Annotated in this window: 60 protein-coding genes (2 of these 60 cut by a window edge); 45 read left to right on the top strand and 15 right to left on the bottom strand. The window is 67.8% G+C overall.

The features are described 5' to 3' along the window. The 17 genes from rpsE to ACFWUU_RS20395 all read left to right on the top strand — a co-directional run. A protein-coding gene (rpsE, locus tag ACFWUU_RS20315) for a 30S ribosomal protein S5 (protein WP_137258655.1) crosses the window boundary here: on the top strand, window positions 1–590 show its 3' portion. Its footprint begins 10 nt before the window's first position; only the last 590 of its 600 coding nucleotides appear in the window; the start codon falls outside the window, past its left edge; the stop codon is at window positions 588–590. Then, window positions 590–772, top strand: a complete 183-nt coding sequence (rpmD, locus tag ACFWUU_RS20320) for a 50S ribosomal protein L30 (protein WP_137258656.1) — start codon at window positions 590–592, stop codon at window positions 770–772. The genes rpsE and rpmD overlap by 1 nt, the downstream gene beginning before the upstream one ends. 1 nt (window position 773) lies before the next feature. Continuing rightward, window positions 774–1,214, top strand: coding sequence for a 50S ribosomal protein L15 (gene rplO, locus ACFWUU_RS20325; RefSeq protein WP_130441472.1), 441 nt, complete (start codon window positions 774–776; stop codon window positions 1,212–1,214). Window positions 1,215–1,349: 135 nt separating this feature from the next. Then, window positions 1,350–2,651, top strand: a complete 1,302-nt coding sequence (gene secY / locus ACFWUU_RS20330; protein WP_137258657.1) for a preprotein translocase subunit SecY — start codon at window positions 1,350–1,352, stop codon at window positions 2,649–2,651. Continuing rightward, a complete protein-coding gene (locus ACFWUU_RS20335) occupies window positions 2,651–3,223 on the top strand; it encodes an adenylate kinase (RefSeq protein ID WP_170989987.1) in 573 nt (190 codons plus the stop codon). The genes secY and ACFWUU_RS20335 overlap by 1 nt, the downstream gene beginning before the upstream one ends. A gap of 4 nt (window positions 3,224–3,227) precedes the next feature. Continuing rightward, the gene (gene map / locus ACFWUU_RS20340; protein ID WP_137258658.1) at window positions 3,228–4,052 is read left to right on the top strand and encodes a type I methionyl aminopeptidase; all 825 of its coding nucleotides are present in this window, start codon (window positions 3,228–3,230) and stop codon (window positions 4,050–4,052) included. Window positions 4,053–4,116: 64 nt separating this feature from the next. Further along, window positions 4,117–4,569 (top strand): DUF1707 domain-containing protein, encoded by a 453-nt coding sequence (locus ACFWUU_RS20345; RefSeq protein WP_380177271.1) that lies wholly within the window; start codon window positions 4,117–4,119, stop codon window positions 4,567–4,569. Beyond that, window positions 4,566–5,375, top strand: coding sequence for a hypothetical protein (locus ACFWUU_RS20350; RefSeq protein WP_380177272.1), 810 nt, complete (start codon window positions 4,566–4,568; stop codon window positions 5,373–5,375). Before ACFWUU_RS20345 ends, ACFWUU_RS20350 begins: the two co-directional genes overlap by 4 nt. 98 nt (window positions 5,376–5,473) lie before the next feature. Further along, the gene (gene infA, locus ACFWUU_RS20355) at window positions 5,474–5,695 is read left to right on the top strand and encodes a translation initiation factor IF-1 (RefSeq protein ID WP_012923661.1); all 222 of its coding nucleotides are present in this window, start codon (window positions 5,474–5,476) and stop codon (window positions 5,693–5,695) included. 33 nt (window positions 5,696–5,728) lie between these two features. Further along, entirely contained in the window at window positions 5,729–5,842 is a 114-nt protein-coding gene (rpmJ, locus tag ACFWUU_RS20360; protein ID WP_008361054.1) for a 50S ribosomal protein L36, read from the top strand. Window positions 5,843–6,026: 184 nt separating this feature from the next. Further along, the gene (gene rpsM / locus ACFWUU_RS20365; protein ID WP_130441462.1) at window positions 6,027–6,398 is read left to right on the top strand and encodes a 30S ribosomal protein S13; all 372 of its coding nucleotides are present in this window, start codon (window positions 6,027–6,029) and stop codon (window positions 6,396–6,398) included. Window positions 6,399–6,448: 50 nt separating this feature from the next. Beyond that, on the top strand, window positions 6,449–6,856 hold the full coding sequence (gene rpsK, locus ACFWUU_RS20370; protein WP_130384622.1) for a 30S ribosomal protein S11: 408 nt from the start codon (window positions 6,449–6,451) through the stop codon (window positions 6,854–6,856). Between the two features lie 26 nt (window positions 6,857–6,882). Continuing rightward, complete coding sequence (gene rpsD, locus ACFWUU_RS20375; protein ID WP_137258661.1) at window positions 6,883–7,491, top strand: 30S ribosomal protein S4; 609 nt, start codon at window positions 6,883–6,885, stop codon at window positions 7,489–7,491. A 104-nt stretch (window positions 7,492–7,595) separates the two neighbouring features. Beyond that, on the top strand, window positions 7,596–8,621 hold the full coding sequence (locus tag ACFWUU_RS20380) for a DNA-directed RNA polymerase subunit alpha (RefSeq protein ID WP_130384620.1): 1,026 nt from the start codon (window positions 7,596–7,598) through the stop codon (window positions 8,619–8,621). 67 nt (window positions 8,622–8,688) lie between these two features. After that, window positions 8,689–9,366, top strand: coding sequence for a 50S ribosomal protein L17 (rplQ, locus tag ACFWUU_RS20385; protein WP_137258662.1), 678 nt, complete (start codon window positions 8,689–8,691; stop codon window positions 9,364–9,366). 60 nt (window positions 9,367–9,426) lie between these two features. Beyond that, window positions 9,427–10,236, top strand: a complete 810-nt coding sequence (gene truA, locus ACFWUU_RS20390; RefSeq protein WP_380177273.1) for a tRNA pseudouridine(38-40) synthase TruA — start codon at window positions 9,427–9,429, stop codon at window positions 10,234–10,236. After that, window positions 10,229–10,825 (top strand): class I SAM-dependent methyltransferase, encoded by a 597-nt coding sequence (locus ACFWUU_RS20395; protein WP_380177274.1) that lies wholly within the window; start codon window positions 10,229–10,231, stop codon window positions 10,823–10,825. The genes truA and ACFWUU_RS20395 overlap by 8 nt, the downstream gene beginning before the upstream one ends. 1 nt (window position 10,826) lies before the next feature. Here the strand turns inward: ACFWUU_RS20395 and ACFWUU_RS20400 are convergent, their stop codons facing one another. Further along, window positions 10,827–12,632, bottom strand: coding sequence for a hypothetical protein (locus tag ACFWUU_RS20400; RefSeq protein ID WP_380177275.1), 1,806 nt, complete (start codon window positions 12,630–12,632; stop codon window positions 10,827–10,829). 177 nt (window positions 12,633–12,809) lie between these two features. Between ACFWUU_RS20400 and ACFWUU_RS20405 the strand changes: the two genes are divergently transcribed. Then, the gene (locus ACFWUU_RS20405) at window positions 12,810–13,328 is read left to right on the top strand and encodes a SigE family RNA polymerase sigma factor (protein WP_380177276.1); all 519 of its coding nucleotides are present in this window, start codon (window positions 12,810–12,812) and stop codon (window positions 13,326–13,328) included. Next, window positions 13,321–14,094 (top strand): hypothetical protein, encoded by a 774-nt coding sequence (locus tag ACFWUU_RS20410; protein WP_380177277.1) that lies wholly within the window; start codon window positions 13,321–13,323, stop codon window positions 14,092–14,094. The genes ACFWUU_RS20405 and ACFWUU_RS20410 overlap by 8 nt, the downstream gene beginning before the upstream one ends. Here ACFWUU_RS20410 and ACFWUU_RS20415 read toward each other — a convergent pair whose 3' ends face one another. From ACFWUU_RS20415 to ACFWUU_RS20425, 3 genes are read right to left on the bottom strand one after another with little or no spacing between them, the layout of a single operon-like run. Further along, window positions 14,095–15,252, bottom strand: a complete 1,158-nt coding sequence (locus ACFWUU_RS20415; protein WP_380177278.1) for a hypothetical protein — start codon at window positions 15,250–15,252, stop codon at window positions 14,095–14,097. It abuts the gene before it with no gap. After that, window positions 15,249–15,449: a hypothetical protein gene (locus ACFWUU_RS20420; RefSeq protein WP_380177279.1), complete on the bottom strand. Its 201-nt coding sequence runs from the start codon at window positions 15,447–15,449 to the stop codon at window positions 15,249–15,251. The genes ACFWUU_RS20415 and ACFWUU_RS20420 overlap by 4 nt, the downstream gene beginning before the upstream one ends. Window positions 15,450–15,480: 31 nt before the next feature. Then, a complete protein-coding gene (locus tag ACFWUU_RS20425; RefSeq protein WP_380177280.1) occupies window positions 15,481–16,497 on the bottom strand; it encodes a hypothetical protein in 1,017 nt (338 codons plus the stop codon). 53 nt (window positions 16,498–16,550) lie between these two features. Here ACFWUU_RS20425 and ACFWUU_RS20430 point away from each other — a divergent pair, with 53 nt between their 5' ends. Further along, complete coding sequence (locus ACFWUU_RS20430) at window positions 16,551–18,233, top strand: ABC-F family ATP-binding cassette domain-containing protein (RefSeq protein ID WP_380177281.1); 1,683 nt, start codon at window positions 16,551–16,553, stop codon at window positions 18,231–18,233. Here the strand turns inward: ACFWUU_RS20430 and ACFWUU_RS20435 are convergent. Together ACFWUU_RS20435 and ACFWUU_RS20440 are read right to left on the bottom strand one after the other, a co-directional pair. Continuing rightward, a complete protein-coding gene (locus ACFWUU_RS20435) occupies window positions 18,230–19,231 on the bottom strand; it encodes a hypothetical protein (RefSeq protein ID WP_380177282.1) in 1,002 nt (333 codons plus the stop codon). The two genes, ACFWUU_RS20430 and ACFWUU_RS20435, sit on opposite strands and share 4 nt — an antisense overlap. Continuing rightward, the gene (locus ACFWUU_RS20440; protein ID WP_233715133.1) at window positions 19,228–19,776 is read right to left on the bottom strand and encodes a TetR/AcrR family transcriptional regulator; all 549 of its coding nucleotides are present in this window, start codon (window positions 19,774–19,776) and stop codon (window positions 19,228–19,230) included. Before ACFWUU_RS20440 ends, ACFWUU_RS20435 begins: the two co-directional genes overlap by 4 nt. Window positions 19,777–19,897: 121 nt before the next feature. On the opposite strand from ACFWUU_RS20440, the gene ACFWUU_RS20445 reads away from it, so the two are divergent. Then, window positions 19,898–20,353 (top strand): nuclear transport factor 2 family protein, encoded by a 456-nt coding sequence (locus tag ACFWUU_RS20445; protein ID WP_380177283.1) that lies wholly within the window; start codon window positions 19,898–19,900, stop codon window positions 20,351–20,353. Window positions 20,354–20,950: 597 nt separating this feature from the next. On the opposite strand, the gene ACFWUU_RS20450 is transcribed toward ACFWUU_RS20445, so the two are convergent. After that, window positions 20,951–21,760: an SDR family NAD(P)-dependent oxidoreductase gene (locus ACFWUU_RS20450; protein WP_380177284.1), complete on the bottom strand. Its 810-nt coding sequence runs from the start codon at window positions 21,758–21,760 to the stop codon at window positions 20,951–20,953. 380 nt (window positions 21,761–22,140) lie between these two features. Then, complete coding sequence (locus ACFWUU_RS20455) at window positions 22,141–23,427, bottom strand: citrate synthase (RefSeq protein WP_233715134.1); 1,287 nt, start codon at window positions 23,425–23,427, stop codon at window positions 22,141–22,143. Between the two features lie 277 nt (window positions 23,428–23,704). Here ACFWUU_RS20455 and rplM point away from each other — a divergent pair, with 277 nt between their 5' ends. Genes rplM through ilvY form a run of 4 tightly spaced genes read left to right on the top strand, consistent with a single transcriptional unit; the run spans window position 23,705 to window position 26,886 of the window. Next, complete coding sequence (gene rplM, locus ACFWUU_RS20460; RefSeq protein WP_130441431.1) at window positions 23,705–24,148, top strand: 50S ribosomal protein L13; 444 nt, start codon at window positions 23,705–23,707, stop codon at window positions 24,146–24,148. A gap of 35 nt (window positions 24,149–24,183) precedes the next feature. Beyond that, window positions 24,184–24,705, top strand: coding sequence for a 30S ribosomal protein S9 (rpsI, locus tag ACFWUU_RS20465; protein WP_137258674.1), 522 nt, complete (start codon window positions 24,184–24,186; stop codon window positions 24,703–24,705). A gap of 7 nt (window positions 24,706–24,712) precedes the next feature. Beyond that, window positions 24,713–26,059, top strand: a complete 1,347-nt coding sequence (gene glmM / locus ACFWUU_RS20470; protein WP_380177285.1) for a phosphoglucosamine mutase — start codon at window positions 24,713–24,715, stop codon at window positions 26,057–26,059. Continuing rightward, the gene (gene ilvY / locus ACFWUU_RS20475) at window positions 26,059–26,886 is read left to right on the top strand and encodes an HTH-type transcriptional activator IlvY (protein WP_380177286.1); all 828 of its coding nucleotides are present in this window, start codon (window positions 26,059–26,061) and stop codon (window positions 26,884–26,886) included. Before glmM ends, ilvY begins: the two co-directional genes overlap by 1 nt. Here ilvY and ACFWUU_RS20480 read toward each other — a convergent pair. Further along, the gene (locus ACFWUU_RS20480; RefSeq protein WP_380177287.1) at window positions 26,810–27,865 is read right to left on the bottom strand and encodes a LacI family DNA-binding transcriptional regulator; all 1,056 of its coding nucleotides are present in this window, start codon (window positions 27,863–27,865) and stop codon (window positions 26,810–26,812) included. The two genes, ilvY and ACFWUU_RS20480, sit on opposite strands and share 77 nt — an antisense overlap. A gap of 159 nt (window positions 27,866–28,024) precedes the next feature. Between ACFWUU_RS20480 and ACFWUU_RS20485 the strand changes: the two genes are divergently transcribed. The 7 genes from ACFWUU_RS20485 to ACFWUU_RS20515 all read left to right on the top strand — a co-directional run bounded on the left by ACFWUU_RS20485 (window position 28,025) and on the right by ACFWUU_RS20515 (window position 35,602). After that, window positions 28,025–29,260: an extracellular solute-binding protein gene (locus ACFWUU_RS20485; RefSeq protein ID WP_380177288.1), complete on the top strand. Its 1,236-nt coding sequence runs from the start codon at window positions 28,025–28,027 to the stop codon at window positions 29,258–29,260. Window positions 29,261–29,263: 3 nt separating this feature from the next. After that, complete coding sequence (locus tag ACFWUU_RS20490; protein ID WP_380177289.1) at window positions 29,264–30,202, top strand: carbohydrate ABC transporter permease; 939 nt, start codon at window positions 29,264–29,266, stop codon at window positions 30,200–30,202. Window positions 30,203–30,211: 9 nt separating this feature from the next. Next, entirely contained in the window at window positions 30,212–31,012 is an 801-nt protein-coding gene (locus ACFWUU_RS20495; RefSeq protein ID WP_371405122.1) for a carbohydrate ABC transporter permease, read from the top strand. An 18-nt stretch (window positions 31,013–31,030) separates the two neighbouring features. Continuing rightward, entirely contained in the window at window positions 31,031–31,804 is a 774-nt protein-coding gene (locus ACFWUU_RS20500) for a ThuA domain-containing protein (protein WP_380177290.1), read from the top strand. Further along, window positions 31,797–32,888 (top strand): Gfo/Idh/MocA family protein, encoded by a 1,092-nt coding sequence (locus ACFWUU_RS20505; protein WP_380177291.1) that lies wholly within the window; start codon window positions 31,797–31,799, stop codon window positions 32,886–32,888. Before ACFWUU_RS20500 ends, ACFWUU_RS20505 begins: the two co-directional genes overlap by 8 nt. 76 nt (window positions 32,889–32,964) lie before the next feature. Continuing rightward, on the top strand, window positions 32,965–34,407 hold the full coding sequence (locus tag ACFWUU_RS20510; RefSeq protein ID WP_380177292.1) for a ketol-acid reductoisomerase: 1,443 nt from the start codon (window positions 32,965–32,967) through the stop codon (window positions 34,405–34,407). A 10-nt stretch (window positions 34,408–34,417) separates the two neighbouring features. After that, on the top strand, window positions 34,418–35,602 hold the full coding sequence (locus ACFWUU_RS20515; RefSeq protein ID WP_380177293.1) for a low temperature requirement protein A: 1,185 nt from the start codon (window positions 34,418–34,420) through the stop codon (window positions 35,600–35,602). Here the strand turns inward: ACFWUU_RS20515 and murQ are convergent. The 5 genes from murQ to ACFWUU_RS20540 form a co-directional block, all read right to left on the bottom strand. Then, window positions 35,576–36,469 carry an N-acetylmuramic acid 6-phosphate etherase gene (gene murQ, locus ACFWUU_RS20520; protein ID WP_137258683.1) on the bottom strand — a complete coding sequence of 298 codons (894 nt, stop codon included), beginning with the start codon at window positions 36,467–36,469 and terminating at the stop codon, window positions 35,576–35,578. The two genes, ACFWUU_RS20515 and murQ, sit on opposite strands and share 27 nt — an antisense overlap. Before the next feature lie 67 nt (window positions 36,470–36,536). Further along, the gene (locus tag ACFWUU_RS20525) at window positions 36,537–37,424 is read right to left on the bottom strand and encodes a MurR/RpiR family transcriptional regulator (RefSeq protein ID WP_380177294.1); all 888 of its coding nucleotides are present in this window, start codon (window positions 37,422–37,424) and stop codon (window positions 36,537–36,539) included. Window positions 37,425–37,460: 36 nt separating this feature from the next. After that, the gene (locus tag ACFWUU_RS20530; protein ID WP_380177295.1) at window positions 37,461–39,185 is read right to left on the bottom strand and encodes a serine hydrolase; all 1,725 of its coding nucleotides are present in this window, start codon (window positions 39,183–39,185) and stop codon (window positions 37,461–37,463) included. Beyond that, complete coding sequence (locus ACFWUU_RS20535) at window positions 39,182–40,465, bottom strand: exo-beta-N-acetylmuramidase NamZ domain-containing protein (RefSeq protein WP_380177296.1); 1,284 nt, start codon at window positions 40,463–40,465, stop codon at window positions 39,182–39,184. The genes ACFWUU_RS20530 and ACFWUU_RS20535 overlap by 4 nt, the downstream gene beginning before the upstream one ends. A gap of 10 nt (window positions 40,466–40,475) precedes the next feature. Next, window positions 40,476–43,013 (bottom strand): glycoside hydrolase family 3 N-terminal domain-containing protein, encoded by a 2,538-nt coding sequence (locus ACFWUU_RS20540; RefSeq protein WP_380177297.1) that lies wholly within the window; start codon window positions 43,011–43,013, stop codon window positions 40,476–40,478. 377 nt (window positions 43,014–43,390) lie between these two features. Here ACFWUU_RS20540 and ACFWUU_RS20545 point away from each other — a divergent pair, with 377 nt between their 5' ends. Next, window positions 43,391–44,788: a class I adenylate-forming enzyme family protein gene (locus ACFWUU_RS20545; protein ID WP_380177298.1), complete on the top strand. Its 1,398-nt coding sequence runs from the start codon at window positions 43,391–43,393 to the stop codon at window positions 44,786–44,788. Here the strand turns inward: ACFWUU_RS20545 and ACFWUU_RS20550 are convergent. Then, entirely contained in the window at window positions 44,719–45,303 is a 585-nt protein-coding gene (locus tag ACFWUU_RS20550) for a 4'-phosphopantetheinyl transferase family protein (protein WP_380177299.1), read from the bottom strand. The genes ACFWUU_RS20545 and ACFWUU_RS20550 overlap by 70 nt on opposite strands. A gap of 18 nt (window positions 45,304–45,321) precedes the next feature. Here ACFWUU_RS20550 and ACFWUU_RS20555 point away from each other — a divergent pair, with 18 nt between their 5' ends. The 12 genes in view from ACFWUU_RS20555 to ACFWUU_RS20610 are tightly spaced (at most 11 nt apart) and all read left to right on the top strand, a layout consistent with a single transcriptional unit that may run on beyond the window. Beyond that, window positions 45,322–45,576: an acyl carrier protein gene (locus tag ACFWUU_RS20555; RefSeq protein ID WP_328526176.1), complete on the top strand. Its 255-nt coding sequence runs from the start codon at window positions 45,322–45,324 to the stop codon at window positions 45,574–45,576. Further along, on the top strand, window positions 45,576–45,806 hold the full coding sequence (locus ACFWUU_RS20560) for an acyl carrier protein (RefSeq protein WP_137258688.1): 231 nt from the start codon (window positions 45,576–45,578) through the stop codon (window positions 45,804–45,806). The genes ACFWUU_RS20555 and ACFWUU_RS20560 overlap by 1 nt, the downstream gene beginning before the upstream one ends. Next, window positions 45,799–46,797 (top strand): beta-ketoacyl-[acyl-carrier-protein] synthase family protein, encoded by a 999-nt coding sequence (locus ACFWUU_RS20565; RefSeq protein WP_380177300.1) that lies wholly within the window; start codon window positions 45,799–45,801, stop codon window positions 46,795–46,797. The genes ACFWUU_RS20560 and ACFWUU_RS20565 overlap by 8 nt, the downstream gene beginning before the upstream one ends. Then, window positions 46,794–47,222 carry a hypothetical protein gene (locus ACFWUU_RS20570; protein ID WP_380177301.1) on the top strand — a complete coding sequence of 143 codons (429 nt, stop codon included), beginning with the start codon at window positions 46,794–46,796 and terminating at the stop codon, window positions 47,220–47,222. The genes ACFWUU_RS20565 and ACFWUU_RS20570 overlap by 4 nt, the downstream gene beginning before the upstream one ends. After that, on the top strand, window positions 47,219–48,796 hold the full coding sequence (locus tag ACFWUU_RS20575) for a class I adenylate-forming enzyme family protein (RefSeq protein WP_380177302.1): 1,578 nt from the start codon (window positions 47,219–47,221) through the stop codon (window positions 48,794–48,796). Before ACFWUU_RS20570 ends, ACFWUU_RS20575 begins: the two co-directional genes overlap by 4 nt. Beyond that, window positions 48,793–50,058 (top strand): beta-ketoacyl-[acyl-carrier-protein] synthase family protein, encoded by a 1,266-nt coding sequence (locus ACFWUU_RS20580; RefSeq protein WP_380177303.1) that lies wholly within the window; start codon window positions 48,793–48,795, stop codon window positions 50,056–50,058. Before ACFWUU_RS20575 ends, ACFWUU_RS20580 begins: the two co-directional genes overlap by 4 nt. Further along, window positions 50,059–51,126 carry a 4-hydroxyphenylpyruvate dioxygenase gene (gene hppD, locus ACFWUU_RS20585; RefSeq protein ID WP_137258693.1) on the top strand — a complete coding sequence of 356 codons (1,068 nt, stop codon included), beginning with the start codon at window positions 50,059–50,061 and terminating at the stop codon, window positions 51,124–51,126. Beyond that, window positions 51,123–52,028 carry a phytanoyl-CoA dioxygenase family protein gene (locus tag ACFWUU_RS20590; protein WP_380177304.1) on the top strand — a complete coding sequence of 302 codons (906 nt, stop codon included), beginning with the start codon at window positions 51,123–51,125 and terminating at the stop codon, window positions 52,026–52,028. The genes hppD and ACFWUU_RS20590 overlap by 4 nt, the downstream gene beginning before the upstream one ends. Before the next feature lie 11 nt (window positions 52,029–52,039). After that, on the top strand, window positions 52,040–52,825 hold the full coding sequence (locus tag ACFWUU_RS20595; RefSeq protein ID WP_137258695.1) for a DUF3050 domain-containing protein: 786 nt from the start codon (window positions 52,040–52,042) through the stop codon (window positions 52,823–52,825). A gap of 4 nt (window positions 52,826–52,829) precedes the next feature. Then, window positions 52,830–53,771, top strand: a complete 942-nt coding sequence (locus ACFWUU_RS20600) for a thiamine pyrophosphate-dependent dehydrogenase E1 component subunit alpha (protein WP_380177305.1) — start codon at window positions 52,830–52,832, stop codon at window positions 53,769–53,771. Next, entirely contained in the window at window positions 53,771–54,745 is a 975-nt protein-coding gene (locus ACFWUU_RS20605) for an alpha-ketoacid dehydrogenase subunit beta (RefSeq protein ID WP_380177306.1), read from the top strand. The genes ACFWUU_RS20600 and ACFWUU_RS20605 overlap by 1 nt, the downstream gene beginning before the upstream one ends. Continuing rightward, window positions 54,742–55,207, top strand: partial view of a hypothetical protein gene (locus ACFWUU_RS20610; protein WP_380177307.1) — the 5' portion only. It continues 863 nt past the right edge of the window; the window shows 466 of its 1,329 coding nt (coding positions 1–466); it begins with the start codon at window positions 54,742–54,744; the stop codon falls past the right edge of the window. Before ACFWUU_RS20605 ends, ACFWUU_RS20610 begins: the two co-directional genes overlap by 4 nt.

The following is a 55,207-nucleotide window of genomic DNA, read 5'->3' on the forward strand; positions in this document are numbered from 1 at the left end:
GCCAGCAGCGTCGCGGAGGCGGCGCCGGTGGTGAGCGCCGTGGTCGCGACGGAGGTCGCGGTCAGGCAGCTGACAAGACCGCCTACATCGAGCGCGTGGTAGCCATCAACCGTGTCGCCAAGGTCGTGAAGGGTGGTCGTCGCTTCAGCTTCACCGCCCTCGTGGTCGTCGGTGACGGTGAAGGCACCGTCGGTGTGGGGTACGGCAAGGCCAAGGAGGTGCCCGCGGCGATCGCCAAGGGCGTCGAGGAGGCCAAGAAGGCGTTCTTCAAGGTGCCGCGGATCCAGGGCACCATCCCGCACCCGGTCCAGGGCGAGAAGGCGGCAGGCGTGGTCATGCTGCGTCCGGCCGCGCCCGGTACCGGTGTGATCGCGGGTGGCTCGGCACGCGCCGTACTGGAGTGCGCCGGGATCCACGACATCCTGAGCAAGTCGCTGGGCTCGTCCAACTCCATCAACGTGGTGCACGCCACCGTTGAGGCGTTGCGCAGCCTGGAGACTCCGGAGGCCGTGGCCGCGCGCCGTGGCCTGCCGGTCGAGGACGTCGCGCCGGCGGCCCTGCTGAAGGCGCGGGCGGAGGTGGCGTCCTGATGGCACGCCTGAAGGTCACCCAGATCCGTTCCGGCATCGGTGGCAAGCAGAACCAGCGCGACACGCTGCGCACCCTGGGCGTCAAGCGGATCGGCGACACCGCCGTCCACGAGGACAAGCCTGAGGTTCGCGGTATGGTCCGTGCGGTTCGCCACCTCATCACCGTCGAGGAGGTCGACTGACATGGCGCTCAAGGTTCACCACCTGCGTCCGGCGCCCGGTGCCAAGACCGCCAAGACCCGCGTGGGTCGTGGTGAGGGCAGCAAGGGCAAGACGGCCGGCCGCGGTACCAAGGGCAGCAAGGCCCGTAACAACATCCCCGAGTGGTTCGAGGGTGGCCAGATGCCGCTGCACATGCGGCTCCCGAAGCTGAAGGGCTTCAAGAGCAGGAACCGGGTGGAGTTCCAGGTCGTTAACCTGGACAAGCTCGGACAACTGTTCCCCGAAGGTGGCGAGGTCGGCGTAGCCGAACTGGTCGCCAAGGGCGCGGTCCGTCGCGGTCAGCCGGTCAAGGTACTGGGTGACGGCGAGCTGACCGTGGCACTGCAGGTCTCGGCACACAAGTTCTCCAAGTCCGCCACGGACAAGATCCAGGCGGCTGGGGGGACCACGACCGAGGTGTGACACGAGGTCCAGGGCTCGTAACGCCCGGTGCTTGATATCCTGCGCCGGTCGGACGAGCCCTGGTTCGTCTCTTGCCCAGCGGCTTAGCTAGGCCCCTGCCGTGCCCGCGGCAAGGGAAACTTGTGGGAGGACAGGGTGTTAGGCGCCTTTGCCAACGCGTTCAAGACTCCGGACCTGCGCCGGAAGATCTTGTTCGTGCTCTTCATCGTCGTGATCTTCCGGATCGGCTCCGTCGTGCCGGCACCGGGCGTCAACGTTCAGTCTCTGCACACGTGTATCAAGATCTCCCAGGGTGGCCAGAACGCCAACCTGTACAACTTGATCAACCTGTTCTCCGGCGGAGCGCTGCTGCAGCTCGCGATCTTCGCGCTCGGCATCATGCCGTACATCACCGCCAGCATCATTCTGCAGCTGCTCACCGTGGTGATCCCGCGGCTGGAGTCGCTGAAGAAGGAGGGCCAGGCGGGACAGGCCAAGATCACGCAGTACACCCGGTTCCTGACCGTCGGTCTGGCGATCCTGCAGTCGACCGCGTTCGTGGCGCTCGCCCGGACGCCGGGCCGGCTGTTCCAGGGCTGCACCGAGCCGCTGCTGTACAAGGACGACTGGTTCACCGTCAGCGTGATGGTGCTGACCATGACCGCCGGCACCGGCGTGATCATGTGGCTCGGTGAGCTGATCACCGACCGCGGCGTCGGCAACGGCATGTCGATCCTGATCTTCACCCAGATCGTCGCCACCTTCCCGACCCAGCTGTGGAGCATCCGCAAGCAGAAGGGCATCGCCACGTTCGTCGTGGTGATCGCCATCGGGTTGGTCATCATGGCCGCGGTCATCTTCATCGAGCAGGCCCAGCGCCGGATCCCGGTGCAGTACGCCAAGCGGATGGTCGGACGGAAGATGTTCGGCGGTACGTCGACGTACATCCCGCTGAAGGTCAATCAGGCCGGTGTCATCCCGGTGATCTTCGCGTCCAGCCTGCTGTATCTACCGGTCCTGGTCAGTCAGTTCCAGCAAGGTAAGGGCTGGTCGAACTGGATCCAGGGCAACTTGGTCAAGGGCGACCACCCGATCTACATGGTGACGTACGTCGCCCTGATCATCTTCTTCACGTACTTCTACGTCTCGATCACCTTCAACCCGAAGGAGGTCGCGGACAACATGAAGAAGTACGGCGGCTTCATTCCGGGGATCCGGGCGGGTCGGCCGACCGAGGAATACCTCAAGTACGTGTTGGACCGCATCACGCTGCCGGGCGCGATCTACCTCGCGGCGATCTCGATGATCCCGCTGGTCGCTCTCGTCCTGCTGAACGCGAGCCAGAACTTCCCGTTCGGAGGTACGTCGATCCTGATCATGGTCGGCGTCGGACTCGACACGGTGAAGCAGATCGAGTCTCAGCTGCAGCAGCGAAACTACGAAGGGTTCCTGCGCTGATGAGAATGTTGCTGATGGGTCCGCCCGGGGCGGGCAAGGGCACGCAGGCAAAGGTGCTTGCGGACCGCCTGAATATCCCGGCCGTGTCCACCGGCGACATCTTCCGTGCGAACGTGAAGGACGAGACACCGCTGGGCATCGAGGCCAAGCGGTACATGGATGGCGGCGACTACGTCCCGGACGAGATCACGAACGCGATGGTCCGTGACCGGCTGTCCGAGGCCGACGCCGGCGAAGGCTTCCTGCTCGACGGGTACCCGCGGACGCTGGCCCAGGTGAGCACGCTGGACGAGATCCTGGCCGACCACGGCCACAAGCTGGACGCCGTGGTCGCGCTGGTCGCCGATATCGACGTACTGGTCGAGCGGATGACCAAGCGGGCGCACATCGAAGGCCGGACGGACGATTCCGAAGAGGTCGTCCGGCACCGGCAGGACGTCTACGCCGCCGAGACCAAGCCGCTGCTGCAGGTGTACGCCGAGCGCGGCCTGCTGGTCGAGGTGGACGGTGTCGGCGAGATCGACGAAGTGAGCGAGCGGGTGCTCGCCGCGCTCAAGACGGTGACCGAATAGAGCCATGATGTTCAGGGACCGCGGGATCGAGATCAAGACCCGCGAACAGATCCTCGCCATGCGGAAGGCCGGCCTGGTGGTCGGCCGGACGCTGGAGCTGCTCCGCGGTGAGGTCAAGGCCGGTATCACCACGGGTGACCTCGACGCGATCGCCGAGGACAACATCCGCTCCTCCGGCGCGACCCCGTCGTTCAAGGGGTACCACGGCTTCACCGGCTCGATCTGCGCCTCGGTGAACGACGAGATCGTGCACGGCATCCCGGGCGGCCGGGTGCTGGCCGACGGCGATCTGATCTCGATCGACTGCGGCGCGATCGTCGACGGCTGGCACGGCGACGCCGCGATCACCGTTCCGGTCGGCCAGGTCGCGGACGAGCTGCTCGAGCTCGGCCGGATCTGCGAGGAGTCGATGTGGCGCGGGTTCGCCGCGGCCCGGCTCGGCGGCCGGTTGACCGATATCTCGGCGGCGATCGAGGCGCACGTCCGCGCCAACTCGTCGTACGGGATCGTCGAGGACTTCGTCGGGCACGGGATCGGCTCGGCCATGCACCAGCCGCCGAACGTGCCGAACTTCGGCCGCCCCGGTCGCGGCCCGAAGCTGGTCGAGGGGATGGCGCTGGCCGTCGAGCCGATGCTCACGCTCGGCAAGCAGGACAACCACACGCTCGAGGACGACTGGACGGTCGTCACCGACGACGGCCGGTCGGCCGCGCACACCGAGCACACGTTCACTCTCACTCCGCAAGGGCCGTGGGTGCTGACCGCGATCGACGGCGGTGAGGCCAAGCTGGCCGAGTTGGGGATCACGTTCGGCGCGCTGGCTGATTGACGGACTCCGGGGGTCCACCCGTCGGGGGACGCGGAGCGCCCCGTAGCTGAGGCACACTTGAGACATGCCCCAGTACCAGCCGTACCAGCGTTTCACCGAAGCCGACCGCGACAAGATCGCCGGACGGTTGCGGGACGCGTTCGCGGACGGCCGGCTGGATCAGCCCGAGTTCTCCTCCCGCCTCGACCAGCTCTACACCGTCCAGACGTACGGCGAGCTCGAGCCGCTGGTGCGGGATCTGCCGCCGGTGCGCACGTACCAGACGCCCGAGGTCGTGCAGGACGCCAAGCCGGCCCCGGAGCCGGGCAACTTCCCGGAGCGGAAGAAGGACAGCCACCCGCACAAGCGCGGAATCGGTGCGCTGGGTGGCGGTTTCACCGGCGTGGTGGCGATCAACGTCGTGATCTGGTTCGTGATCGGGCTCGGTAACGGCGGGCACTGGCCGTCCTTCTGGCCGGTCTGGCTGCTGATCCCCTGGGCGATCATCGCCCTCGGCGGCCTCGGCAGGCGCCGTTGACGGCCGCCCCGGTCAGTCGCCGCCTCGCCGCCCCATGGCTCCGGCCGGATTGGGCGTGGCAGCTGCATCAGGGGTCTGCGGTCGTCTACGTGATCTGGTTCGCGATCGCCGTACCGCTGGCGATCGTCGGGCTGCTGCTGGAGCCGCGCTGGGTGGGCTGGTTCGTGCTGGCCTGGTTCCTGGTGCTGATCGGGTTCACGCTGGCGCTGCGGATCGGTGACGGCCGCCGCAAGCAGTCGTGGGCCGACACGGCGCACCAGCTCGGCTGGCGGGTCAGCGCGTCGGACGCGGAGCTGCGGGATCGTTGGCCGTTCCCACCGTTCGACGCCGATCCGGGTGCCGCGGTCGTGGATGTGACCACCGGACGGCATCGGGGCCGGGAGTTCTGGACCGGACGGTTCCGGCACAAGGTACGGCGGCGTGAGCTCGGGTTCGACTTCCTCGACCTGCAGGTGGATCGCCCCCTGCCGCCGATGCAGGTGCTGCCCGCCGGCCTTTCGCCGGTCGCGGCCGCCAGTCTGCTGCCCCTACCGCTCACGCTCGACGGCCTGCCGGCGCAGTACCGCTTGTTCAACGGCCGCGAGGACCATGCGATGGCGGTCCTGCACCCGCGGGCGGTCGAGGCGCTGGCCGACGTACCGCCGTTCGGGTTCAGCTGTGAAGGGCGTCGGTTCGTGGCGATCCTTCCGGCGTACCGCGATTCCGTCACTGCGCTCGCACAGATGGATGCAGCCTGTGATCTTCTGGATCTGATGCCCGAACAGGTGTGGCGCGCGGGCGAGCAGTGGGCGGCCACCAATACCTGACCGGAGGGCTCGATTGGGTTTCGCATGGGTGCGTGGCGTACACTTTTTCCTTGGCTCTTTGTAGCCATAGCCAGTCACGTCTACAGAAGTGCGAGGACATGCCCAAAAAAGAGGGAGTAATCGAACTCGAGGGCACCATCGTCGAGGCCCTGCCGAACGCGATGTTCCGTGTTGAGCTGTCCAACGGGCACAAAGTGCTCGCGCACATCAGCGGCAAGATGAGGCAGCACTACATCCGAATCCTCCCCGAGGACCGGGTCGTCGTGGAGCTGTCGCCGTACGACCTCACCAGGGGTCGGATCGTCTATCGGTACAAGTAACAACCACCAACACCTGTCGAAGAAAGTAGCTCGATGAAGGTCAATCCGAGCGTCAAGAAGATCTGCGACAAGTGCAAGGTGATCCGCCGTCACGGCCGGGTCATGGTGATCTGCGAGAACCCGCGGCACAAGCAGCGGCAGGGCTGACAAAGCTCGACGCAGTACACAGGCACTTTCGCACCACAGCGCGCACGCTCATCCGGGAGAAACTTCCCGGATGTTGCCCCCGGAACAGAGGCCGGGGCCCTGCCGGTGAAAAACAACTTCTCACCGAGGCGGGCGGGGACGCGGCGCGCCACCACACCTCTGCCGACGAAAGGAACACCGCCACATGGCACGCCTCGTAGGGGTCGACCTGCCGCGCGACAAGCGCATCGAGGTCGCTCTCACCTACATCTTCGGTGTAGGTCGTACTCGCGCCCTGAAGACGCTCGAAGCCACCGGCATCTCCGGTGACAAGCGCGTCCACGAACTGGGCGACGACGAGCTGGTGAAGCTCCGGGACTGGATCGAAGGCAACTACAAGATCGAAGGTGACCTCCGTCGCGAGGTGACCGCGGACATCCGCCGCAAGATCGAGATCGGGTCGTACCAGGGTCGCCGGCACCGCAGCGGCCTGCCGGTGCGTGGTCAGCGCACGCGGACCAACGCCCGCAGCCGCAAGGGTCGCCGTAAGGCGATCGCCGGCAAGAAGAAGAAGTGATCCGGATGCCTGCATACGATTCCGTCGACCAGCCCAGGAGCAACTGACCTATGCCTCCCAAGAGCCGCAGCGCGGCCGGCGCGAAGAAGGTGCGCCGCAAGGAGAAGAAGAACGTGGCCGCCGGCCACGCGCACATCAAGAGCACGTTCAACAACACGATCGTGACGATCACCGACCCGACCGGCGCGGTCATCTCGTGGGCTTCCGCGGGGACCGTCGGCTTCAAGGGTTCGCGCAAGTCGACCCCGTTCGCCGCCCAGATGGCCGCCGAGGCCGCCGGGCGCCGGGCGATGGAGCACGGCATGCGCAAGATCGACGTGTTCGTGAAGGGTCCCGGCTCCGGCCGTGAGACCGCGATCCGTTCACTGGGTGCGGTCGGCCTCGAGGTCGGCACCATCCAGGACGTCACCCCAGTCGCCCACAACGGATGCCGCCCGCCCAAGCGGCGCCGGGTCTGACCCCAGAGAGAGGAAGGTAGCGAACCATGGCCCGTTACACCGGACCTATGACCAAGAAGTCGCGCCGTCTCGGGGTCGACCTCGTCGGTGGCGACAAGGCGTTCGAGCGTCGTCCGTACCCGCCGGGTATGCACGGCCGCGGCCGCCCGAAGGAGAGCGAGTACCTGCTCCAGCTGCGCGAGAAGCAGAAGGCGCGTTACTCGTACGGCGTTCTCGAGAAGCAGTTCCGCCGGTACTACGAGGAGGCCTCGCGGCGCTCCGGCAAGACCGGTGACAACCTGCTGCAGATCCTCGAGTCCCGCCTGGACAACGTGGTCTACCGCTCCGGCCTGGCCCGGACCCGTCGGCAGGCCCGTCAGCTCGTCGTCCACGGTCACTTCACCGTGAACGGCGTCAAGGTGAACATCCCGTCGTACCGGGTGGCTGCGCACGACATCATCGATGTCAAGCAGAAGTCGGTCGAGACGACGCCGTTCATCATCGCCCGCGAGACGCACGCCGAGCGCGTCGTCCCCGCGTGGCTCGAGGTGATGCCCGAGCGGCTGCGGATCCTCGTCCACCAGCTGCCGACCCGGCAGCAGATCGACACCCAGGTCGCCGAGCACCTGATCGTCGAGCTCTACTCGAAGAACTGACCGCGTACCGGCCGGTGGCCCCCGGGCTGCCGGCCGGTCCGGCGCGGACTTCGAACCATCGCGACCTCAAATAGTGGTCGTCGCGACAGAGAAGGAACACGAAGTTGCTTATCGCACAACGCCCCACCCTGACCGAAGAGGTCGTCGACGAGTACCGCTCGCGGTTCGTGATCGAGCCGCTGGAGCCGGGCTTCGGTTACACCCTCGGTAACTCGATCCGCCGGACCCTGCTGTCCTCCATCCCGGGTGCAGCCGTCACCAGCATCAAGATCGACGGTGTCCTGCACGAGTTCTCGACCGTTGCCGGGGTCAAGGAAGACGCCACCCAGCTGATCCTGAACCTGAAGGACCTGGTCGTCTCGTCGGAGCACGACGAGCCGGTCACCATGTACCTGCGCAAGCAGGGCCCCGGTGACGTGACCGCCGCCGACATCGCGCCGCCGGCCGGTGTCGAGGTGCACAACCCGGACCTGAAGATCGCCACCCTGAACGAGAAGGGCCGGCTCGAGATGGAGCTGGTCGTCGAGCGCGGCCGCGGTTACGTGTCCGCCGTACAGAACAAGTCCGCCGACGCCGAGATCGGCCGGATGCCGGTCGACTCGATCTACTCGCCGGTGCTCAAGGTCACCTACAAGGTCGAGGCGACCCGTGTCGAGCAGCGCACCGACTTCGACCGCCTCGTGGTCGACGTCGAGACCAAGCCGTCGATGCTGCCCCGCGACGCCGTCGCGTCGGCCGGTAAGACCCTGGTCGAGCTGTTCGGTCTGGCCCGCGAGCTGAACGTCGAGGCCGAGGGCATCGACATCGGCCCGTCGCCGGTGGACGAGCAGATGGCCGCCGACCTGGCCCTGCCGGTCGAGGACCTGCAGCTGACCGTCCGGTCGTACAACTGCCTGAAGCGCGAGGGCATCCACACCGTGGGTGAGCTGATCTCGCGCAGCGAGCAGGACCTGCTGGACATCCGGAACTTCGGCTCCAAGTCGATCGACGAGGTCAAGCTGAAGCTGGCCGAGATGGGCCTGTCGCTGAAGGACTCCCCGCCCGGGTTCGACCTGCGCGCCGCTTCCGGTGCCTATGGCAACGAGGCGGACGACGAGGACGAGAGCTTCGCCGAGACCGAGCAGTACTGAGCTGACCAAAGGCCCGTCGGGCCCTAACCCTTCGGCCCGACGGGCCTGAGATTCCTGGAGTTACGAGATGCCAACCCCCACCAAGGGTGCACGGCTGGGCGGCAGCCCGGCGCACGAGAAGCTGATCCTCAGCAACCTCGCGACGTCGCTGTTCGAGCACGGCGCGATCACCACCACCGCGGCCAAGGCCAAGCGCCTGCAGCCGCTGGCGGAGCAGATGATCACCAAGGCGAAGCGTGGTGACCTGAACTCGCGCCGTCAGGTGATGAAGCGGATCAAGGACAAGAGCGTCGTGCACGTGCTCTTCACCGAGATCGGCGAGCGGTACGCCGACCGTCCGGGTGGCTACACCCGGATCACCAAGCTCGGTCCGCGTAAGGGCGACAACGCGCCGATGGTGAAGATCGAGCTGGTCGAGGCGCTGGCCGAGTCGCCGAAGGCGAAGAAGACCGCCAAGAAGGCTCCGGCCAAGAAGGCGGCCGCTCCGAAGGCTGAAGAGCCGAAGGAGGACGAGAAGGTCCAGGACGTCGTCGCGGGTAAGTTCGACAACTCCGCCGCGCCGCTCGAGGACGGCTCCGCGCCCGAGGGCTTCACCATCAAGGGCAACGAGAACTCGATGAAGTACCACACCACCGAGTCGCCGTGGTACGACCAGACGGTCGCCGAGGTCTGGTTCAAGACCGAGGCGGACGCCGAGGCCGCGGGCTTCGCCAAGGCCGGCGAGACCGAGGACGACGACAAGTAAGCACTCCTTCAGAGCCCCCTCACCGCACGGTGAGGGGGCTCTGTTGCGTTAGATTGCCGTGTGCGTTGGCGGATAGACCTCAGGTACGACGGAACCGGCTTCCACGGCTGGGCGCGTCAAGAGGGACTCCGTACCGTGCAGGGCACGCTGGAAGAGGCCATCCGGGTCGTACTGCGGCTGCCGGAGCCGCTGACCGTGACCTGTGCCGGCCGGACCGACACGGGAGTCCATGCCCGGGGCCAGGTCACGCATGTGGACGTGGAAGGCGCTGTAGACCCGCTGAGGCTCTTGAGAGGGCTGAACGGCGTCCTGCCCGAGGATGTAGCTGTCACAGCCGTCACGGCGGCTCCAGAGGGCTTTGACGCCAGGTTCTCCGCTCTGGCCCGCCGGTACGTGTACCGCCTGTGCGACGACCCGGCCGGCTGGGACCCGCTGACCCGGGGACATGTACTCCGAGTGGGCCCGCTCGATGTGGACCGGATGAACGCGGCCGCGGCCGGTCTGCTCGGGGAGCACGACTTCGCGGCGTACTGCAAGAAGCGGGAGGGTGCCAGCACAGTGCGGGCGCTGTTGGACTTCTCGTGGCAACGGACGGGTGTCGGGCAGCTGGAGGGGACTGTGATCGCGGATGCCTTCTGTCACTCGATGGTGCGGGCTCTCGTCGGTTCGATGATCCCGGTGGGCGACGGACGGCGGGACGTGGAGTGGCCAGGCGTTGTACTGGCTGCGAAGGTGCGGGACTCGGCTGTGTCTGTGTTGCCGGCGCATGGGCTGACGCTGGAGGAAGTGCGGTACCCGGCGGACGACGAGCTGGCCGCGCGGGCGCTGCAGGCCCGGCAGGTCAGGGGAGAGGTGCATCAGCGTGGGTGACCACTTCTTCTCCGCGGACCCGCAGTCGGCGGACGTACGGCGTACCGTCGAGGCGCGGATCTGGGGGAAGCCGTACGTCTTCACGACGGCGACCGGTGTGTTCTCCCGGGACCGTTTGGACATCGGTACGGCGGTGCTGTTGCGGGAGACGGAGCCGCCCAAGCGGGCAGGCACGTTCCTCGACCTGGGCTGTGGCTACGGACCGATCGCGTGTGCGCTGGCGTTGGAGGCCCCAAAGGCGACGGTGTGGGCGGTCGACGTGAACAACCGGGCGCTGGAGCTGACCGGGGTGAACGCGGCGGCCGCGGGGGTTGCGGATCGGGTGCACGCGGCGCTGCCGGACGACGTACCCGAGGATCTGTTGTTCGACGAGATCTGGTCGAACCCGGCGATCCACATCGGCAAGCCGGAGCTGCACAAGATGCTGCTGCACTGGCTGGCCCGGCTTGCGCCTGATGGCGTGGCGTGGTTCGTCGTCGGCAAGAACCTGGGCGGCGATTCCTTGCAGCGCTGGATGACCGAGCAGGGCTTCCCGTGCGAGCGGGTCGGCAGCGCGAAGGGCTTCCGCGTACTTCGCGCCACCCGCTGAGCTAGCGCCCGGTGAACCGCTGGCTGGATTTGTCCGGTTGGTGACCTCGTCTCGCCGCTGACTCCGAGCCGCTGGACCGATCGCTGCCGGGACGTGGCTGGCCGCTGGTCGCCGCGGCGATGCTCTTCCGCAGCGCGTCGTCACCGGAGATGTCTGCTTGTCTGACAGGTCGGCCGGCCTTCTCGATCGCCGTGGTGAGCTGATGACTCAGCCGTTCGCCGGCCGTGGCCCGGTTCCACGCGTGCAGCTTGGTCTGGCCGTTCCGGTCGGCTTCTGCCGCCTTGGCGATGGTGGCCTCGAGGTTGCCCGCCAAGGTCTTGGTGGCCTCCGCCCAACGGCTGCGATCGACGACCATGCCGGGCTCGCCGAGGCTGAGGGCGGCCGCCCTCTCGATGCGCTCGTTGGAAGGTGCCGTGAGCAACCTCGCTGTGATCTCGTGCGGCTCCAGGCCCTGCCTTCGTGCGGCGGCCTCGGTGAGAGTCGCCACCACCTGCGCCGTGGCGGTCGTGTCGGGCTCAGGTTGATCCGCGTCGAAGCCGAGAGCTGCGAAGAGACGGTCCCGCTCTTGACCGACGAAGTCCCGGCAGAGCTGGTCCTCGATCGCCTGTCCTGCTGGGTCGTTCGGCCTGCTCCCGGGCGCGGTTGGGTTGCACAGACGGGCGGCCTCGGTTGCGACGACGTCAACCGCTGCCCTGAACTGCGGGGACGGCGGCTCGGCCGGGTCGGCGTTCGCCAGGACGTCGATCACCTTTTCCTGGTCGAAGGTCAGCGAGCGATCGGGGTCGGCGTACCCGAGCGCACCTTCGGGCAGGCCCGAGGTGTGCAGCCTGCCGTTCCAGTAGTCGGTGTTGAGCTTGAGTTGGAGCACCAGCGCTTCACTGTCGCGCCCCTGGCTGACCGAGGCCCGACCGGTCGCGAGGTTGGCTTGTACGACGGACATGAGGCTCGCGACCTGTTGATAGCCGGGCTGATCGGTGTCGATCGCATCCCTTGCCTGGGCGCAGTGTTGGAGCACCGACGTGGCTGCTCGTCTGCCGAACCGCTCGGCGCCCTGATCGAACTGGCGACCGGGTTCGCCACACTGCTCGAAGATGTCGTCGAGTTCCTGCGTGAGGTTGGCCTTCAGCCGAGCCACGTGATCCGCCGGCGGGGTACGCGACGAGCCATCCGGCAGTCGGCGCTGCAGCGGGTCGTGTTCGACGAGGGCATCCGCGAGCGCCTCGAAGCGTTGTCCGGGCGGAGTCCGCGCCAGCAGGTCTTCGAGCTCGCCGGCCTGCATCCCGAGGTGGTTGCCGAGCCTCTGGGTGAGTGCACCCGTCGCAGCCTGGAGGTACGGCTGCCGACCCTGCACATCGCGGATCTCCGGGAAGGCGCGATCGATCAGCGAGCCCTCGATGACCTTCGGGATGACGACGGTGTCGCGGAGCCCGGAGTCCAGTGCCTGCAACGCAGGGGTCGTCGCGGGCTGAGGCGGGTCGACCTTCTCGAGGTAGACGGTGACGAAATCGTCCAGCGCCTGCCTGACGTTCTCTGCTTCCTCACGCGTCGGCTGGTGCTGGCCGACGTAGTGCGCGTCGAACATGCGATGGCCGGAAACCCCGATCCAGTACGCGGTCCGGGCGCCCAGCACGATCGCGCCGTCGGCCCGTACGGCGTTCCGGTTGTCGTTCCAGTCCGACCGCGCGTACAGGTCGAACGTGTCGTACCGCGTGTGCCCCAGCGTGAGCGTCAGGTGGTACGCCCAGTCGAAAGCCTGGGGCTCGGCCCGGCTGACCCGGCCGTCGATCTTCTCGTACCCGTCCGGCATGCTGCAGCCCTTCCTCCTCGGCGGAACAACCGCGCCAGACTAACGACGCAACGGTCGATGAACAGCCGGCGTCAAGCACCGATTGGGTTACGCTGCGGACCGTCCAGCGGCAGGTTCGGGATCCTGCTGCAACGAACGCGCCACCGGCGCCGTCCTGGAGGTATGGAGGCAGCCTTGGTGGCAGCGGAGGCTCGGACAGGGCCGCTCGACTTCGAGGCATGGGTCAGCGAGAAGGCGGACGCCCTGCTGCGGTTCGCCTATGTCCTGACCGGCGACGCCAGCCTGGCCGAGGACGCCGTACAGGACGCCCTGACGACTGCGTGTGCGCGCTGGGGCCGGGTGAGCCGGGCCGACGATCCTGAGGCGTATGTGAAGCGGATGGTGGTGAATGCGCACATCTCCTGGTGGCGGAAGTTCCGTCGCCGTGAGGCGCCCGCTGCGGATCCGGTGCGGACCGCACGAGCCGTTCCCGACGGTACGGCGGCCCGCGCCGAGTCGGAGGCGATCTGGGCGCTGTGCGCGACGCTGCCGGACAAACAACGAGCTGCCGTCGTACTGCGGTTCTACGAGGAGCTGTCGTACGCCGAGATCGGACAACTGCTGCATTGCGCGGAGGCGACCGCCCGGTCGCATGTCCATCGAGCACTGGCCGCACTGAAAACCACGCTGAGCACGGAAGGAGCCGAGGATGCCTGAGCACGACCCTGAGCAGGAGCTCGGCCCCAAGTTCACGGCTGCCCTGCACAACCAGGCCGCCGGACAGACCCACCCGCAGAACATCGGACTGGCCCGGGAGGCGCGTCGACGTGTGCACCGGCGTCGCCAGACGTGGTCGATCGCAGCAGGCGCCGTACTGGTGGCTGCCGCAATCGGAGGTGTGTGGAGCTTCGCCGGTGGCGGCGCGTCACAGGTTGCCTCCAGCAACAGTAATTCCAGCGGGGACAGCAAGGCCGAGGCTCCGAACAGGACACAAGGCTTGGCGCCGTCCAACGAGTCGGCGGTGGCCGGTTGTCCGGTCGACCATCCGATCCTGAAGGCTCCGGGTCCGGACGCGCTGCCGGCCGGCACCGGGCTTGACGTGAACACGCCGGTGACCGGGCTGCGTGCCTGTCGCTACGGCTTTGCCGAGGGTGGGACCGGGCTGCTCGGACAGGAGTCGTTCAACGCCGCGACGGCGCAGCAGGTGGTCAACGAGATCAAGGTGCTACCGGAGCGGAACGTGAAACTGCCGGTGTTCAAGTGCGCGCCACAGGTCGCCAAGCCGTCCGAGGCGATCGTGCTCCGGTTCGACACGGCGGCCGGTATCCGCGAGATCTGGGTCGAGTACGACGGCTGTCAGTCGGCCGGCTTCTTCACCGGCACGCACACGTACGGCCTGTTCTCGGCGCCACTCAAACTGTTCATGACCGGCTCCGTCCGCCCGTCCGGCGGCACCTACCTGGACGCCCTCAAGGACTGGTAACTACTCGATCCCACGCTCCGGCCGACGAGCCGATCCGATCTGCCGCACGTTGTCGGGCCGTCCGGTCGCATCGACCGCCGGATCGGGGCGTTGGCTGGGACCGGTGTGTGAGCCGAGGAACTGCCGCAGCCTGGCGATCTCCTGCTCGCGAGCGACCGGCGTGACTCGTTCGTAGGTTGCCGGCTCGCGACCCGGTGCCGGTTGCTGTGCCGGCCAGCCCGCGTCGGCCCAGATCTGACCGACCTGCTCCTGGCGGTCGAGGAACGTCTCGCGCAGCGCGTCCGGCAGCTCGGGTGGCTCGACGCCGGGGTTGTCGGCGTTCCACGACTCGTAGTGGGCCTTGATGTCGTCGAGGTTGACGCTGAACTCCACGTCGGTCAGCTCGGCCGACTTGTCGCCCCAGGTCTGCTTCAACCCGGGATGCGTGAGTTCGCTGTACTCCGTCATCGCGAGACCGCCGAGCCCGCGACGCAGCGGCCCGGCGAGGTGCTCGCGGAGTCCGGCCCGGTGCGTCTCGGGGACCAGGTCGCCGACCTGGTGGTCGATCACCCGGTCGGCGATCACGTCGAAGCGGTCCGGGATCTCGGTCCGCTCGATCAGATCGCGGAGCTCGCCGGCGCCCATCCCGGTGGCGCCGGCCAACGGGGCCAGCAGGCGGTCCGTAGCCGTCGTGAACGCCGGGAACGCAGGAGCGCTGCTGGAGATCGGCAGCGGATGCTCGCTCAGCTCGTCGGCGATCCGAGCGCCGTACCGCTCGGTGAACCGATCTGCCAGGCCGCGCTCGAGGGCGACGTCCTCATGCGGGACGAACGCGAGGACGTCGGCGTCGTTGTCGGCGCCGTACCCGGACAGCGAGAGCCGCGCCTGGTAGACGGCCATCCGCGTCGCGCCGGCCGCAGCGGACAGCTCCGCGTACTGCGGTGTGCGGCCGGGCGTGTAAGCGGGACGAGCCGGATCGAGCACGTGCTCACGGCTGATCGTCATGCTGCCGTCGGGGTAGTAGATCCCGCTCACCTGTCCGGGCTGTTCGTACAGCTTGCCGTTCCAGTGGGAGGCGCGGCCGGCGAACTCTGCGGTCTTGGCCACGACCGAGGAGAACCAGTCGTACTCCCAGGTGCCCGCGGGGATCTCGGGACCGCGTTGCAGCAGCTCGTTCACCGTGCCTCCCCGGCGATCAGCTCCGCGATGGAGCTGTTCATCAGCAGTACGGCGGCTTTGTCGCCCGGCGTCGCGGCCGGTACCAGCTCACCGATCCGCTGCAGTGTCTGCTGTAGTACGGCGGTTCGCTCCTGCCCCGTGGCGGTCGACAACATTGCTTCGGCGTACAGCCGCTGCGCCTCACGATATGCGTCCATCGGCGCCGATCATCCCTCGCCAGAGGGTCGCCTACCGAGCCGCTCCGCCGCCTGAGCGGAACCTGTCCGCGCGCCACGCCGGAGGGGCCGCCGCCGCAGTACCTGACGCCGCCGCGCCTCCACCTGCGGCTGCCCCGCCACCACTGCCGGACTGGGTGCCGTGGTCCAGGAACTGCCGCAGGTGTGCGGTTTCCAGCCCGCCGGACGACTGCCGGTACTGCTGCTCGATCGTGTCGAGCGTGCGCTCGAGGTTGCGGATCGCGCGGGCGGAGAACTCCCGTCCCAGACCGTCGAGCGCCAACGGGTCCCGGTGCGGCGACTCGTACTTGTGCAGCCCGGCGAGCTCGTGACGCAGTGGCCGACTGAGACTCCTCCGGACCTCCGGCATGTGCGCAGGCGGCATCAGCCCAGCCAGACGGGTCGCGATGACCAGGTCGGCCATCGCGTTGTAGCGCTGCAGCCGAGGTGTTTGCTCGACGGCCGACAGGACGTCCTCGCGTGGCAGACCGGTGACTCTGTGCAGACCGGTGAGCACTCCGTCGACGCCTGCCTGGAAGCCGGGGTACAGCGAACCGCTGAAGGCTCCGATGGAGCCGGGGATCGCCTGATCCATCTGGATGTCCTGCATGATCAAACCGGTCAGGCGGGTCGCCTTCACCTCCGCGAGGCCCTCGCTCAGTGCTTCGTCCTCAGGACTCAGCTCTTGAATCGCATCGGGCGCTGACGCGTCGCCCAGCTCGGCCTGATGGTGGTCGGTCTCGTGCACGATCACCGCCACGCCGAGGCGGGCCCGCTGAAGACCTTGCCGGCTGAGCGTCTCCGGTGCGTCGTACGCGCGCATGACCGGGTCGAGGATGAGCGCGCGGTTGACCACCATCGGTCCGGACGGTACTGCGGCCGCGAGCACGCCGGTCCGGTCCTCGTACAGCCGCCGGTTCCAGGACGACGCCCGGCCGGTACGGCGTTCGACCGCCTCGACGACGAATGTCACCCACGCGTACTCACGGGTGCCGGGCAGGATCTCCGGGCCGAGAACGACGGTTGCCACGCGCGTCACGATAACTGGTCGCGTGGGCTGTACAGGCCGGTCAGACTGGGGGGATGGGTCACGTGGATGTCGGCGGTGTCGGGTACGAGTTGCCGGACGGGCGGGTGTTGCTCGACGACATCACGTTCCGGGTCGGTGACGGTGCGAAGGTCGCTCTGGTCGGTGCGAACGGCTCCGGCAAGACCACGCTGACCCGGATCATCGCGGGCGACCTGAAGGCCCACAGCGGCAGCATCTCCCGGTCCGGTGGGCTGGGAGTGATGCGCCAGTTCGTCGGCTCGGTGCGGGACTCGTCGACCGTCCGTGACCTGCTGCTGGCCGTCGCGCCCCAGCCGATCCAGGAGGCCGCGGCCAAGCTGGACAAGGCCGAGCTGGCGATGATGGAGGACGAGACCGAGAAGACCCAGCTCAAGTACGCACAGGCCGTGTCGGACTGGGGTGAGGTCGGCGGGTACGACGCTGAGGTTCTCTGGGACGTGTGTACGACGGCGGCACTCGGCGTACCGTTCGACCGCTGTCGCTGGCGTGAGGTGAAGACGCTGTCCGGTGGTGAGCAGAAGCGCCTGGTGCTGGAGGCGTTGCTGCGCGGTCCGGACGAGGTACTGATCCTGGACGAGCCGGACAACTACCTCGACGTACCGGGGAAGCGCTGGCTGGAGGAGCAGCTGCGGACCAGCGACAAGACCGTGCTGTACATCAGCCACGACCGGGAGTTGCTGGCCAACACCGCTACCCGGATCGTCACCGTCGAGCTGGGTGCGGCCGGCAACACCGCGTGGACGCACGGCGGCGGCTTCGCGACGTACCACGAGGCGCGGCGGCACCGGTTCGAGCGGTTCGAGGAACTGCGCAAGCGCTGGGACGAGGAGCACGCGAAGCTCCGGGCGCAGATGCTGATGTACAAGCAGAAGGCGGCGTACAACTCCGACATGGCTTCGCGGTACCGGGCATCGCAGACCCGGCTGCGCAAGTTCGAGGAGGCTGGGCCGCCGCAGGCGTTGCCGCGCGAGCAGAAGGTCAGCATGCGCCTCACCGGCGGCCGCACCGGCAAACGCGCCGTTGTGTGCACCCAGCTCGAGCTGACCGGTCTGATGAAGCCCTTCGACCTGGAGGTCTGGTACGGCGAACGTGTCGCCGTACTGGGATCGAACGGGTCCGGGAAGTCGCACTTCCTCCGGCTGCTCGCCAACGGCGGTTCGGATCCGGATGTGGAGCACCAGCCGGTCGGTGAGGTGAAGATCGCCCCGGTGGCGCACACCGGCAACGCCAAGCTCGGTGCACGCGTACGGCCCGGGTGGTTCGCGCAGACGCACGAGCACCCGGAGCTGGTCGGTCGGACGTTGCTGGAGATCCTGCACCGCGGTGACGACCACCGCGAGGGAATGGGGCGTGAGCTGGCGTCACGGAAGCTGGACCGGTACGAGCTGGCGCACGCGGCCGAGCAGACGTTCGACAGCCTGTCCGGAGGGCAGCAGGCGCGGTTCCAGATCCTGCTGCTGGAGCTGTCCGGTGCGACGCTGCTCCTGCTCGACGAGCCGACGGACAACCTGGACGTGGAGTCCGCAGAGGCGCTGGAGGACGGGCTGGACGCCTTTGACGGCACTGTGCTCGCTGTGACCCACGACAGGTGGTTCGCTCGCGGATTCGACCGGTACCTGGTCTTCGGCGCCGACGGGTCCGTGTACGAACCGGACGAGCCGGTCTGGGACGAGGGCCGGGTGGAGCGGGCTCGCTAGGGCTCCAGACACCACCCGTTGCGGTAGGCGGTCCAGTTGTCCTCGGTGGCGGTGAAGTCGACGTACAGGGCCAGGCCGAAGTTCTGACGGGTTGAGTCGCCCAGGCCGAGGCGGGCGCCGCGGACTGCCGCGGGGACCGTCTCGGCGTGGCCCCAGTGGGACGGGTTGCTCTCCCAGTACGCCGGGAGGCCCATGAGGAGCACTGTGTTCGGGGGAGTGACCTCTAGCGCCAGCTTGGTCTGCTTGGCGACGTAGCCGCCGTACAGGGACTCGAGTGGCATGGCGGTGTCGTACGACATGACGGCGATCTGGTCGACCCGGCTCGCCACCTTGGCGAAGTACTCCTGTGACCACCACTTGTCGATCGGGATCGCGTGCAGGTACCAGAGCGGGTCGATCTGCGCGGCTGCGACCGACAGCGTGGTGTGGAGCGCGCGGGTCTCGTCCAGAACGGCCAGGTAGCCCTTCGAGCCGGAGCGGACCGGCTCGAAGTCGTAGTGGATGCCCTGGAAACCCTGTGCCAGCACGGCTTTCGCCGACGCGACCACCCGCTCGCGGACGGCCGCATCGTCGAGGTCCATGCCGGGGTTCTTGCCCGGTTGTACGACGTCGCCGAGCCAGGCCTGCACGCGTACGGCGGGGGCCGCCGCGTGCATCGCGTCGACGAACCAGCGCGCCTTCGGCGAAACCTTTGCCAACGGCAACGAACCGTCGTGCTCCAGCGGGCCGGTGTGTACGTACAGATCGCGGATCCCGGTGCTCTGCAGGCGCTGGGCCAGTGCGGTGACGTCTGCAGCGGTCTTGCGGCCGTCGACCCAGGCGTGGCCGAGCCAGAGCGCGTCGTGGTCCCGGGTGCGAGCGGTTGGGTCACCGGAGTACTGCAGCCGCAGTGAGGCGGCGTAGGTGCCGAGAGGTGCGATCACCAGCACGACGACGGCGAGGGCTGCTGAGATCAGGACCCGGCGGAGGCGGGACCAGGAGCGCCAGCGGCGTCTCACGAACGCGGCGCCAGGCCGTCGTAGATCAGGGCGAGCATCCGGTCGCGCACCGGCGGCTCGAGCTTGGCCGCGGTCGCGCCGCGGGACGCGCCGATCATCAGCGCGTACACCTCGGCCATCTCCGCGTCCGACCTCACTGCGCCGGCACGTTGGGCCGCGGTGAGTAGGCCGTTGAATGCCTCTCGCATGCCGTGACCGGCCGCCCGTGCTTCCTCGCCGGCAGCTGCGCCGGCCGCGGTCAGCGCCTCGGCGATCGCCAGCTTCGACGCCGACTCGGTCACCACCTGCGTGAAGAACTCGTAGAACGCCTTGCCCGGGTCGTCGCTGCCGGCCAGCTCCAGCGCGCGGTCCCGCAGGCGTTCGAGCCGCAATGTCAGTACGGCCTCGAGCAGCTCGGTCTTGGTCGGGAAGTGCCGGAACACGGTGGCGATACCGACCCCCGCCAGCCGCGCGACGTCATCCGTGGACGCGCCCGGCGATCGCCCGAAGACATCGTCCGCCGCGGTCATGATCCTGGCCCGGTTGTCGCGCGCGTCTGCTCGCACCCCAGCTCCCCTCCGTCGCCCTCAGCCTAAGAGACGCCGCGAACCGGCCCAGGGTTGTAAACGAAGTCGTTACTCCATATATTCGAAGTCATCACTCCGTTTATCTCCTGTGAGGATTCCGATGACTCCCGAAGAGGTCTTCCTGAAACTGGTCCACGGCGTCGCCGACCGCGACTTCGCCGTACTGCCGGAGCTGTACGCCGAGCAGACCGACGTACGCCACCCGATGAACCCGTACGGCGACCACCCGCTGCTGTCCCGCGCCGCGCTCGCGGAGCACTTCGGCGTGAACGGTCCGCGGGTGAGCGAGGTGGTCCGCTTCCAGCCGGCCAACATCCGCGTGCACCAGACAGCCGACCCCGAGGTGATCGTCGCCGAGTTCGAGTACGCCGGGACCGTGCTGGCCACCGGCGATCCGTTCACCGTGCCGGCGATCTTCGTACTCCGGATCCGGGACGGGCTGATCGTCGAGTCGCGCGACTACATTGACCACCTGGCGATGATCCGAGCCCGCGGCCAGGTAGACCAACTCATCACCCACCTCCGGGAACCGTCCCCCACCCCAGCCGCGTCCTAACCCCCAGAACCCCCCGATGGCCCCGGACCGAGGCACCAAGCCCGCCCGGGGCCATCCCCAATCCAAAGGACACCGCTCCGCGGCGGCCGTCCTGTCGGCCGCCTCCGGCGGCGTACGCGATCGTCTCCCCAGCTGCATGTGATCGGCGCGAGGTGCTGCCTCCCGAGCGCCCGCAAAGGACACCGCTTCGCGGCGGCTGTCTTGCCGGCCGCCTCCGGCGGCGTATCCGCATCGCCCCCCGGCTGCACGTGATCAGCGCACCAACTGCTGCCTCTCGAGCGCTGGCGAAAAGGACACCGCTTCGCGGCGGCCGCTTTGTTGGCCGCCTTCGGCGGCGTGCGGACCGCACCCGGGCTGGACGTGATCGGCGCACCAGATGCTGCCTCTGGAGCCCCGAGAAGGTCACCGCTTCGCGGCGGCTGTCTTGTTGGCCGCCTTCGGCGGCGTATGCGCAGTGCACCCCGGCTGCACGTGATCGGCGCACCAGTTGGCTTCTCTCGAGCCTGCTTAGGAGGCCGCTTCGCAGCGACTGTTCTGGTTGCCGCCCTCGGCGGCGTTCGCGGACGGGATCCCCTGCGCCTCAGCTCGTGGGCTAGTTCAGCGGGGGACGGGGTCGGAGAAGTGGTACTCCTCGGCCAGGGATGAGGTGCGGACCACCTGCCCGGTGTGGCGAGCTACGTCCGGGTCGGCGGCTAGAGCTGCTACTGCTCGGCCGACGAAGAGTGGGGACTCGGAGACCGTCAGGTCCATGTACTCGGCCGCTCGCAGGACCGACTCCGTGCGGACCAGGCCCGGGTAGAGCGACACCGCAGTCACGCCGTGATCGCGGAGTTCGTGGGCCATGCAGGCGATCATGTGGTCGGTCGCCGCCTTCGCGGCGCCGTACGCGACTCCCGTATCGGTCTTCTCGGCGCCCTCCGACGACACGTTGACGATCAGCCCCGAGCCCGCAGCCACCATCGCCGGCGCCGCAGCCGCAGTCGTCACGTAGTGAGCCCGTACGCCGGCCTGGAACGCCGCATCCCACCGCTCGAGCGGCTGCGTCCAGAAACCGGCCTCCTCCCAGAACGGCGTGCCGTCCCAGAAGTACTCGTATCCACCCCACACGTTGTTCACGAGCACGTCGATCCGCCCGGCCTCCTCGATCACTCGCTGGACGGCCGCTCGCGTTTGCTCGTCGTCGCGATGATCGCACGCGATCGCGATCCCTCGCCCGCCCTGCTCGGTAACCTCCGCGGCCGTCTCCTGAACGGTCCCCGGCAACGGCGTAGGTGCAGCCCCGCCGGCCTCCGACCGCCCCGTCACATAGACAGTCGCCCCCTGCTCCCCAAGCCCGAGCGCGATGCCCTTCCCGACCCCACGACTAGCGCCTGTAACAAGCGCAACCTTCCCCTCCAACGTCCCCATCAGCCGGACGTAACAGCGCCCATGGACAGAACGCGGCGGCGATTCCCGGCGGCTGCGGTTGTGTGCGGCGATCGCGTGTAGGCGGGTCCGGCTCGCTCGCCGCCGAAGGCGGCCGAACAAGGCAGCCGCCGCGCAGCGGCGTCCTTTCGGTGGTCGGCGGGGGCAGCTCCAGCGCCGATCCCGTGCTCGCGTCCCCACAATGCGCACGCCGCCGAAGGCGGCCGACAAGACAGTCGCCGCGGAGCGGTGTCCTTCCGCGGGTGTTCGACGGGCGGTTGTCTGCGGCGATCGCGTGCCTGCGGATCACGCTCGCCAAACAGGCAGCCGCCGCGAAGCGGTGTCCTTTGCAGGTGTCCGGTTCGCGGCGGCTGGGTGGAGAGTTAGCGGTCGCCCATGGGGACGTACTGGACGCCGCGTTCGCCGGTGTAGATCTGCTTGGGGCGGGCGATCTTCTGGTCGCCGTCGCCGAGCATTTCGAGCCACTGGGCCAGCCAGCCGGAGGTGCGCGGGATGGCGAACAGGACGGTGAACATCTCCGGCGGGAACTGCAGGGCCTCGTAGATCAGGCCGGAGTAGAAGTCGACGTTCGGGTAGAGCTTGCGGGAGACGAAGTACTCGTCCTCCAGCGCGATCTTCTCCAGCTCGACGGCGATCTTCAGCAGCGGGTTGATGCCGGTGACCTCGAAGACGTCGTCGGCGGCCTTCTTGATGATCTTGGCGCGCGGGTCGTAGTTCTTGTAGACCCGGTGACCGAAGCCCATCAGCCGCTCTTCGCCGTTCTTCACGCCCTCGATGAACGACGGGACGTGGTCGACCGAGCCGATCCGGCGGAGCATCTTCAGTACTGCCTCGTTGGCGCCGCCGTGCAGTGGGCCGTAGAGCGCCCCGATCCCGCCGGCCACCGCGGTGTACGGGTCGACCTGGGTGGAGCCGATCGCGCGGACCGCGTTCGTCGACGCGTTCTGCTCGTGGTCGGCGTGCAGGATGAACAGGATCTCCAGCGCCCGCACCAGGCGGTCGTCGGCGGCATACTTCGGCTCGCTCATCTTGAACAGCATCGACAGGAAGTTCGCCGTGTAGCTGAGCTCGTTGTCCGGGTACACGTACGGCTTGCCCTGCGCGTGCCGGAACGCGAACGCGCCGAGCGTCGGCATCTTCGCGATCAGCCGGCGGATCTGCAGCGCCCGCGACTCCTCGTCGAAGATGTTGCGCGACTCGGGGTAGAACGTGGACAGCGCGCCGACCGAGGCCAGCAGCATGCCCATCGGGTGCGCGTCGTACCGGAAGCCCTGCATGAAGGTCTTCAGGTTCTCGTGCACGAACGTGTGATACGTCACGTCGTGGGCCCAGGCCTCGTACTCCGCCTTGTTGGGCAGCTTGCCGTTCACCAGGAGGTACGCGACCTCGAGGTAGTTGGACTGCTCGGCGAGCTGCTCGATCGGGTACCCGCGGTACTCCAGGATGCCCTTGTCGCCGTCGATGAAGGTGACGGAGGAACGGCAGGAAGCCGTGTTGACGAAGCCGGGGTCGTAGGTGGCGAGCCCGCCGTCGCCGTCGGATGCGCTGATCTGCTTGAGGTCGGCGGCACGGATAGTGCCATCGGTGATGGCAAGGTCGAAGTCCTTGCCGGTCCGGTTGTCCCGGACGGTGAGCGACTGTTCGGTCACAATGCCCTCTTCGGAAGCTGGCGTCATCGCCTGGATGAATGAGGGTAGATCAGCCGGCGGGACGCGGGTTCGGACTGCAATCTTCACCGCTAAACTAGTGCGGTCCTCAGCTGCTTCCAAGCCGGGGTCCCCTCGGCGTGTGGGCTCGCTTTGACCCGCGCATGCCGTCGCCGGTATTCTGGGCTGCTGTTGTGCGTTCCAGGTCCTGACCTCATGTCGGCGGACCGCTCGCCGACGTCCAGATTTGTCAACCTCTGAGAAACGAAGGTCAACGACCGTGCGCACGTACAGCCCGAAGCCTGCTGACGTCACCCGTGAGTGGCACGTGATCGACGCCACCGACGTCACGCTCGGTCGGCTCGCCGTCCAGATCGCCACCCTGCTGCGCGGCAAGCACAAGCCGACGTTCGCACCGCACGTGGACGGCGGCGACTTCGTCATCGTCGTCAACGCCTCCAAGGTGGCCCTGTCGGGCACCAAGCGGACCGACAAGCTGGCGTACCGCCACTCGGGTCACCCGGGTGGTCTGACCGCGACGCCGATCGGCGAGATCCTCGACAAGGACCCGCGTAAGGCCGTCGAGAAGGCCGTCTGGGGGATGCTGCCGAAGAACCGCCTGAGCCGGAAGCTGCTGACCAAGCTGAAGGTGTACGCCGGCCCGGAGCACCCGCACACGGCCCAGCAGCCGAAGCCGTTCGAGATCACCCAGATCGCCCAGTAAGCGATCGACGAACCAGGTAAACGAGGATTCACAGCGTGAGCGACATCACCACCGAGACCGAAGAGTTCGACCCCGAGGTCCCCATCGACAACGAGGGCCCGGTCGCCTACACCTCCGAGACCAACCCGGCTCCGGAGCAGCGCGCCGAGACGGGTCGGGTCGCGGTCATCAACCCGGCCGGCGCCACTGGTCGCCGCAAGGAGGCCGTCGCCCGCGTCCGGATCGTCCCGGGCACCGGCAAGTGGAAGATCAACGGGAAGGACCTCGACGTCTACTTCCCGAACAAGGTCCACCAGCAGCACGTGAACGAGCCGTTCGTCGTCGCGGGCCTCGAGGGCTCGTACGACGTGATCGCCCGGATCAACGGCGGCGGTATCACCGGCCAGGCCGGTGCGCTGCAGCTCGGTGTCGCCCGCTGCCTGAACGCGGCGGACCTCGAGGCCAACCGTCCGGGTCTGAAGAAGGCCGGCCTGCTGACCCGCGACGCGCGGATCAAGGAGCGCAAGAAGGCCGGACTCAAGAAGGCCCGTAAGGCGCCTCAGTACAGCAAGCGCTGATCACCTGATGGGGCGTTTGTTCGGTACGGACGGAGTCCGTGGCCTGGCGAACGTGGACCTGACCGCGGAGCTGGCGCTCGACCTTTCGGTCGCGGCAGCTCACGTACTCGGCGAGGCCGGTGCCTTCGAAGGGCACCGGCCGCGCGCCGTTGTGGGCCGGGATCCTCGTGCCAGTGGTGAGTTCCTCGAAGCCGCCGTTGTCGCTGGTCTTGCCAGCGCCGGCGTCGACGTCGTCCGGCTCGGCGTACTGCCGACCCCGGCCGTCGCATACCTGACCGGCTCGACCGGCGCTGACCTCGGTGTGATGCTGTCCGCCAGCCACAACCCGATGCCGGACAACGGCATCAAGTTCCTGGCACGCGGCGGGATCAAGCTCGATGACGTGATCGAGGACGCCATCGAGGCCCGGATGAACGAGGAGTGGCAGCGCCCGACCGGCGCGGCCGTGGGCCGTGTGATGGACGACGGGCAGGGCTTCGAGACGTATGTCTCGCACCTGGTCCGCTCGGCCCCGAACCGGTTCGACGGGCTCAAGGTCGTCATCGACTGCGCCAACGGCGCGGCCTCGCAGACCGCGCCGGAGGCACTGCGCCGGCTCGGCGCCGAGGTGGTCACGGTCGCCGCGTCCCCGGACGGTCTGAACATCAACCTGAACTGCGGATCCACGCATATCGAGGGTCTGCAGCGTGAGGTGATCGGTCACCGCGCCGACGTCGGCATCGCGCTCGACGGTGACGCCGACCGCTGCCTGGCGGTGGACGCGAACGGCGAGCTCGTCGACGGCGACCAGATCCTCGCAGTACTGGCGCTCGCGATGCGCGACAGCGGCCGGCTGTCGAACGACACCGTCGTCGCGACCGTGATGAGCAACCTGGGCTTCGTCCAGGCGATGGTCCGGGAGCGGATCGCGGTCGAGCAGACCAAGGTCGGCGACCGGTACGTGCTCGAGGCAATGAAGGCCGGCGGCCACAAGCTCGGCGGTGAGCAGTCCGGACACGTGATCCTGTCCGACCACGCCACCACCGGCGACGGCACGCTGACCGCGGTCATGCTGCTGGCCCGGGTCGCGCAGACGGGGAAGAGCCTGGCCGACCTGGCCGGCGCGATGACCCGCCTCCCGCAGGTGCTGGTCAACGTGAAGGACGTGGACAAGAACCGCGCGGGCACCGACGCCACAGTCCAGTCCGCCGTCGCGGAAGCCACCTCTCGCCTGGGTGACTCCGGCCGGGTCCTGCTCCGCCCGTCGGGCACCGAGCCGCTCGTCCGCGTCATGGTCGAGGCCGAGTCCTCGGACACCGCGCACGAGATCGCCCATTCCCTCGCCGACGTGGTTGCGACGTCACTGAAGCTGTAGTGGAGCATCGAGAGCTGGAGCTGTTCCTGCATCTGGCGCGGACGCTGAACTACGGACGCACCAGCCTCGAATGCCACGTCAGTGCGGCCACGCTGACCCGCACGATCCAGCGACTGGAGACGCGGGTCGGCGCCCGGTTGCTCGATCGCGGACCGCGTGGCGTCGTACTGACTGCCGAGGGGCGGCGGTTCTCGGCGTACGCCGAGCAGGCGCTGGGACTGTGGGACGACTACCGCGCAGGGGCTGACGAGCCGGCCGGGCTGACGGGGGAGTTGCGGATCTTCGCGACCGTCACCGCGTGTCAGACGTTGCTGCCGGACCTGTTGGCGCCGTTGCGTACGGCGCATCCGCAGATCCGGCTCGATGTGCGGACCGGTGACGCGGCGGCTGCGCTCGCGCGGTTGGACGAGGGCGAGGTAGATGCCGCAGTTGCGGGGATCCCGAAGCGGCTCCCACAAACGCTGGTCAGTCGACCGGTTGCTGTCACAGATCTGGTGCTGGTGGAGGCTCGCGAGGGCGCCGTGGACGAGGCGTACGTCGTACCCGCGCGCGGGCTCGTGCGTGAGGCAGCGTTCCGGTGGTTTCGGGCGACCGGCGCGAAGCCGGTGATTGCAGCCGAGCCGGACGGGCATGAAGCACTGCTTGCCCTTGTCGCGTTGGGATGTGGGACAGGAGTCGTGCCGCGGCTGGTGCTCGAGTCCTCCGCTGTGCGGGAGCGCCTCAGAGAAGTCCCTGCTGAACTCGAGGACCTTACGATCGGGCTTTGCGTGCGGCGCGCCGACCTGCACCGGCCTTTGATCGCGGCGCTCTGGGACCTGCGACCGTAGCGCCCGGATACAGCTTGGCCGGCACAAGCTGGGGTGGGAGCGGGTCGGCGCCCTCGACCTGGCGGATCAGCGATTCGGTGCCCAGCTGCCCCAGCTCCGGACCGGGCGTACGCATGATCGTCAGCTGTGGATTCGTCAGCGCCGCCATTTCCGGTGCCATCAGCAACGGTAGGACCGAGATGTCCTCAGGAACCTTGTAACCAAGGCGATTCAGCCCCGCCACCGCCCCGAGTGCCGCGAACTCGTTGACGATCAGCACGCCCGTGGTGTCAGGATGCGCCTCGACCAACTGAGCCATCGCCTCCTGCCCGGACTGCGTCGAACCCGAGCTCTCCATCACCACGATCTCCAGCCCGTACTCCGCCGCCACCCGCCGGTACGCCGACTCCGAGCGCACGTACGGCCCGTAGGTGCTGAACACCGGATCGGTCAGGTTCCCCGAGATCAGCACGATCCGCCGATGCCCGAGCTCGTACAGATGCCCGACCGCATCCTCGACCGTCCGGTCGAAGTCGATGTCGACGTGGGCCAGGCCCTCCAACGACGACGTACGCCCGATCAACGCGAACGGCGTCGACGTCTCCTGCAACACCGTCACCCGTGGATCGTCCAGCTGGACCTCCATCAGTACGACGCCGTCCACCAACCCCTGCCCGACCAGCTCCTTCAGCTCCGTCCCGTCGTTCCCGACCGGCCAGAGCACCAGGTGGTAGTCCTGCTTGCGCGCCGCGTCCGCCGCGCTGGTGAAGAACTCCGCCGCCGAGAACCCGAACTTGTGGTCGAGCGCCGGATACGCCATCGCGATGATGTGCGTACGCCGACTCGCCAGCGCCCGGGCCACCACGTTGCGGCGGTACCCGAGCTCGGCCATCGCCGCCTCGATCCGCGCCCGGGTCGTCGCGGTCACCGGCTTCGTGTCGTTCAGCAGGAACGAGACCGTCGCGATCGACACCCCGGCCCGCTCCGCAACGTCGCGCATCGTGACCATCGATCCGACCCCCTCTGAACTCTTGACAGCGATGTGACCTACGGAACATAGTCCTTCAACGCCTCAGTTAAGCGGTTTACCGCCCAATCGACAAGTGCATCGAAATTTTTCCTCGTCCGTTGGTTAAACGCTTAGAAGGAGCCCGATGTCATGATCAGCAAGCGGATCGCTGCCGCGCTGGCGGGTGCGACGACGGTGTCGCTCCTGCTGGTCGCCTGCGGTGACAACGGCGGCGGTGGCCAGTCGTCGTCCTCGTCCGGCGACAGCGTCAAGAGCCTCACGATCCTGGACTACTACAACAACGAACCGGACAAGTCCCTTGTACAGAAGGGACTTGACTCCTGCGCGTCGCAGCTCGGAATCACGATCCAACGGGAGACGGTGCCTGGTGACACCTTGATCCAGAAGGTGCTGCAGCAGGCGTCCTCGAAGACGCTGCCCGACGTGCTGATGCTCGACAACCCCGACGTACAGCAGATCGCCGCGACCGGCGCGCTGGCGCCCTTGAACGACATGGGGCTGACCAGCGACGGAGTGATCAAGGGCATGGTCGACGCGACGTCGTACCAGGGCAAGCTCTACGGGCTCGCGCCGGTGACGAACACGATCGCGTTGTTCTACAACAAGGACATGCTGGCCGAGGCCGGCGTCCAGCCGCCGAAGACCTGGGACGAGCTGAAGGCCGCGGCCAAGAAGCTGACCAAGCCCGGCCGGTACGGGATGGCGTTCAACGCGAACGCGACGTACGAAGGCTCGTGGCAGTTCTTGCCGGCGATGTGGACCAACGGCGGTGACGAGACCGATCTGACCAGCCCACAGGTCGCGGATGCCCTGCAGTTGTGGGTCGACCTGGTGAAGTCGGGGTCGGCGTCGAAGAGCGTCATCAACTGGACGCAGGGCGACGTCAACGACCAGTTCATCGCCGGTAAGACCGCGATGATGGTGAACGGCCCGTGGCAGATCCCGTCGCTGAACAAGAACCCGAAGATCAAGTGGGACGTGGTCACGTTCCCGCTGAACAAGCCGGACCAGACGCCGGTCGCGCCGCTCGGCGGCGAGGCCTGGACCGTCCCGCTGAACAAGGACCAGGCCAAGCAGCAGAAGGCCGCGGACTTCGTGAAGTGCCTGAACTCGGACGAGAACGAACTGGCCTGGGCGAAGGCCCGGTTCACGCTCCCGACCAAGCTCGCGCTGCTCGACCAGTACGCCAAGGACGTGCCTTCGATGAAGGCCTTCGCCGAGCAGGTGAAGACCGCCCGGGCCCGGACCGGCAAGCTGGGTGACAAGTGGCCCGACGCCGCCAAGGTGATCTACCAGGCCATCCAGCTGGCGCTGACCGGTAAGGCCTCGGCCCAGGACGCCTTCAAGCAGGCTTCCGGCGGCTGATCCATGGTGGCTCTGACACGTACGACGGTGGCCGGCCGCGAGCGCGTTCGCGGCCGGCACCACCGTGGTGAGGACCTGACCAAGATCCTGTTCGTCCTGCCGGCCGCGGTGGCCATGGTGGCGCTGTTCGGCTATCCGGTGGTGAAGAACCTGCTGATGAGCCTGCAGGACTACACCCTGAAGACGTTCTTCACCGGGGCAGCGCCCTGGGTCGGGTTGCAGAACTACAGCGCGGTCGTGCACGACAAGCTGTTCTCGGACGCGATGCTGAACACCGCACTGTTCACGATCGGATCGATCGCGTTCCAGTTCGTGATCGGGCTCGGGCTGGCGCTGTTCTTCCGCAATCGCTTCCCGCTCGGCGGACTGCTGCGCTCGTTGCTCCTGCTGCCGTGGCTGTTGCCGCTGATCGTGTCGAGCGCCACCTGGCGCTCGATCCTCGAGCAGGACAGCGGCATCCTCAACCGGACCCTGATGGGCCTGCACATCGTCAACGATCCGGTGCCGTGGCTGAACTCGCCGTCGGTCGCGCTGATCGCGGTGATCGGCGTGAACATCTGGATCGGCATCCCGTTCAACGTGACGCTGCTGTACTCCGGTCTCGCCGAGATCCCGGACGAGCTGTACGAAGCCGGGCAGCTCGACGGCGCGACCGGGTGGCGGGCGTTCTTCTACATCACCTGGCCGAACCTGCGATCGGTGGCCGGCGTGGTGCTGATGCTCGGCGTCGTCTACACGATCAAGGTCCTGGACATCATCCTCGGGCTGACCGGCGGAGGACCGGCGAACGCGACGCAGACGCTGGCGACCCAGTCGTACGAGAAATCCTTTGTGGACTTCAAGTTCGGGCAGGGTGCCGCGTTGAGCAACATCCTGATCGCGATCTCGTTCGTGTTCGCGATCTTCTACCTGCGTAGCACCCGCCGCGCGGTCGACGAGTAGGAGGGCAGCATGCGACGTACGGCGTACACCGTCATCGGGATCGTGATCCTGGCCGTGATGCTGTTCCCCGTCTACTGGATGGTCAACGCTTCGCTGCAACCGTCCGGGAACACGCTGACCGCGGGCTTCCTGCCGTTGCACCCGACGTTCACCGGCTACAAACGCGCCCTCGACGAGCAGGGCGGCAACCTTGTCACCAGCATGATCATCGCGGCCGGGACCGTCGTCCTCAGTCTCGCGATCGCGACACCGTGTGCGTACGCGCTCTCGCAGTTCCGGTCCCGCTGGGTGTCGATCGGGCTGCTGGCGATCCTGATCTCGCAGATGATCCCGGGGATCGTGATCGCGAACGCGTTGTACACGGCGTACGAACGGATCGGGTTGCTGAACTCGATCCCGGGGCTGATCGTGGCGAACTGCAGCAGCGGGATCCCGTTCGCGATCCTGATCCTGCGCTCGTTCATGATGTCGCTGCCGCCGTCGCTGGTGGAGGCCGCGCGGGTGGACGGCGCCGGGCTGTTCCGGGCGTTCGTGGCGATCGTGCTGCCGATCAGCAAGAACTCCCTCATCACCGCGGGACTGTTCAGTTTCCTCTTCTCCTGGAGCGATTTCCTGTTCGCGCTGACGCTGACCACGAAGGGCGGCGTACGGCCGGTGACGCTGGGGATCTATCAGTACCTCGGCACGCAGGTGCAGAACTGGAACGCGGTGATGGCGACCGCGGTGCTCTCGGCGGTCCCGGCCATCGTGCTGCTGGTCGCCGCACAGAAATACATCGCCGCCGGCGCCATCGGCGGAGCCGTCAAATAATCCTTAAGGACAACGAATATGACGCTGAAAGTACTCGTCTGGGGCGAGAACCGGCACGAGCAGATCGAGCCGCATGTCAGGGAGATCTACCCCGACGGCATGCACGAGACCATCGCAGCCGGCATCCGCGAGAACCTCGACGCCGCTGACGTTTCCACCACGACTCTGGACGAGCCGGAGCACGGCCTGACCGAGGAGGTGCTGGCCAACACCGACGTACTCGTCTGGTGGGGCCACGCCGCGCACGGTGAGGTCGAGGACAAGGTGGTCGACCGCGTGTATCAGCACGTGCTGTCGGGTATGGGCCTGGTCGTGCTGCACTCCGGTCACTGGTCGAAGATCTTCGGCAAGCTGATGGGTACGACGTGCACCCTGCGCTGGCGCAGTGAACGCGACCGTGAGCTGGTTTGGACGATCAACCCGACCCACCCGATCGCGCAGGGCGTCCCGCACCCGATCGTGATCGAGCAGCAGGAGATGTACGGCGAGTTCTTCGACATCCCGGTCCCGGACGAACTGGTCTTCGTGTCCTCGTTCTCCGGCGGCGAGGTGTTCCGCTCGGGCTGTACGTTCCGCCGCGGGCACGGGAAGATCTTCTACTTCTCGCCCGGCGACCAGGACTTCCCGGTGTATCACCACAAGGACGTCCGCAAGGTGATCGCGAACGGCGTCAAGTGGGCGCGCACCGATCTTCCCGAGCGGGCGCTGCCGACCCTGCTGCGCTACGAGACCGACGATTTCTTCAACGGTAAGGGCTACACCGGCCCGATCGAGGAGCCTGCGGATGCCTGACCCCTTGCGCCTCCTCCAGGTCGGCGCCGGCGGCATGGGCCGTGCCTGGCTCCGCACGATCGCCGCAAACCCGTCTGTACAACTCGTCGGCCTGGTCGACCTTGACCTGGACGTGGCCCGTGCGGCAGCCGACGAGCACGGGTACGCCGACGTCCCGGTCGCGACGTCGATCGATGAGCTGGCCGGCGGGGCCGACGCGGTGATCGACGTGACGGTCCCGGTCGCGCATCCGAAGGTCAGCGTGGATGCCTTGCTGCGTGGGCTTCCGGTGCTGTGTGAGAAGCCGCTCGCCGAAACTGTTCGCGAGTGTCTCCAGATGGTGGCTGCGTCTGAGGTCAGCGGCAAACTGCTGATGGTCTCCCAGTCCCGCCGCTACTTCCGCGCCATAGCGGCCTTCCAACGCCAACTGGCTGAGCTAGGCCCCATCGGCACGCTGTCCTGCGAGTTCTACAAGGCCCCGCACTTCAGCGGCTTCCGTGAACGCATGGCCGAGCCGCTCCTGGTCGACATGGCGATCCATCAGTTCGACCTGTCCCGCAAGCTGATCGGCTCCGAGCCGGTCTCGGTGTACTGCGATTCGTACAACCCGCCGTGGAGCTGGTTCGACGGCAACGCCGCCGCGTCCGCGATCTTCACGTACGCCGACGGCACCCGCTTCACCTTCGCCGGCAGCTGGTGCGCGCCGGGCCTGGAAACGTCCTGGAACGGCTTCTGGCGCGCGAGCACTTCCGGCGGCACAGCAACCTGGGACGGCGACAACGAACCCGTCGCCGAGCTCGCATCCGGCGAGCCCCTCCCCGCCACCATGTCCGACGAGCCGCAAGAGATCGCCGGCTCGCTGGTCGAGTTCGTCAACGCGGTCCGTACGTCGACAACCCCGCAGTCCGAGGTGCATTCCAACGTAGTAAGCCTCGCCATGGTCGAAGCCGCCGTTCGTTCCGCCAACACCGGAGCGCCGGTCAAGATCGCCGATGTCATCACCGAAGCCCACACCGAGGCCCTGGCAACGACCGAGGACCCGGCTCTCCACGCGGCATTGAAGTCCTGGCCGAACCCGCTGAAGGCCGTCGGTCTGGAGCCCTAGCCTTTCAGTCCCTGCAACGGGGCGGTGCGGACATTGCGCTTGCTGCAATGGTCGTGCCGCCCTTTGACTGGTGGGCATGAAGAGTTCGGTGTTTCAGGTCGAGAGCATGGTCGTGCCGGGTGGGACCGAGTCCATCGTGCGAGGCGGGCGGGATCTGTTCCCGTTGCTGCCCGAGGCGCTGCACGGGGTGGAGCGCATCGGCGTACTGGGTTGGGGGCCGCAGGGGCGGGCGCAGGCGTTGAATCTGCGCGACTCGCTCGCCGGGAGCGGGATCACTGTCAGCGTTGGGCTCCGGCCGGGATCGGCGTCGGCGGACGATGCGCGGGCCGAGGGATTCAGTGAGGGCGACGGTACGCTGGGGGACTGGCTCGAGGTTGCCGGGGCTTCGGACCTGGTGATCCTGCTGATCGCGGACGCCGCACTGGCGGCGAACCACGAGCAGATCTTCGGCGTGCTCAAGCCGGGCGCGACCATTGGCCTGTCCCACGGTTTCCTGCTCGGACACCTCGAGGCGATCGGGTCGGCCTTTCCGGACGGGCATCCGGTGATCGCGGTCTGCCCGAAGGGGATGGGAGATTCGGTACGGCGTCTCTACGTGCAGGGTGAGACGGTCAACGGCGCCGGGATCAACGCGAGCATCGCCGTACAGGCGGATCCGGACGGGCATGCCTGGGACCGGGCGCTGGCGTGGTCGATCGGGCTCGGGTCGCCGTACACGTTCGCGACCACGCTGCAGGACGAGTACCGGTCCGACATCGTGGGGGAGCGGGCGATCCTGCTCGGCGCCGTCCACGGGCTGGTGGAAGCGATGTACCGGCACTTCCGGATCGACGGGGCTGATCCGGTGACGGCGTACGAGCGTTCTACCGAGGCGATCACCGGGCCGATCGCGCGGACGATCTCGAACGACGGGCTGGTGGCGGTCCGGGCTGCGAGCGGTGACGTGGATCTGTTCGACCGCGCGTACTCCGCGGCGTACCAGCCGGCCCGGCACCTGGTCGCGGAGATCTACGACGAAGTTGCCGATGGCACCGAACTGCGCAGCGTGATCCTGGCCGAGCAGCGGCTCGCGACGCGGCCGATGACCGAGATCGGCGGCAGCCCGATGTGGTCGCACAGCGCCGAGGTACACGCCCGCCGGGGAGCGGCCGGCGCGACCGATCCCGTCACCGCTGGGCTGTTCGTGGCGACGATGATGGCGCAGGTCGACGAGTTCGCCACCCGCGGGCACGCGTGGTCGGAGATCGTGAACGAGTCCGTGATCGAGGCGGTCGACTCGCTGCTGCCGTACATGCACGCCCGCGACGTCGCGTACATGGTCGACAACTGCTCCCGCACCGCTCGCCTCGGCACCCGTCGCTGGGGTCCGCGCTTCCAGGCGGCGTACGAGCAGATCGCCCTCCCGCACCTCGACCGGCCGGCGGACCCCGCGCTGCTCAAGGGCTTCGAGGACAACCCGGCTCACGACGCTCTGGCCGCGGCCGCGAAACTCCGCCCCTCGGTGGACATTTCCGTTTAGCCTGTCCGCCATGACAGCTCCGACGACGACGCGGTCACGGTTGATCCCCATGCGCCCGCGGGACCCGCACGAGCCCGGCCGTACGGCGTCCTCGCTCGAGCTGTTCTTCGACCTGGTGTTCGTGGTCGCGGTGAGTGTTGCCGCGGCCCAACTTCACCACGCCCTGTCCGAGAAGCACATCGCCGAGGGCTTGATGTCCTACGGGATGGTGTTCTTCGCGATCTGGTGGGCGTGGATGAACTTCACCTGGTTCGCCACGTCCTTCGCGACCGACGACTGGCTGTACCGGGTGCTCACGATCGTGCAGATGAGCGGTGTCCTGGTGGTCGCCGCCGGCATCGAGCAGGTCTTCGCCGACCGCGACTTCACCGTGGTGGTGATCGGGTACGTCGTGATGCGGGTCGCGATGATCGCGCAGTGGCTACGCGCATCCCACTACGCCGGGGAGAGCCGGCAGGCGACCCTGCGCTACGCCGGCGGGATCGCGATCGTGCAGGTGCTGTGGCTGACCACGCTGGCGATGTCCGGTACGACGGTTGTCATCGCCTGGTGCCTGTTCGTCCTCGCCGAGCTCGCCGTACCGGTGGTGGCGGAGCGGCGATGGACAACGCCGTGGCACCCGCACCACATCACCGAGCGGTACGGGCTGTTCACGCTGATCCTGCTCGGCGAGAGCCTGCTCGCGTCCGCCAACGCGATCATCGAGGCCGTCCACGACCACGAGTCGCTCGGCCCGCTGATCGCGCTCTCGGTGCTGACACTCGTCGTCACCGCGGCGATGTGGTGGATCTACTTCTGGCCGCCGCACCACAGGGCGATCACGTCGTTCGCCAGCTCACTGCGGTACGGGTACGTGCATTACTTCGTGTTCGCCGCGGCCGGTGCGTTCTCGGCCGGTATCGAGGTCGAGATCGACAGCATCACGCATCACACCGAGCTCAGCGAGGTCGCCGCGTCCTACACGGTGACGATCCCGATCGCGATCTTCGTGCTCGGCACCTGGTGGATCGCCATCCGCGACAACGCCGACCGGACCGTCAACATCGTCGTACCGCTGGGTGCCGTCCTGGTCTTGCTGGATCCGCTGATCCCGATCCCGTTCGCGCTCACGGCGGTGTTCATGGCGTTGATCGTGGTGACCCTCGTCGTGCACCAGCCGGTGCAGCGATCAGCTGGGGTTGCCGAGCTCAGCTAGGGCGGTGGCCACGCGGCCGTGAGCGGCCTCCAGGGCGGCCCGGGCCTCGGCGACGGGTGATCCGGTCAGGAGGTGGACGAGGGCCGGCTTGAGCTCGCCGTCCGCCTCGGCCAGAGCGGCTTCGCAGGCAGCCTCGTCGGCGCCGGTGGCTTCGGCCAGGATGCGGAGCATGCGGCCGCGGAGCTTCTTGTTGGTCGCCACCAGGTCGACCATCAGGTTGGACCAGGTGCGGCCGAGCTTGATCATCAGCGTCGTCGAGAACGCGTTCAGGATCATCTTCTGCGCGGTGCCGGCCTTGAGCCGGGTCGAGCCGGCGATGACCTCCGGGCCGGTGTCCGCGGCGATCACGACATCGGCAAGCGGCGCCAGCGGAGCGTCCGGGTTCGACGTGACCAGCACGGTGGTCGCCCCGGCCGCGCGGGCGGCCTTCAACGCACCGGCGACGTACGGCGTGCTTCCGGAAGCGGCGAGGCCGACGACGAGGTCCTGACCGGTGACCGCGGCCGCGTCCGCGGCGCCGCCGTCCTCGGAGTCCTCGACGTTCTCGACCGCGCGCAGCAGCGCCTCCATCCCGCCGGCGTGGTGGGCGACCACCAGTCCGTCCGGCACGTGGAACGTGGGCAGCAGTTCGGCGGCGTCAAGGACCGCCAGGCGTCCCGACGTACCGGCGCCGAAATAATGCACCCGGCCGCCGCCGCGGACCGCCTCGACGGCGGCGTCGACGGCCTTGGTGAGCTCCGGGATCACTGCGCTGACGGCGCCCGCGACACGGGCGTCCTCGTTGTTCAGCATCTGGAGGATCTCGGACGTGCCCACCGCATCGATGGCGAGCGTCCTCGGGTTGCGCTGCTCGGTCGGTGAGGTCACAGGATCGATGTTAGTTTTCTACTGAAGGATTTTCAATTCCGTTCATCTTTGACGGAAACGGTTGACGTCACTCGGAACCTTTGAGCCGGTGCCCGCGGACCGCGCTGGCGGTCTCCTCGAGCGCCTTGCGGGCATCCGGGAGCACCTGCTGGGCGACGCCGATGAACAGGCAGTCGATCACCGTCAGTTGCGCGATCCGCGAAGCCATCGCTCCCGAGCGGTACGTCGTCTCGCGCGCGGCCGTGGTCAGGACGAGGTCCGCGGTACGCGCCAGCGGCGACCGCGGGAAGTTTGTCACCGCGACCGTGGTGGCGCCGTGCTTGGCTGCCTCCTCGAGCGCCTCGACGACCTCGACCGTGGTGCCGGTGTGCGAGATGCCGATCGCGACGTCACCCTCACCGAGCAGCGCGGCGCTGGTCAGCGCGATATGTACGTCGGACCAGGCGAAGGCCACCCGCCGGATCCGGTGCAGCTTCTGCTGCAGGTCGAGCGCCACGAACGCGCTCGCCGCGAATCCGTAGAGGTCGACCCGCGGGGCCTTCACGACAGCCTCGACGACCTTGGCCAGCGCGTCCACGTCGACCTGCTGAGCGGTCTCGCGGACCGCCCGCTCGTCGGCGAACGCGACCTTGCTGACAACGTCGGCCAGCGAGTCGCCGGGCTCGATGTCGCCGCCCACCTCGGGGCGGATGCTCTCCTGCGCCGACTGGGCCGCCAACTGCAGGCGCAGCTGCGGGTAGCCGGGGACGCCGATCTGCTTGCAGAACCGGATGACCGTGGTCTCCGAGGTGGAGGCCACCTCGGCCAGTTCGGAGATCGTCATCGCCGCCACTCCGCCCGGGTCCGCGAGGACCGCGTTCGCCACCCGCTGCTCGGCCGGCGCCAGCGCGGGCATCACCGCGCGGACCCGGACCAGCAGCGGGCCCGTGGGTTCAGGAGAGGTTGTTGAATTCATGACAGCCACGGTACGGCGACTATGCACGAAGTGGGGTCACCGACGCGAAAGTCTCCAACCTGTTGCGGTAAATGATTCAGGCGTTCGTTCACCGTCGAGAAGAACACCAGTCCCGCTCGTGATCTTCACACCATCCACGTAGACACCGCGGCCTTGGTACAGCGGGTCGCTCGTGTATCGCCAGCGGATCGTCTGGTCGCCGGAGCCGAGTTCGGCGGTCACCTGATGCCAGTGCCGGTCGCCGGAACCGCTGATCGAGCCGTCGTGGTCAACCACGGACCCTCGATCGCGCACTGTGAAAGGCACCTTGTTCCAAGTGGCTCCGTCGGTCGAAGACTCCAGATACAGCAGATCCGTGTCCTCGGTGTCGACGAACAGGTCGAACGCGAGCTTCGCGCCATCCGCCGGTACGGCGACCTTGGTCGAGAGCGTGGTGGTCGCTCCGTCCGTCGTACCGGAGAACCAGGCGTCCTTGCCGTGCCGCGGGCCGACGCCGAGCGCCAGCGCGAGCCCTTGGGTGACAGCCCGGCGGGCCGGGTTGTTGCTGCCCCAGTCGCGGCTCGGGTGGACCCGGTTGGTCAGCAGGATCGCGAACGAGCGCGAGTCGAAGTCGATCACGAGCGACGTGCCGGTGTAGCCGGTGTGGCCGGCCGCGCGCGGTCCGGACAGCCCGCCCATGTACCAACGCTGGTTGAGCTCGAAGCCGAGGCCGTGGTCGTTCCCCGGGAAGCCCTGGTTGAAGTTCGTGATCATCGCGGTGACCGAGGATTCCTTGAGGATCCGCGCGCCGCGGTAGCTACCGCCGTTCAGGAACGTCTGTGCGAGTACGGCGAGGTCGTCCGCCGTACTGAAAACGCCCGCGTGCCCGGCGACGCCGCCCAGGGACCAGGCGTTCTCGTCGTGCACCTCGCCCCACACCATCCCGCGCGGCGGGGAGGTCTGGAACTCCGTGGCTGCGATCCGCGGCTTCTTCTTCGGGTCCGGGTTGTAGCCGGTGTCGCGCATCTGCAGCGGTTTGGTGATGCCGTCCGCGACGAGCTTGTCGAGCGTCTTGCCGGTGACCCGGTGCGCGACCTCGCCGAGCGAGATCAGGTTCAGGTCGCTGTAGAGATAGGTGCTGCCCGGCGGGTTGATCAGCTTCGCCGTCAGCGCCATGTGCAGGCGTGAGGCCGGGTCGGGCTGTGCGCTCCACAACGGCAACCAGGACGGCAGCCCGGTGGTGTGCGTGAGCGCCTGCCGGATCGTGATCGCCGCTTTGCCGTTCTCCGCGAATTCCGGGACGTACGACGCGATCGGCGCGTCCAGGTCGATCTTGCCCTTCTCGACCAGCTGCATCACGACGATCGACGTGAACAGCTTGGAGACCGACGCCATGTCGAAGATCGTGTCGGTCCGCATCGGGATCTGCTGGTCCGGCGGCAGCTCGGTGCCGGCGCCGTCGGCGTACTTCAGCGCCAGGCCGGTGGCCGTCCGGGTGACGATCTTCCCGTCGTGGCCGAGCAGCGTGACCGCGCCGGCGTACAGCGGCTTCGTCGTCCCGCTCGGCTGGGTCCAGCCGGCCACCTGGGCCAGCGCCGCGTCGATCGGCGCGGGATCGAGCCCGGCCTTCGCCGGGGTCTCGTCGCGCAGCAGCGTCGACTTCGGCGCGTACCCGTCGTACGGGTGGTCGAACCGGCCAGAATTGTTGCCGCCAGCAACCGCAGGCGTTCCCATCGTCACCATCACCGCCGAAGCAATCGTGAGCGCCGCCAGCCGTCTCATCGGTGCGCGCCCTTGTACAGAAGGTATTTCGCCCGCCGCGCCGTCCAGGCGTCGGTCTCGGACTTCCAGGCTGCCACGATCTCCTCGGCGGTCGCATCCGCCAAAAGCATGGTCCGGAACCGATCGGACCCGGTCAGGAGATCGATCCACCGGCCGGGTGGGGTCTCCTCCCGCCAGGTGAATTCCGGGTAGAGCTTACGGGCCTCGACGATCATGTGCGTCGCCGCGGTGATCGCCTCGACGCGGTTCGGGTCGGTGATCTGGACCTGGACGCCGCCGCACAGCACGTTCGCGTTCTTGCTGATCGTCGGCGTGAAATACGCCTCGCGGAACGCGACGCCCGGGATGTGCTTGGTCTGCAGCGCCTCCGCCCAGCGGTAGTCGACGTACGGCGCGCCGATCAGCTCGAACGGCCGCGTCGTACCGCGGCCCTCGGACATGTTCGTCGCCTCGAACATGCACAGGCCCGGGTACACCAGCGCGGTGTCCGGGGTCGGCATGTTCGGGCTCGGCATCACCCAGGTCAGCCCGGTGTCGTCGTACAACTGGTCGCGTTTCCAGTTCGCGACCTCGATGACCTGGAGCTCCTTCAGCCGGCCGCCGTTCGGCTCGAGCGGCAGGTACTCCGCGTTGAACATGCGGGCCAGCTCGCCGACGGTCATGCCGTGCTGCTGGACGATCTCCTTCTTGCCGACACCGGACGTGTACCCGGGCTTCAGCATCGGACCGCGTGCGTAGCCGCCGACCGGGTTCGGACGATCGAGTACGACGAACTTCGCGCCGGTGCGGACCGCGGCGAGCATCGCCTCGAACATCGTCCAGATGTAGGTGTAGAAGCGCGCGCCGACGTCCTGGATGTCGAAGACGACGGTCTCGACGCCGGCCTTGGTGTAGAGGCCGGCCAGCTTGTCCGCGGCCGCGCCGTACGCGTCGTAGACCATGATCCCGGTACGCGGGTCGACGTGGTCGCCCTCCGAACCGCCGGCCTGCGCGCTGCCGCGGAAGCCGTGCTCGGGGCCGAACACCGCGACGACGTTCACCTTCCCGGACGCGTGCATCGTGTCGACGATGTGCTGGAAGTCCGGCAGGATCCCGGTCGGGTTGCTGATCACGCCGACCTTCTGCCCGGCCAGCGCGCGCCAGCCGTCCTCGGCCAGCACCTCGGCGCCGGTCATTACCTTGCGTTTCGGCGCGGCCTGTGCAGCCTGGGCGGCCGGTACGTCGATCAGCGGTGCGGCGGCCAGCGCACCGGCGCCGGCGAGCAAACTACGTCGCTTCATGGACATCTCCTCAGGGACGGAACGAGAGGTCGGCAATCATCGGACGGTGGTCACTGGCGGCCTGCTCGGCAGGCACCTCGGCACGCAGCACATTCAGGTTAGTACCGACTGTGACGAAGTCGATCCGCTTGTTGGGTGAGACCGCCGGGTAGGTGAAGGGCCCGCCGACGGTCGAACCGGCGGCGGTCCAGGAATCGGTCAAGCGCGTCCATAACCCGGCCAGCTCAGGCGCATCGGCCTGAGCATTGAAGTCACCCACGAGGACCTGCAGGTCCTTCTTGCGGTCCTGGGCAAGGATCTTCACCGTGTCCGCCACCTGGAGTTGGCGGACGGCCGGATCAGCCCGGTAGTCCAGGTGCGTGCAGTAGACGTGGAGGCGACGGCCGCGGATCTCGAGTTCTGCTTCGAGGAACCCGGGGGCCGGAGCGGGGACAGGGTTGGGGTCCTGGGTCGACAGCCGCGTGATCGGGTGGTTCTCGGTGCGGATCAGCGGGAAGCGGGAGAGCAGCCCGACGCCGTACTGACGTCTCGGCTGACCGGCGGCCGGCGGGTCGAAGTCGTAGATCGGCGCGAACGCCGAGTGCATGCCCAGCTTGGTCGCGAGCTCGGAGAGCGTGTCCAGCCACTGGCTGCGGGCATCCCAGTGGATGTCGACCTCCTGCAGCCCAATCACGTCCGCGTCGAGTGCCTTCAGGGCCTGGGCGGTGCGGTCGAGGTCGAAGACGTTGTCCTCACCGGCTCCGGCATGAATGTTGTATGAGGCAACGGTCAGCCGGGTCTGCTTCGGGTCGAAGGTGAGCCCGTGGCCGAACGGGTGCATGGCCACGGTCGGGTCGGCCTTGGTCGGGATCTCGACCGGGAGCTTGCCGGTCGGCGCGATCTCGCCGTACAGGACCTTGGCCAGCGCTTCCATCGACGGCGCCGTGCTGCCGTAGGTGACGAGCGTCGTCGGCGCGGGGTCGAAGTACGCGACGTCGTACGGGTCGCGGACCGGGACGACGATCACGGGGCGGCCTGTGGCGAGGAGCGCGTTGACGAGCTTCTGCTGTTTGGCCTGCTTGTCCGTGACCTCGGTGTCCCACGCCTTGTTGGTCAGGACCACCGTGAGATCCGCGACCGCAGCCACGGTGTCGGCGATCTTGGCGTCGGTCGGCGTCGTGCCGGTGTCTTTCACGATCGTGGTCGCGCCGCGGGACTGCAGCGCGGTTGCCAGGTTCGCGGGGCTGTAGCCGGCGACGAGGATCGTCCGCGGTGCGGGGGAGAGCGGCAGGAGGTTGGCGTCGTCGCGGAGGAGCGTCGTACTGCGGTCCGCGATGCGCTGGGCCTCGGCGTAGTTGGCCGGCGTACCGACGATCTTCGCGACGCGCGCGAGGTCGACGTACGGGTGGTCGACCAGACCGGTCTCGTGCTTCAGCGTGAGGATGCGCGCGACGCTCTCGTCGATCCGGGCCTCGCTGATCCGGCCGCCGCGGACCGCGTCGAGGACCGAGTTGTATGCGAGTCCGGGATCGACCGGCATCAGCAGCTGGTCGACGCCGGCCTCGATCGCCCGGAGCGGGATCTCGGCATCGCCGTACTTGTCCCGGACGCCCTGCATCCCGAGCGAGTCGGTGATCACGACGCCGTCGAACCGGAGCTGCTCGCGCAGGATCCCGGTCAGGATCGGCCGGCTCAGCGTCGCCGGATCGCCGGACGGGTCGAGCGCCGGTACGACGATGTGCGCGGTCATGATCGACTGGATGCCGGCCCGGATCGCGGCCTGGAACGGCGGCAGGTCGATCCGGGTCCACTCGTCGCGGGTGTGACCGATCACCGGGATGCCGGTGTGGCTGTCGGTCGCGGTGTCGCCGTGGCCGGGGAAGTGCTTCGCGGTCGAGACCACCCGGCCGTCGCGCTGGTAGCCCTTCACCTGCGCGGCGACGAGCACGGCGACCAGCGACGGGTCGGAGGAGACCGAGCGGACCCCGATCACCGGGTTCAGCGGGTTCACGTTGACATCGGCGTCGGGGGCGAAGTCGGTGGTGATCCCGAGCGTCTTCAGCTCGCGCCCCGCGATCGCACCGGCAGAGCGCGCGTACGCCGCTGAGCGGGTCGCGCCGAGCGCCATCCCGCCGGGGAACTGGGTCGCGGGCGGCCCGACCCGGACGACCGAGCCGTGCTCCTGGTCGGTGCCGATCTGCAGCGGGATGCCCGTGTTGGTGAGCGACGCCTGCTGCAGGCCGTTCGACAGGCGGGCGATCTGCTGCGGGTCCTTCGTCGAGTCGGTCCAGGTGAAGTAGATGACGCCGCCGAGGTTGTACTTCGCGACCACCTCGGCCGGCGTGGCCACGCCGTACAGGCTGGTGTTGCGGGCATCGGCGGTGTCGGCGGCCGGGCCGTAGGCGTAGCAGACGAACAGCTGGCCGACCTTCTGCTCGAGCGTCATCCGGCGCATCGTGTCGCGGACCCAGCGGTCCGGGGTGGCATCGGCGCTCGTCGTGGCAGCGACCGTCGTCCCGGCGACGGTCGCCGCCGCGAGTCCGAGGGTCTGACGGCGGGTCAGTTCCATGGGGGTCACCAACTCTGTGCGGGCGGGCAGGGGCGATCGCCAAGGTAATTGAATTACAGATACTCCCCCGCGACGCGAAAGTTACCCACGCGCGCACGGTGGGTCAAGTGTCGGTGACGCGCAGGTGCCTGGGGATCCGGCCCGCGCGGCGCGGGAGAACCCTGCGTCGAGTCGAGGTGGGCGACTGGATTTCTAACCGGGCCAGCCATTTATGGCGGTTTCCATTTCGCGAATCCGAATGACTCGATCGAGGGCTTTTAGGAGCCGCTCTTTCATGGCGCTTTTGTGTGATCGTGTCGTATCGTCGCGTCATCGCCAGGCCTTGGTGGGGGCGCTGGTCTTCGAATCCTTTGTGTGTAAAGAACTTTGGAGCTCGGATGACCGATGGTGCTGTCGTGGTGCCTGGAACCACGCAGGGGGCAGAGTGGGTCGACGATATCCTGCTGGCCGGGCCGGATGACGAGGTTTGTTTCCGGCTGGCCGATCCTATTGATCGTTTGAATTTACGCCGTTTGGTTCTCGAACGGCAAACGGAATTGGCACAGTCCGGTTTCCGGCCAGGTGGTGCGGTGGCGTTGCGGTTGCCGCCGTCGATGGCGTTCGTGACGCATTTGCTGGCGATCTGGCGCGGCGGCGGGCAGGCGATCCTGCTCGACCACCGGCTGACCGACTACGAGGTACGCCGCGCGATCGAACGTTTGGTACCCCAGGTCGTCGTGTCGCCGGAGCGGCCGGTGCAGTCCGGTCTGCGGACGTTCGTCGACGTGGACACGGACGTGGCGAGCTACTCCGGTCACCCGGCCGGCACCGCGCACGCCGTCGTACAGCTGAGCTCGGGATCGACCGGCCCGTCGAAGGTGATCGGCCGTACTGCGGACGACCTGGTCGCGGAGGTACTGCGGTACACGCAGATCGACGGCGTACCGCAACGTGGTGAGCGGCTGATCCTGCTGCCGTCGATGGTCCACGTCCTTGGTCTGGTCGGCGGGCTGCTCTACGGGCTGCATGCAGGCGTCGAGCTGCAACCGCCGGCGCGCCTCACCGGGGACGCGATCGTGCAGGCGATCGGCGCTGCGACGACGCCGGCGACGGTGCTCGGGGTGCCGTTCCACATCGGGTTGCTCGCGTCGGTGCAGGATCCGCCGTGGTTGCCGCAGTTCAAGCGGATGACCACGGGTGGGGAGCTGGTGCAGGTGGCGGTGTCGCGGGCGTTCGAGGAGAAGTACGGCGTACCGCTCGGGAACATGTACGGGATGACCGAGGTCGGGGTGATCGGCACCGACCTGTACGGCCAGCACCGTCCGGCGATCCGGCCCGCGCCGGGGATCTCGGTCCGCGCCGTCGACGGCGAACTCCAGGTGGCGCGCGCGGAGTCGCCGTACCTCGGGCTGTCCGACCCGACCCGCTGGGCCGACGGCTGGCTGCATACGCGGGACGCCGGGGTCGTGGATCCGGAGACGGGGCTGGTGAGCATCAAGGGCCGGCTGGATTCGCAGGTGTCGGTCGGCGGGTTGAAAGTCGACCTGACGGAGGTCGAGGCAGCGCTCGCGTCGTTGCGCGGGGTCGAGGCGGCGGTGGTCGCGTTCGACGGCGCGATCACGGCATATGTGCAGCTGAACCAGCCGCGGTCGTTGGTGGATCTCGAGGCGGAGTTGGCCCAGCAGCTGGCGACGTACAAGCGTCCCCGCACCGTGCACCTGCTCAATCAGTTGCCTCGGACAACGACGGGCAAGCTGGTCCGCGACCTGTCCGCGCTGCGCAAAGCGGTCTCCTGATGTACGACGATCTCCGTCAGCCCGACCGGCGCCGCAAGGGCAAGCACCGCGCCCGGCCACGGCACGTACGTCACCAGCAGCTCCGGTTCCGACTCGACCACGCCACCGCCGAGCGGCATCACCCGTCGCAACCCGGACCCTCGCAACCCACGCCCGAGCGCCTTCCCGACTGCCTCCTTGGCTGTCCACAACCGCAGGAACCCGTCGGGCTGAGTCGACATCCAGGCCAGCTCCGCCGGTGCGAACCAACGGTCGGCCAGCTCCTGCACCTGGCGGGGCTGGACCTCCTCGAGGTCGACACCGATCGGACCGTCCGTCGAGGCAGCGACCACCACGAGGTGGTGGGTGTGGCTGAGGCTCACCGCCAGCCCCGGGACCTCAGGCCGGCCCGCCGGACCGTGGCTGAGCTGCGGATCCGGGATGAGCGTGCCGGCGAGGTCGAGCAGCAGTGCGTGAGCCGCCGCGCGTGGCTCGGCGCCGGCCGGCGCCAACCAGACATGTACAGAACCGCCCACCGAAAGAAGGGTATCCCGATGAAGGACGAGGTTCGCGCATTCGTCATCGCGCAGCTGCAGGACATGAACTACGACACCGAAGGGATCGACGACGACACCACGCTCGGCCCGGCCGGGGTGGACCTGGAATCGCTGGCGCTGGCGGACCTGTCGGTGCGGGTCGAGGACCGGTTCGGGGTCAGGTTCTCCGATGACGAGTCCGAGCAGTTGGCGTTGATGACGGTCGGTGAGTTCACCGCCGAGGTGGCCGGCCGGGTAGCTCAGCAGGTCTGATGACCTCGACCCCACCCCCGCCCGGGCGGGCCGAGATCCTCGACTGGCTGGCCGGCGTCGGCCCGCGCCCGCCGGACGCCGAACGCCTCGACTCGATGGAGCTGGCCTGGCTGGTCCATCAGGTCGAGCAGCGGTACGGCGTCGCGCTCGACGACGACCAGCTCGAACGCATGAGCACGATCGACGACGCGGTCGCCGTACTCCGCGAAGTGCTGACCAGCCATGTCTGAACCGCGTCCGGTCGCCGTGACCGGCATGTCGATCATGACTGCCCTGGGTCGTGGTCCTGCAGCGCAGTTGTCGGGTACGCCGGCCTTCGCCGAGGTCACGCGCTTCGACACGAGCAACCGTCGTACGCACCAGGCCGCGATCGCCGCGGATGCCGGCACGCTCGACGAAGAACTCGACCAAGCGATCGCCGACGTTTGCCTGCAGGCCGGTGTCGACCGCAGCACGACACCGCTCCTGCTCGCCCTGCACACGCCGCCGACCCGCGACTTCGGCCAACTCCGGACCTACACCTCAGCCTGCGTCTCCGCCACCACGGCACTCGCCGACGCCGCCACGCTCATCCGCCTGGGTCGCGTAGACCGCGTAGTCGTAGCAGCCGCGTACCTCGTCGAGCCCTATCAATTCGCCCTCTTCGACGCAGGCCGAGCGTTGTCGACCGACGGCGCTCTCCGACCGTTCTCGTTGCACCGCACCGGCACGTTGCTGGGCGACGGCGTAGCCGCGGTTGTCCTGCAGGCCGGCGAAGGCCTGGCCGAGCTGGTCAGCTGCGCCCGCTCCGGCGACGCCTACCACCCCGTCCAACCAGCTCCCGACGGCCGAGGCCTGGCCACCGCCATCAACTCAGCCCTCCGCAAAGCCAACCTCCCACCCGAAGCCATCACCTACATCAACGCCAACGCCACCGGCACCACCTACGCCGACACCTCCGAAGCCGCCGCGCTGAAACAGCTCACCGGTCCGGCTGTGTCTTCCACCAAGGGATTGCATGGGCATGCGTTGGAGGCGTCCGGGTTGGTGGAGTTTGTGGTGACGGTGGCTGCGCTTCGGCAGGGGAAGTTGCCGGTTAATGCCGGGTTCCTGGAGGCGGATCCTGCGTGTGCGGTTGATCTGATTCTGGATGCGCCGCGGCTGGTGACCTCGCCGTACGCGATGTCGCTCAACTCGGCGTTCGGCGGAGCCAATACGGCATTGGTGGTGCGGGCCGGATGAAGACGTTGGCCGAGGGGCGTTGGGACGGCGGGGAGCCGCCGGGAGTGCCGGGGTTCGTGGGGTCGGCGTTCAACCCGATGGTGGTTGCGGCGGCCGAGCGGTGTCTGAATCAGGTGGATGCCGAAGCGCTGACGGGGATCGTGCTCGTGGGCGACGGTGATCGCGTCAGCGCGGAGCATGTCGAACAAGCAGTTGCTGAGGGCAAGCGCATTGGCCCGCTGTACTTCTTCCAGTCGGTGCCGAACAGCATCGCCGGATGGATCGCGGCGAAGTGGGAGCTACGCGGCCCGGTGGTGTGTGTGACCGAGGGCGGGCTCGAGGAGGCCGCCTTGCTGCTCGACGACGGTGATGCCGAGCGCGTGTTGATCGTGGAGGTGGACGCCGATCACGCGTTCGCCCGGATGGTGAGTGGAGACCCGGTATGAAGAGCCTGAGAGCCAAGTTGGCCGCGGACCCGGCCATCGGCACCGGCAACGTCCTCGCAACAGTGCTCAAGTACGGCGCCGACCCGAACGGCCCCGGCCTGACCTTCGACACCCCCGTCGACCACTTCCCGGCCGAACATCCACTGACCCTCGGCGAACTCGACGAACGCGTTCAAGCCCGTACGGCGTGGCTGCACGAACACGGCATCACCCGCCGCGACGTGGTCGCGATCTGGGCCACCGAAGCGCAAGACATCGTGCTGAGCTTCTTGGCCCTCACCCGCATCGGCGCCATCCCCGCGCTCCTCAACGGCAAGATGGCCCCGCCGATCGCCGACGAGTACATCCGCCGCCTACGCGTGACGGCCGTCCTCGCCGATGCCCAGCACCGCCCGCTGCTCGAGACCGACGTACTCGCTGAGCCGCGAGACCTCGGCCAGGGCGACCCGGCCAAAGCGCCGCAGCATTACCAGCACCACGCCGACGATTCGGTCGTGATCACGCACACCAGCGGCACCACCGGCGTACCGAAGGCTGTGCTGCACACCCACACGACCTTGTACGCCGCCCTCAAGCACCTCCTGACGATGCCGCAGGCACAGGGCACCGACAGGATCCTCAACGCGCTGCCGATCCCGCACACCGCGACGATCCTGATGGTCAACCAGGTGCTGGGCAACCGCGCCGAGATGCTGCTGCTCTCGAGCCAGGACGCGCCGTACGTCCTGGAGAACATCGAGCGCTGGAAACCCCACGCTGTCTACGGATTCGCGGTGACCTGGGCCGGACTCGCTCGCGAGGACCTGAGCCGGCACGACCTCGACTCGGTCCGGATGTGGTTCAACACCGGCGACTGCGCGCACGAACCGCATATCCGCAAACTCGTTGCCGTCGGCACCCGTGAGACCGTCACCCGGGAGGGCAGACAGACCGTCCACGGCAGCCACTTCATCGACGGCCTCGGGTCCAGCGAGATGGGCCACAACGGCTTCCACATCACGCACACGATCGACAGCGACCACTACGGCCGCTGCATCGGCAAGCCGTACGAGTTCGCCCGCGCGACCGTACTCAGCTCGACCGGCGAGGAACTGCCGCCCGGCAAGGTCGGTCTGCTCGGCTTCCGCTCGCCGACCGTGTCACCGGGCTATTGGAACGACTCGAACACGACGTACCGCTTCCGGCTGAACGGCTGGTTCCTCACCGGCGACCTGGTGTACCGCGACGACACCGGCCACTACTTCCACCTCGATCGCGTACCGGATGCGGTCGCCGGTTTCGAAGGCCCGCAGCTCTTCACGTCGATGTCCGAGGAACGCATCCTCGCGGCCCTCCCCGAGGTCGACGACTGCACGGTGATCATCACCCCGGACAACGGCCGGTACGTCGCCGACGTACTCCTCGAACTCTCCGCGGATGCACTCGACCGCGATCGCACCGCCGACGTGAAGGCAGCCGTCGGGGATGAGGTCGCCGCGATTCTTCGCAACGTCACCGTGGTCGGCACGGGCGACGTTCCGGTGACGGTGACCGGCAAGGTCCGCAAGGTCGCCCTGCGGGAGGCTCGCTCATGAACGCCACCATCACGGGGATCGGCCTGATGACACCGGTCGGCCGAAGCGCCCCCGAGGCGTACGACGCCTTGCTGTACGGGCGATCCGGCATCGTCAGACCACCCGCGGACCATCCGATCGCCAACTCGATCGAGCTGGCGGGGATCCTGCCGCACTTCGACGCCGGCGACCTCGTCAAGGGGCCGGACGGGAAGGTGATGGACCGCACCGTCATCCTCGCCCAACTCGTCGCGGCGGACGCGCTCGCCGACGCGGGCCTGGTGGTCGGCGACAACGTCGACCCCGATCGCATCGGCGTGATCATCGGCGGAGTCGGCGGTATGGCGACCCTCGAGCAACAGGTCCTGTCCCGCGCCGAACGCGGCCGGGCCGCCGTCAGCCCGTACCTCCTCACGGGCATCCTCCCGAACATGCCGGCCGCCCGGGTCGCCATCCGCCACGGGATCCGTGGATATACGTCGTCGGTTGGTACGGCGTGTGCTTCCGGGGCGCAGGCGATTGCGGACGCCGTACGGCTGATCCGCTCGGGTGAGGCCGACGTGGTGGTGTGCGGGGCCAGCGAGGCGCCGTTGTTCCCGACCTTTGCGGAGACCTTCGCCAATGCGCGGGCGCTGGCGCGTGGGTGGGAGAACCCGGCTGAGGCGAGTCGACCGTTCGACATGCGGCGGAACGGGTTTGTGCTGAGTGAGGGTGCCGCTCTCCTGGTGCTGGAGCGGACGGAGCATGCGGCCGCGCGGGGAGCGCGAGGGTATGCGGACGTTGCGGGATACGGAGTGAACTCGGATGCGCATCATCCGACTGCTCCTCGTCCGGACGGCCTCGGCGCCGCGGCGTGCATGCGGCTCGCGATGGCGAGCGGGCGCGTGAGGCCTGAGCAGGTTGGTTATGTCAACGCACACGGGACCAGCACGAAGCTCGGGGACGTAGCCGAGTCTGTTGCTATCGGCAAGGCCTTCGGTGGGCATCAGCCGGCGGTCAGCTCGACCAAGGCGTTGACCGGGCACATGCTCGGCACCTCCGGGGTGGTCGAGGCGATCGCCGCGGTCGGCGCGATCACGACCGGGCTGCTGCCTCCGACGTACCACTTGGAGGACCCGGATCCGGCTTGCCCGCTGGACCACGTCCGGAAGGAACCCCGCGACGTCCGGCTCGAGTACGCGTTGTCGAACTCGTTCGGCTTCGGCGGTCAGAACGTCAGCCTGCTCCTCGGCGCCGCCAGTACGCCGGACAGGCGCGATATCAACAGTGAGGGGAAGGCGTAAATGGAGATCTACGGGATCGACCACGTCGAGCTGTACGTGGGCGACGCTCGGCAGGCGGCGTTCTACCTCGGGCACGCGTTCGGGCTGCAGATACACGGCCAAGGCGGTCCCGAGACCGGTCTGCCCGGACAACGCTCGCTGCTGCTGCGCGAGGACGCGGTACAGATCGTGCTGACGTCCGGGCTCGTCGCCGACCACCCGGCCGCGTCGTACGTCCAGCGGCACGGAGACGGAGTCGCCGTGGTCGGCCTGGAGGTCGACAACGCGGCCGGCGCCTACACCGAATTGCTTGCCCGGGGCGCCGAATCCGTCGCCGCGCCGGTGATCTACACGGACCAAGAGACCACTGTGGTCATCGCCGAGGTCGGTGGGTTCGGCGACGTCATCCACCGATTGGTCGAACGACGCGGGCCGCGGCACGAGTTCCTGCCGGGTGCGATCCAGATCACCGAGCCGGCCGGCGGGCCGGACGAAAAGCTGTTCAGCGAGATCGACCACCTGGCGATCTGCGTTCCGTCGGGACAGCTGAAGCCGACGGTGGAGTTCTACGAGAAGGTCTTCGGATTCCTGCCGATCTTCGAGGAGTTCATCGAGGTCGCGGGGCAGGGGATGGAATCGACCGTCGTCCAGAGCCCGTCGAAACACGTGACGTTCACGCTGATCGAGCCGGATCCGAACCGTCGGCCCGGCCAGATCAACGACTTCCTCAGCTGGCATGCGGGCGCCGGCGTACAGCACATCGCCTTGCGTACCAGCAACATCGTCGAGGCGGTCAGCACGCTGGCCGGTCGAGGCGTCAACTTCCTCGCCTCGCCGTCGACGTACTACAAGGCGTTGCCGGAACGGGTCGGCGAGGTCGAGACGCCGATCGAGGACCTGGAGAAGCTCGGCATCCTGGTCGACCGGGACCACTGGGGTCAGCTCCTGCAGATCTTCACCGAGTCGATGCACGTCCGCCGCACGCTGTTCCTGGAGATCATCGAGCGCCGCGGCGCGATGACGTTCGGCAGCGGCAACATCAAGGCCCTGTACGAGGCGAAGGAACGCGAGCTCGAGGGGATCTCATGACCTTGGAGTTCAAGTTGTCCGAAGAGGAGATCGAGCTCCTCCCCACCGACGAAGACGTTGCCTTCTACAACGAGCACGGTTGGTACCTGTCCAAGAAGTTGCTGACCGACGACGAGACCGACGAGCTGGTGAACGCCAGCGAGCGGTACTACGCCGGCGAGCGCGACCGCGCCCTGCCGCTCGCGCCGCCGAAGCTGGCGTACTGGGACCCGTCGAAGGGCGACGTCCAGCGTCACAACGACTACGTGCACTACGAGCACGACGGTCTGGCCAAGATCCTCCGCAAACCGCTGATCGGCGCGGTCGCGGCCCGGCTCGCGCAGACCGACGAGATCCGGATCTTCCAGTCGACGCTGATCTACAAGCCGCCGATCTCGGGTGAGCCGTCGAACATCGTGCCCTGGCACTTCGACAAGCACTACTGGTCGTCCTCGTCGTCGGACCGGATGCTCACCGCGTTCATCCCGTTCCACGACTGCCCGCCGGAGATGGGCACGATCACGATGGTCGACGGCAGCCACCGCTGGCAGGAGATCGGCTCCGACGACACCGTCGTACGCCATTTCGCCGAGCGGGACCGATCGCAGCTCGATCAGATGCTGGCCGAGAACGCGGCGTACAACGGCGCCGAGGTGACCAGGGTGCCGATCACGATCCCGCGCGGTCACATGAACTTCCACCACTGCCGCACGTACCACGGCAGCGGCGCCAACGTCAGCGACCGCCCGCGCCGGGCGGTCTCCCTGCACCTGCAGGACGGCGCCAACACGTACCGCGAGTTCCCGCTCAGCGACGGAACTCTTGCCGCCTACAACCACGACGTCCTGGTACGCCGTACACCCAACGGCCACCCGGACTACGCGGACCCCGACTACTGCCCAACGCTCTGGGCCGACCGCTAGGAGATCAGGACATGTCCCGTTACGACTGGGGTCAGACGCACCCCGGCATCGAGCAGTTGGAGAAGGCAGTCAGCGAGGCCCGTGACAAGGTCGTCCAGCACCCGCTGTACGCGAACCTGGACACGCACGAGGCGCTGGTGACCTTCATGGAGCATCACGTGTTCGCGGTCTGGGACTTCATGTCGCTGCTCAAGTCGCTGCAGCGCGAACTCACCTGCGTCACGGTGCCGTGGATCCCGACCTCGCACAGCAGCAGCCGGCGGCTGATCAACGACATCGTGATGGTCGAGGAGAGCGACGAACTCGGCGACGGGTTCATCAGCCACTTCGAGCTGTACGTGAACGGCATGGTCGAGGCCGGCGCGGACACCTCGGCGATCAACCACCTGATCGACCTGCTGCGCGGCGGCGGTTCGGTGGTCGACTCGCTGAAGGCTGCCGACGTACCGCAGGCGTCGATCGACTTCGCCGGCACCACCTGGGACATCATCGAGAACGCGCCGATCCACTGCCAGGCGGCGGCGTTCGCGTTCGGGCGGGAGGACCTGATCCCGGACATGTTCCAGCAGGTCGTCGCGGTGAACGAGCGGTCGAACCGGCTCAACACCTTCGTCGACTATCTGGAACGGCACATCGAGGTGGACGGTGAGCAGCACACCCCGATGGCGATGCAGATGGTCACCGACCTGTGCGGCGACGACCAGGCCAAGTGGGACGCCTGCGCGGACACCATCAACAACGCCCTTGCCGCCCGCGCCCGCCTGTGGGACGCGATCCTCGCGGCTGTGAAGGCCTGACCACATGAGCACCGTCGATCTCTACCGGACCGTGCGGCTGATCCGCAGGTTCGAGGAACGGGCGATCGAGTTCGTGCGGTCCGGGGAGATCGTCGGTGGCATTCATCCGTACGTCGGCCAGGAGGCGATCGCCGCGGCCGTCTGTGCAGCGTTGACCCCGGCCGACGTGATCACCAGCACGCACCGCGGACACGGCCACGTGCTTGCTCGCGGTGTCGACCCCGGCCGGTTGCTGGCTGAGCTGATGGGGCGGGAGACCGGGCTGAACAAAGGTCGAGGCGGCTCGATGCATGCGGCCGACTTCAGCCTCGGCATCCTCGGCGCGAACGCGATCGTCGGGGCGGCCGGGTCGATCGCGACCGGTGCCGCCTGGGCGCACCGGCGGCAAGGGCGGGACACGGTCGCGGTCACGTTCTTCGGCGACGGCGCGATGAACGAAGGGATGTTGTTGGAGGCTTTCAACCTCGCCGCGCTGTGGCGGATTCCGGTGATCTTCGTCTGTGAGAACAACGGCTACGCGACCACGATGCCGGTCGAGTCGGCGGTGGCGGGCAGCATCACGGGTCGGGCGCGGGCGTTCGGGATGCCGGCGTTCACCATCGACGGTCAGGACCCGGAGACGGTGCTCAAGGCAACTACTGCGGCCGTCGCGCGGGCTCGGTCTGGCAAGGGCCCGATGTTCCTGGAGTGCCTCACCTATCGCTTCGACGCACACCACACGTTCGAGCATCGCGCCCGGCTCGACTACCGCTCGGCGGATCAGCTCGCTTCCGGTCGGTCGCGGGATCCGGTCGAGATCCAGGGCGCTCGGCTGTCCGAACGCGAACGGGCCGAGGTCGACGACGAGATCGAGGCGGTCCTCGACGCGGCGACCGAGTTCGCGCTGGGCAGTCCGCATCCGGATCCGGCCGACGCGCTCAAGTACCTGTACGCGGTGAGGCCCTAATGCCGAAGCTCTCCTACCTGAAGGCGATGAACCGCGCCCTCGCCGACTCCCTCGATGCCGACCCGTCGGTGTTCCTGCTCGGCGAGGACATCCGGGTCGCCGCGTCGAACCTGACCGCGGGCCTGCTGTCCCGCTTCGGCCCCGACCGCGTGCTCGACACTCCACTGTCGGAACAAGCGTTCACGAACTTCGCGACCGGCGCCGCACTGGCCGGGATGCGCCCGGTGATCGAGTTCCAGATCCCGTCGCTGTTGTTCCTGGTCTTCGAGCAGATCGCGAACCAGGCGCACAAGTTCTCCCTGATGACCGGCGGCCAGTGCAAAGTCCCCGTGACGTACGTCGTCACCGGGTCAGGCTCCCGGACCGGCTGGGCCGGCCAGCATTCGGATCACCCCTACACACTCCTCGCCCACGTCGGCGTGAAGACCGTCGTCCCAGCGACGCCGACCGACGCCTACGGTCTGCTCGTATCGGCGATCCGAGACGACGACCCGGTCGTGTTCTTCGCTCCATCTGCCGCCCTGGGCGTCCGTGACGACGTCGACTTCACCACGCTGGCACCCATCCCAGTCGGTACTGGGCGAGTGGCGCGATCCGGAACCGATGTCACGGTGGTCGCCCTCGGCCACCTGGTTCACGATGCGCTGGCGGTCGCGGACGAACTCTCCGGGATGGGCATCTCCGTCGAGATCTTCGACCCGAGGACCGTCTACCCGCTCGACGTCGACGGCTTGGCCGCGTCGGTCGCGAAGACTCGCCGCCTCGTGGTGATCGACGACTCGAACCGCACCAGCGGATTCGCCGCCGAGATCCTTGCCGTCGCCGCCGAACGCTTCACCCTGGACGCCGCGCCCCGCCGGGTGACCCGCCCGAACGGCGCAGTCCTGCCGTTCGCACTCGCCCTCGACCGGGCGATCCAGCCCGGCCGGGACCAGCTTGTTGCCGCGATCAACGCCGTACTGGAGGACAAATGAGTGATGTGTGGCAACAGTTGCCTGAAGCAACCCGTACGGCGCTGGTGCGGCGGGGGACAGCCGCGTGGCGCGAGGTGTACGAAGGGGTGGCGACGCACAACAAGGAGTGGCGGCCGCTGCGGCCGCCGATCATGTCTGCGGCGACCTACGACTCGATGACGGGGATATCGGCAACCATCGCTCGGCTGATCCTGGCAGCGTGTCAGCGGCGTGCCGGTACTGCGGGGGAGTTGCGGCGGGCGCTCGGGATGCCGGTCGGGTACATCGATCTGCTGGACGAGGATCTGCCGTTGACCGAGGACCTGCTCGGTGGGGTTCGCGCGGACATCCTGCTCAGCGACGGTACGCCGTACGTCGTGGAGGCGAACATCGACAGTGCGCTCGGTGGGGCGCACGACTCGGACGGCGTTGCTCGTCGGTTCCTCGATGCCTACGCGGGCGACCCGATGCTGGACGAGCTGG

Origin of the sequence: Kribbella sp. NPDC058693 (assembly GCF_042715335.1) — a bacterium.
Classification (GTDB): domain Bacteria; phylum Actinomycetota; class Actinomycetes; order Propionibacteriales; family Kribbellaceae; genus Kribbella; species Kribbella jiaozuonensis.

Coding starts and splice junctions, on each gene's coding strand:
- rpmD (WP_137258656.1), top strand. CDS start 590: ATGGCACGCCTGAAGGTCACCCAGATCCGTTCCGGCATCGGTGGCAAG.
- rplO (WP_130441472.1), top strand. CDS start 774: ATGGCGCTCAAGGTTCACCACCTGCGTCCGGCGCCCGGTGCCAAGACC.
- ACFWUU_RS20335 (WP_170989987.1), top strand. CDS start 2,651: ATGAGAATGTTGCTGATGGGTCCGCCCGGGGCGGGCAAGGGCACGCAG.
- map (WP_137258658.1), top strand. CDS start 3,228: ATGATGTTCAGGGACCGCGGGATCGAGATCAAGACCCGCGAACAGATC.
- ACFWUU_RS20345 (WP_380177271.1), top strand. CDS start 4,117: ATGCCCCAGTACCAGCCGTACCAGCGTTTCACCGAAGCCGACCGCGAC.
- infA (WP_012923661.1), top strand. CDS start 5,474: ATGCCCAAAAAAGAGGGAGTAATCGAACTCGAGGGCACCATCGTCGAG.
- rpmJ (WP_008361054.1), top strand. CDS start 5,729: ATGAAGGTCAATCCGAGCGTCAAGAAGATCTGCGACAAGTGCAAGGTG.
- rpsM (WP_130441462.1), top strand. CDS start 6,027: ATGGCACGCCTCGTAGGGGTCGACCTGCCGCGCGACAAGCGCATCGAG.
- rpsK (WP_130384622.1), top strand. CDS start 6,449: ATGCCTCCCAAGAGCCGCAGCGCGGCCGGCGCGAAGAAGGTGCGCCGC.
- rpsD (WP_137258661.1), top strand. CDS start 6,883: ATGGCCCGTTACACCGGACCTATGACCAAGAAGTCGCGCCGTCTCGGG.
- rplQ (WP_137258662.1), top strand. CDS start 8,689: ATGCCAACCCCCACCAAGGGTGCACGGCTGGGCGGCAGCCCGGCGCAC.
- ACFWUU_RS20400 (WP_380177275.1), bottom strand. CDS start 12,632: ATGCCGGACGGGTACGAGAAGATCGACGGCCGGGTCAGCCGGGCCGAG.
- ACFWUU_RS20410 (WP_380177277.1), top strand. CDS start 13,321: ATGCCTGAGCACGACCCTGAGCAGGAGCTCGGCCCCAAGTTCACGGCT.
- ACFWUU_RS20420 (WP_380177279.1), bottom strand. CDS start 15,449: ATGGACGCATATCGTGAGGCGCAGCGGCTGTACGCCGAAGCAATGTTG.
- ACFWUU_RS20430 (WP_380177281.1), top strand. CDS start 16,551: ATGGGTCACGTGGATGTCGGCGGTGTCGGGTACGAGTTGCCGGACGGG.
- ACFWUU_RS20445 (WP_380177283.1), top strand. CDS start 19,898: ATGACTCCCGAAGAGGTCTTCCTGAAACTGGTCCACGGCGTCGCCGAC.
- ACFWUU_RS20450 (WP_380177284.1), bottom strand. CDS start 21,760: ATGGGGACGTTGGAGGGGAAGGTTGCGCTTGTTACAGGCGCTAGTCGT.
- glmM (WP_380177285.1), top strand. CDS start 24,713: ATGGGGCGTTTGTTCGGTACGGACGGAGTCCGTGGCCTGGCGAACGTG.
- ACFWUU_RS20480 (WP_380177287.1), bottom strand. CDS start 27,865: ATGCGCGACGTTGCGGAGCGGGCCGGGGTGTCGATCGCGACGGTCTCG.
- ACFWUU_RS20485 (WP_380177288.1), top strand. CDS start 28,025: ATGATCAGCAAGCGGATCGCTGCCGCGCTGGCGGGTGCGACGACGGTG.
- ACFWUU_RS20490 (WP_380177289.1), top strand. CDS start 29,264: ATGGTGGCTCTGACACGTACGACGGTGGCCGGCCGCGAGCGCGTTCGC.
- ACFWUU_RS20495 (WP_371405122.1), top strand. CDS start 30,212: ATGCGACGTACGGCGTACACCGTCATCGGGATCGTGATCCTGGCCGTG.
- ACFWUU_RS20500 (WP_380177290.1), top strand. CDS start 31,031: ATGACGCTGAAAGTACTCGTCTGGGGCGAGAACCGGCACGAGCAGATC.
- ACFWUU_RS20505 (WP_380177291.1), top strand. CDS start 31,797: ATGCCTGACCCCTTGCGCCTCCTCCAGGTCGGCGCCGGCGGCATGGGC.
- ACFWUU_RS20510 (WP_380177292.1), top strand. CDS start 32,965: ATGAAGAGTTCGGTGTTTCAGGTCGAGAGCATGGTCGTGCCGGGTGGG.
- ACFWUU_RS20515 (WP_380177293.1), top strand. CDS start 34,418: ATGACAGCTCCGACGACGACGCGGTCACGGTTGATCCCCATGCGCCCG.
- ACFWUU_RS20525 (WP_380177294.1), bottom strand. CDS start 37,424: ATGAATTCAACAACCTCTCCTGAACCCACGGGCCCGCTGCTGGTCCGG.
- ACFWUU_RS20530 (WP_380177295.1), bottom strand. CDS start 39,185: ATGAGACGGCTGGCGGCGCTCACGATTGCTTCGGCGGTGATGGTGACG.
- ACFWUU_RS20535 (WP_380177296.1), bottom strand. CDS start 40,465: ATGAAGCGACGTAGTTTGCTCGCCGGCGCCGGTGCGCTGGCCGCCGCA.
- ACFWUU_RS20540 (WP_380177297.1), bottom strand. CDS start 43,013: ATGGAACTGACCCGCCGTCAGACCCTCGGACTCGCGGCGGCGACCGTC.
- ACFWUU_RS20545 (WP_380177298.1), top strand. CDS start 43,391: ATGACCGATGGTGCTGTCGTGGTGCCTGGAACCACGCAGGGGGCAGAG.
- ACFWUU_RS20555 (WP_328526176.1), top strand. CDS start 45,322: ATGAAGGACGAGGTTCGCGCATTCGTCATCGCGCAGCTGCAGGACATG.
- ACFWUU_RS20560 (WP_137258688.1), top strand. CDS start 45,576: ATGACCTCGACCCCACCCCCGCCCGGGCGGGCCGAGATCCTCGACTGG.
- ACFWUU_RS20565 (WP_380177300.1), top strand. CDS start 45,799: ATGTCTGAACCGCGTCCGGTCGCCGTGACCGGCATGTCGATCATGACT.
- ACFWUU_RS20570 (WP_380177301.1), top strand. CDS start 46,794: ATGAAGACGTTGGCCGAGGGGCGTTGGGACGGCGGGGAGCCGCCGGGA.
- ACFWUU_RS20575 (WP_380177302.1), top strand. CDS start 47,219: ATGAAGAGCCTGAGAGCCAAGTTGGCCGCGGACCCGGCCATCGGCACC.
- ACFWUU_RS20580 (WP_380177303.1), top strand. CDS start 48,793: ATGAACGCCACCATCACGGGGATCGGCCTGATGACACCGGTCGGCCGA.
- hppD (WP_137258693.1), top strand. CDS start 50,059: ATGGAGATCTACGGGATCGACCACGTCGAGCTGTACGTGGGCGACGCT.
- ACFWUU_RS20590 (WP_380177304.1), top strand. CDS start 51,123: ATGACCTTGGAGTTCAAGTTGTCCGAAGAGGAGATCGAGCTCCTCCCC.
- ACFWUU_RS20595 (WP_137258695.1), top strand. CDS start 52,040: ATGTCCCGTTACGACTGGGGTCAGACGCACCCCGGCATCGAGCAGTTG.
- ACFWUU_RS20600 (WP_380177305.1), top strand. CDS start 52,830: ATGAGCACCGTCGATCTCTACCGGACCGTGCGGCTGATCCGCAGGTTC.
- ACFWUU_RS20605 (WP_380177306.1), top strand. CDS start 53,771: ATGCCGAAGCTCTCCTACCTGAAGGCGATGAACCGCGCCCTCGCCGAC.